Source organism: Haloarcula mannanilytica (genome assembly GCF_005406125.1).
In the GTDB taxonomy this organism is placed as follows: Archaea; Halobacteriota; Halobacteria; order Halobacteriales; family Haloarculaceae; genus Haloarcula; species Haloarcula mannanilytica.
Genome location: NZ_BIXZ01000003.1, coordinates 166,414 through 223,325 on the forward strand (window position 1 = coordinate 166,414; position 56,912 = coordinate 223,325).

General features: G+C 61.8%; 52 protein-coding genes (1 of these 52 running past the window's edge). 25 read left to right on the top strand and 27 right to left on the bottom strand.

All coding sequences use genetic code 11. The features are described 5' to 3' along the window. The 12 genes from Harman_RS11475 to Harman_RS11530 form a co-directional block, all read right to left on the bottom strand. Positions 1–892 carry the 5' portion of a cobyric acid synthase gene (locus Harman_RS11475; protein ID WP_137683935.1) on the bottom strand. The gene continues 587 nt to the left of window position 1, outside the view, so the window shows 892 of its 1,479 coding nt (coding positions 1–892); its start codon is at positions 890–892; the stop codon falls past the left edge of the window. Positions 893–1,466: 574 nt separating this feature from the next. Next, the gene (locus Harman_RS11480) at positions 1,467–1,865 is read right to left on the bottom strand and encodes a PIN domain-containing protein (RefSeq protein WP_137683936.1); all 399 of its coding nucleotides are present in this window, start codon (positions 1,863–1,865) and stop codon (positions 1,467–1,469) included. Then, complete coding sequence (locus tag Harman_RS11485; protein ID WP_137683937.1) at positions 1,862–2,107, bottom strand: antitoxin VapB family protein; 246 nt, start codon at positions 2,105–2,107, stop codon at positions 1,862–1,864. Before Harman_RS11485 ends, Harman_RS11480 begins: the two co-directional genes overlap by 4 nt. A 444-nt stretch (positions 2,108–2,551) precedes the next feature. Further along, positions 2,552–3,004, bottom strand: coding sequence for a hypothetical protein (locus Harman_RS11490; RefSeq protein ID WP_235007195.1), 453 nt, complete (start codon positions 3,002–3,004; stop codon positions 2,552–2,554). Between the two features lie 381 nt (positions 3,005–3,385). After that, on the bottom strand, positions 3,386–4,036 hold the full coding sequence (locus tag Harman_RS11495; RefSeq protein WP_137683938.1) for a cob(I)yrinic acid a,c-diamide adenosyltransferase: 651 nt from the start codon (positions 4,034–4,036) through the stop codon (positions 3,386–3,388). Between the two features lie 69 nt (positions 4,037–4,105). Then, on the bottom strand, positions 4,106–4,816 hold the full coding sequence (locus Harman_RS11500; protein ID WP_137683939.1) for an adenosylcobinamide amidohydrolase: 711 nt from the start codon (positions 4,814–4,816) through the stop codon (positions 4,106–4,108). Beyond that, positions 4,809–5,864, bottom strand: coding sequence for a threonine-phosphate decarboxylase (locus Harman_RS11505; RefSeq protein ID WP_137683940.1), 1,056 nt, complete (start codon positions 5,862–5,864; stop codon positions 4,809–4,811). The genes Harman_RS11500 and Harman_RS11505 overlap by 8 nt, the downstream gene beginning before the upstream one ends. 73 nt (positions 5,865–5,937) lie before the next feature. Then, a complete protein-coding gene (locus Harman_RS11510) occupies positions 5,938–8,961 on the bottom strand; it encodes a PAS domain S-box protein (protein WP_160140682.1) in 3,024 nt (1,007 codons plus the stop codon). A gap of 93 nt (positions 8,962–9,054) precedes the next feature. After that, the gene (locus tag Harman_RS11515; protein ID WP_200830886.1) at positions 9,055–9,594 is read right to left on the bottom strand and encodes an NTP transferase domain-containing protein; all 540 of its coding nucleotides are present in this window, start codon (positions 9,592–9,594) and stop codon (positions 9,055–9,057) included. Further along, positions 9,594–10,397 carry an adenosylcobinamide-GDP ribazoletransferase gene (gene cobS, locus Harman_RS11520; protein WP_137683943.1) on the bottom strand — a complete coding sequence of 268 codons (804 nt, stop codon included), beginning with the start codon at positions 10,395–10,397 and terminating at the stop codon, positions 9,594–9,596. Before cobS ends, Harman_RS11515 begins: the two co-directional genes overlap by 1 nt. Further along, on the bottom strand, positions 10,388–11,311 hold the full coding sequence (gene cbiB, locus Harman_RS11525; RefSeq protein WP_137683944.1) for an adenosylcobinamide-phosphate synthase CbiB: 924 nt from the start codon (positions 11,309–11,311) through the stop codon (positions 10,388–10,390). The genes cobS and cbiB overlap by 10 nt, the downstream gene beginning before the upstream one ends. Continuing rightward, complete coding sequence (locus Harman_RS11530) at positions 11,305–11,943, bottom strand: HAD family hydrolase (protein WP_137683945.1); 639 nt, start codon at positions 11,941–11,943, stop codon at positions 11,305–11,307. Before Harman_RS11530 ends, cbiB begins: the two co-directional genes overlap by 7 nt. Positions 11,944–12,148: 205 nt before the next feature. Here Harman_RS11530 and Harman_RS11535 point away from each other — a divergent pair, with 205 nt between their 5' ends. The 10 genes from Harman_RS11535 to Harman_RS11580 all read left to right on the top strand — a co-directional run bounded on the left by Harman_RS11535 (position 12,149) and on the right by Harman_RS11580 (position 20,501). Further along, a complete protein-coding gene (locus Harman_RS11535; RefSeq protein WP_004515075.1) occupies positions 12,149–12,529 on the top strand; it encodes a translation initiation factor IF-5A in 381 nt (126 codons plus the stop codon). A gap of 2 nt (positions 12,530–12,531) precedes the next feature. Then, complete coding sequence (speB, locus tag Harman_RS11540) at positions 12,532–13,335, top strand: agmatinase (RefSeq protein WP_137683946.1); 804 nt, start codon at positions 12,532–12,534, stop codon at positions 13,333–13,335. A gap of 63 nt (positions 13,336–13,398) precedes the next feature. Next, on the top strand, positions 13,399–14,370 hold the full coding sequence (locus Harman_RS11545) for an alpha/beta fold hydrolase (protein WP_137683947.1): 972 nt from the start codon (positions 13,399–13,401) through the stop codon (positions 14,368–14,370). 138 nt (positions 14,371–14,508) lie between these two features. Continuing rightward, the gene (locus Harman_RS11550) at positions 14,509–15,219 is read left to right on the top strand and encodes a hypothetical protein (RefSeq protein ID WP_137683948.1); all 711 of its coding nucleotides are present in this window, start codon (positions 14,509–14,511) and stop codon (positions 15,217–15,219) included. A gap of 37 nt (positions 15,220–15,256) precedes the next feature. Beyond that, on the top strand, positions 15,257–16,024 hold the full coding sequence (locus tag Harman_RS11555) for a Nif3-like dinuclear metal center hexameric protein (RefSeq protein ID WP_137683949.1): 768 nt from the start codon (positions 15,257–15,259) through the stop codon (positions 16,022–16,024). A 4-nt stretch (positions 16,025–16,028) separates the two neighbouring features. Then, positions 16,029–16,592 carry a SprT-like domain-containing protein gene (locus Harman_RS11560; RefSeq protein ID WP_137683950.1) on the top strand — a complete coding sequence of 188 codons (564 nt, stop codon included), beginning with the start codon at positions 16,029–16,031 and terminating at the stop codon, positions 16,590–16,592. Positions 16,593–16,840: 248 nt separating this feature from the next. After that, the gene (locus Harman_RS11565; protein ID WP_137683951.1) at positions 16,841–17,275 is read left to right on the top strand and encodes an ester cyclase; all 435 of its coding nucleotides are present in this window, start codon (positions 16,841–16,843) and stop codon (positions 17,273–17,275) included. 247 nt (positions 17,276–17,522) lie between these two features. Beyond that, complete coding sequence (locus tag Harman_RS11570; RefSeq protein ID WP_137683952.1) at positions 17,523–18,530, top strand: deoxyhypusine synthase; 1,008 nt, start codon at positions 17,523–17,525, stop codon at positions 18,528–18,530. A gap of 117 nt (positions 18,531–18,647) precedes the next feature. Next, a complete protein-coding gene (locus Harman_RS11575) occupies positions 18,648–19,661 on the top strand; it encodes a glycerophosphodiester phosphodiesterase (protein WP_137683953.1) in 1,014 nt (337 codons plus the stop codon). 336 nt (positions 19,662–19,997) lie between these two features. Then, a complete protein-coding gene (locus tag Harman_RS11580; protein WP_137683954.1) occupies positions 19,998–20,501 on the top strand; it encodes an MGMT family protein in 504 nt (167 codons plus the stop codon). On the opposite strand, the gene Harman_RS11585 is transcribed toward Harman_RS11580, so the two are convergent. Together Harman_RS11585 and lonB are read right to left on the bottom strand one after the other, a co-directional pair. Further along, positions 20,498–21,319: a CPBP family intramembrane glutamic endopeptidase gene (locus tag Harman_RS11585; RefSeq protein ID WP_137683955.1), complete on the bottom strand. Its 822-nt coding sequence runs from the start codon at positions 21,317–21,319 to the stop codon at positions 20,498–20,500. The two genes, Harman_RS11580 and Harman_RS11585, sit on opposite strands and share 4 nt — an antisense overlap. Further along, on the bottom strand, positions 21,320–23,440 hold the full coding sequence (gene lonB, locus Harman_RS11590; protein ID WP_137683956.1) for an ATP-dependent protease LonB: 2,121 nt from the start codon (positions 23,438–23,440) through the stop codon (positions 21,320–21,322). A gap of 168 nt (positions 23,441–23,608) precedes the next feature. On the opposite strand from lonB, the gene Harman_RS11595 reads away from it, so the two are divergent. The 3 genes from Harman_RS11595 to Harman_RS11605 all read left to right on the top strand — a co-directional run bounded on the left by Harman_RS11595 (position 23,609) and on the right by Harman_RS11605 (position 27,502). Then, positions 23,609–24,175: a nicotinamide-nucleotide adenylyltransferase gene (locus Harman_RS11595; RefSeq protein ID WP_137683957.1), complete on the top strand. Its 567-nt coding sequence runs from the start codon at positions 23,609–23,611 to the stop codon at positions 24,173–24,175. Next, the gene (locus Harman_RS11600; RefSeq protein ID WP_137683958.1) at positions 24,175–24,951 is read left to right on the top strand and encodes an SAM hydrolase/SAM-dependent halogenase family protein; all 777 of its coding nucleotides are present in this window, start codon (positions 24,175–24,177) and stop codon (positions 24,949–24,951) included. Before Harman_RS11595 ends, Harman_RS11600 begins: the two co-directional genes overlap by 1 nt. 82 nt (positions 24,952–25,033) lie before the next feature. Then, positions 25,034–27,502 carry a DUF5059 domain-containing protein gene (locus tag Harman_RS11605; RefSeq protein WP_137683959.1) on the top strand — a complete coding sequence of 823 codons (2,469 nt, stop codon included), beginning with the start codon at positions 25,034–25,036 and terminating at the stop codon, positions 27,500–27,502. A 395-nt stretch (positions 27,503–27,897) separates the two neighbouring features. Here the strand turns inward: Harman_RS11605 and Harman_RS11610 are convergent, their stop codons facing one another. Further along, positions 27,898–29,256, bottom strand: a complete 1,359-nt coding sequence (locus Harman_RS11610) for an APC family permease (protein ID WP_137683960.1) — start codon at positions 29,254–29,256, stop codon at positions 27,898–27,900. 117 nt (positions 29,257–29,373) lie between these two features. Here Harman_RS11610 and Harman_RS11615 point away from each other — a divergent pair, with 117 nt between their 5' ends. Continuing rightward, a complete protein-coding gene (locus Harman_RS11615; protein WP_137683961.1) occupies positions 29,374–30,213 on the top strand; it encodes an endonuclease III domain-containing protein in 840 nt (279 codons plus the stop codon). A gap of 378 nt (positions 30,214–30,591) precedes the next feature. On the opposite strand, the gene Harman_RS11620 is transcribed toward Harman_RS11615, so the two are convergent. Together Harman_RS11620 and Harman_RS11625 are read right to left on the bottom strand one after the other, a co-directional pair. Next, complete coding sequence (locus Harman_RS11620) at positions 30,592–31,623, bottom strand: aldo/keto reductase (RefSeq protein WP_137683962.1); 1,032 nt, start codon at positions 31,621–31,623, stop codon at positions 30,592–30,594. Between the two features lie 63 nt (positions 31,624–31,686). Further along, positions 31,687–32,106 carry a disulfide bond formation protein B gene (locus tag Harman_RS11625; RefSeq protein WP_137683963.1) on the bottom strand — a complete coding sequence of 140 codons (420 nt, stop codon included), beginning with the start codon at positions 32,104–32,106 and terminating at the stop codon, positions 31,687–31,689. 100 nt (positions 32,107–32,206) lie between these two features. On the opposite strand from Harman_RS11625, the gene Harman_RS11630 reads away from it, so the two are divergent. Then, positions 32,207–32,509, top strand: coding sequence for a hypothetical protein (locus Harman_RS11630; protein WP_137683964.1), 303 nt, complete (start codon positions 32,207–32,209; stop codon positions 32,507–32,509). A 19-nt stretch (positions 32,510–32,528) separates the two neighbouring features. Here the strand turns inward: Harman_RS11630 and hpt are convergent, their stop codons facing one another. After that, the gene (gene hpt, locus Harman_RS11635) at positions 32,529–33,077 is read right to left on the bottom strand and encodes a hypoxanthine/guanine phosphoribosyltransferase (protein ID WP_137683965.1); all 549 of its coding nucleotides are present in this window, start codon (positions 33,075–33,077) and stop codon (positions 32,529–32,531) included. 117 nt (positions 33,078–33,194) lie between these two features. Then, positions 33,195–34,718, bottom strand: coding sequence for a phytoene desaturase family protein (locus Harman_RS11640; protein ID WP_137683966.1), 1,524 nt, complete (start codon positions 34,716–34,718; stop codon positions 33,195–33,197). Positions 34,719–34,868: 150 nt separating this feature from the next. Between Harman_RS11640 and Harman_RS11645 the strand changes: the two genes are divergently transcribed. Further along, positions 34,869–35,933, top strand: coding sequence for a Brp/Blh family beta-carotene 15,15'-dioxygenase (locus tag Harman_RS11645; protein WP_137683967.1), 1,065 nt, complete (start codon positions 34,869–34,871; stop codon positions 35,931–35,933). A gap of 36 nt (positions 35,934–35,969) precedes the next feature. On the opposite strand, the gene Harman_RS11650 is transcribed toward Harman_RS11645, so the two are convergent. From Harman_RS11650 to Harman_RS11665, 4 genes are all read right to left on the bottom strand, one after another. Then, positions 35,970–36,941 (bottom strand): aldo/keto reductase, encoded by a 972-nt coding sequence (locus Harman_RS11650; protein WP_137683968.1) that lies wholly within the window; start codon positions 36,939–36,941, stop codon positions 35,970–35,972. Positions 36,942–37,020: 79 nt separating this feature from the next. Continuing rightward, entirely contained in the window at positions 37,021–38,355 is a 1,335-nt protein-coding gene (locus Harman_RS11655) for a hemolysin family protein (protein ID WP_137683969.1), read from the bottom strand. 217 nt (positions 38,356–38,572) lie between these two features. Continuing rightward, a complete protein-coding gene (locus tag Harman_RS11660) occupies positions 38,573–39,043 on the bottom strand; it encodes a nucleic acid-binding protein (protein WP_137683970.1) in 471 nt (156 codons plus the stop codon). Continuing rightward, a complete protein-coding gene (locus Harman_RS11665) occupies positions 39,040–39,291 on the bottom strand; it encodes a hypothetical protein (protein ID WP_137683971.1) in 252 nt (83 codons plus the stop codon). Before Harman_RS11665 ends, Harman_RS11660 begins: the two co-directional genes overlap by 4 nt. Before the next feature lie 1,152 nt (positions 39,292–40,443). Between Harman_RS11665 and Harman_RS21530 the strand changes: the two genes are divergently transcribed. The 3 genes from Harman_RS21530 to Harman_RS11685 all read left to right on the top strand — a co-directional run bounded on the left by Harman_RS21530 (position 40,444) and on the right by Harman_RS11685 (position 43,543). Next, complete coding sequence (locus tag Harman_RS21530) at positions 40,444–41,328, top strand: hypothetical protein (RefSeq protein ID WP_200830882.1); 885 nt, start codon at positions 40,444–40,446, stop codon at positions 41,326–41,328. Positions 41,329–41,331: 3 nt separating this feature from the next. Continuing rightward, positions 41,332–42,534 carry a DsbA family protein gene (locus tag Harman_RS21535; protein WP_200830883.1) on the top strand — a complete coding sequence of 401 codons (1,203 nt, stop codon included), beginning with the start codon at positions 41,332–41,334 and terminating at the stop codon, positions 42,532–42,534. Between the two features lie 184 nt (positions 42,535–42,718). Next, positions 42,719–43,543: an IS5 family transposase gene (locus Harman_RS11685; protein WP_137683973.1), complete on the top strand. Its 825-nt coding sequence runs from the start codon at positions 42,719–42,721 to the stop codon at positions 43,541–43,543. A gap of 51 nt (positions 43,544–43,594) precedes the next feature. Here the strand turns inward: Harman_RS11685 and Harman_RS22255 are convergent, their stop codons facing one another. Next, positions 43,595–44,029: a DUF7521 family protein gene (locus Harman_RS22255; protein WP_449271440.1), complete on the bottom strand. Its 435-nt coding sequence runs from the start codon at positions 44,027–44,029 to the stop codon at positions 43,595–43,597. Between the two features lie 41 nt (positions 44,030–44,070). Here Harman_RS22255 and Harman_RS11695 point away from each other — a divergent pair, with 41 nt between their 5' ends. Next, the gene (locus Harman_RS11695; protein WP_137683975.1) at positions 44,071–44,934 is read left to right on the top strand and encodes a hypothetical protein; all 864 of its coding nucleotides are present in this window, start codon (positions 44,071–44,073) and stop codon (positions 44,932–44,934) included. Between the two features lie 109 nt (positions 44,935–45,043). Here Harman_RS11695 and Harman_RS11700 read toward each other — a convergent pair whose 3' ends face one another. Further along, positions 45,044–45,643, bottom strand: coding sequence for a TetR/AcrR family transcriptional regulator (locus tag Harman_RS11700; protein WP_137683976.1), 600 nt, complete (start codon positions 45,641–45,643; stop codon positions 45,044–45,046). A gap of 492 nt (positions 45,644–46,135) precedes the next feature. Here Harman_RS11700 and Harman_RS11705 point away from each other — a divergent pair, with 492 nt between their 5' ends. The 3 genes from Harman_RS11705 (at position 46,136) to Harman_RS11715 (ending at position 51,320) form a co-directional block, all read left to right on the top strand. Continuing rightward, entirely contained in the window at positions 46,136–48,070 is a 1,935-nt protein-coding gene (locus Harman_RS11705; protein ID WP_137683977.1) for a COG1361 S-layer family protein, read from the top strand. Positions 48,071–48,097: 27 nt separating this feature from the next. Further along, positions 48,098–50,590: an efflux RND transporter permease subunit gene (locus Harman_RS11710; protein ID WP_137683978.1), complete on the top strand. Its 2,493-nt coding sequence runs from the start codon at positions 48,098–48,100 to the stop codon at positions 50,588–50,590. Positions 50,591–50,723: 133 nt separating this feature from the next. Next, positions 50,724–51,320, top strand: a complete 597-nt coding sequence (locus Harman_RS11715; protein ID WP_137683979.1) for a TetR/AcrR family transcriptional regulator — start codon at positions 50,724–50,726, stop codon at positions 51,318–51,320. A gap of 568 nt (positions 51,321–51,888) precedes the next feature. On the opposite strand, the gene Harman_RS11720 is transcribed toward Harman_RS11715, so the two are convergent. Continuing rightward, on the bottom strand, positions 51,889–53,337 hold the full coding sequence (locus Harman_RS11720) for a hypothetical protein (RefSeq protein WP_137683980.1): 1,449 nt from the start codon (positions 53,335–53,337) through the stop codon (positions 51,889–51,891). Between the two features lie 80 nt (positions 53,338–53,417). Next, entirely contained in the window at positions 53,418–54,566 is a 1,149-nt protein-coding gene (locus Harman_RS11725) for a Gfo/Idh/MocA family protein (protein WP_137683981.1), read from the bottom strand. A 165-nt stretch (positions 54,567–54,731) separates the two neighbouring features. Here Harman_RS11725 and Harman_RS11730 point away from each other — a divergent pair, with 165 nt between their 5' ends. Both Harman_RS11730 and Harman_RS11735 read left to right on the top strand, forming a co-directional pair. Then, complete coding sequence (locus Harman_RS11730) at positions 54,732–55,841, top strand: Gfo/Idh/MocA family protein (protein WP_137683982.1); 1,110 nt, start codon at positions 54,732–54,734, stop codon at positions 55,839–55,841. A 111-nt stretch (positions 55,842–55,952) separates the two neighbouring features. Then, entirely contained in the window at positions 55,953–56,720 is a 768-nt protein-coding gene (locus Harman_RS11735; protein WP_137683983.1) for an IclR family transcriptional regulator, read from the top strand. The last annotated feature ends 192 nt before the right edge of the window (positions 56,721–56,912 follow it).

Consider the following 56,912-nt stretch of genomic DNA (forward strand, 5'->3'; position numbering starts at 1 on the left):
CGTCGAGACTCGAATCGGGCGGAACGTACGCGACCCTGACACCGGGCTCGCTGGCGAGTGGCTGGAGGTCGGTGAAGTTCGAGATGCGCGGGAGCCGCGGGACTGCGACGGTGACGCTCTTGTCGTCGGTCACGCCGTCATCGTCGCCGACGACGGACCGCTCGCCGACCGGCGGCAGCGCGACGCTGTCTTCTTCGGGGAGCCCGGGATCGTCGTGGGGAATCACACCGAGGACGGGCACGCCGGTTCGGTCCTCGAACTCCTCGACGCCGGGGGCAAGCAGCGACCGGTCGCCGCGGAACTTCGTGATGACTGCGCCGGCCACCTGCTCGCGGATGTCGTCGGGGACCAGTTCCAGCGTTCCGACGAGCGACGCGAACACGCCGCCGCGTTCGATGTCGGCGACGAGCAGGATGTCGGCGTCGGCAAAGCGCGCCGTCTCGACGTTCGCCAGGTCGCGGTCGTGCAGATTGATTTCGGCAATCGAGCCGGCCCCTTCCGCGACGAGTACGTCGTGGGACTGCGCGAGTCGGTCGTGGGCCGCACGGGCGGTCTCCAGCGCGTCCTCCCAGTGGTCGTCGTAGTATCCTCGGGCTTCGAAGTGGCCGACCGCCTCGCCGTCGAGAACGAGTTGCGACTCGCCGTCGCCCCGCGGTTTCAGGAGGACTGGGTTGTGGTCGGTCGACGGCGCGACGCCGGCCGCGCGGGCCTGGACGTACTGGGAGACGCCGACCTCGCCGCCGGGCGTCGCCCGGGCGTTGTTGCTCATGTTCTGGGCCTTGAACGGCGCGACGGAGACACCCCGGTCGGCCAGATAGCGACAGAGGCCGGCCGCGACGGTCGACTTGCCGACGTGGCTCGCCGTTCCCGCGACCAGCAGCGTGTGGGCCATCAGGCTGTGTTGGGAGACGGACGCACTGGTGTCTTTCGCTCAGACGGCTAAACCGGTTTAGGGTTACTGCGTCCACAGCAACTAGATTCGGTTACGCAATTCACCTGCTATTTACTGTAGTATATTCAACCAAAAGAGGGGGTGCCATAGAACTGTTGTCACACCCGGTTTGAAACCGTCAGTACACCCTCTACCAGCCTACTCTAGTGAAAGTGGCTATTTCGAAACCGTGACACGGACTATCCAGTTAAAAAGAGTAGACATATATCGTGTGAAATTTCAGATGTTGTCGAACGCTTTGTGACACTGATGAGTTTCGACCAGTACAACTGTCCGAACTGCGGCGCGGGATTGAGCTACCAGACGACGAAACACAACGGCTGTTCGAACTGCGGTTTCGTTCCTCCACACAGCGCTGAGTAACGAATTTGGTCGGGGTTGCAGGCGCAATATGCACGCATACCGAGCGGCCATATCTCAAAGACAGACCTGCGATAATGAATAACGACTTGTCCGATAAACCGTAGCGTTTGTGCGCCTCCTCTGAAGGGCGCGCAGATGAATATGTGAGTAATCAGCGGTACTCTACAACGTTGATGACTCGTTTCGTCTCCTCGTGTGTGAGATCACTATCCGCTGAGACCACTGGCGCATCAAGTTCTCGCCCAACCGCAGCAACGAGCGCGTCGACGCCGTCAAGATATGGTCCCTCTGGTCCAATTTCGTCGGCGATCCGCCCTGCTTCAACCGACAGGTCACCGTTGATTTCGTAGACCTCACCCCATGACAGCGCTTCAGCCGCCTCTTCAAAACCGCCCGATGGGAGGTTCCCGACACCAACGAGTGCTTCTGCGTGGGCGGGTGCAGGCATTACCCACAGTTCTTCCCCACCACCGTTCGATTCGTAATACGTTTCTGTGGCAGGGTGGCCGCTCAGGTAGTCAATGAGGAAGTTCGTATCGAGAACCTTCATGTGTTCTCGTCTAACCGCTGCATCCGCTCTTTCCGCTTCTCCTTCGACTTCTCGCCCTTGTCCCGAATCCAGTTGGCGTCGTCATCCGAGAGAATGCCAAAGCCGTCGTAGAAGTCCGTCTCGTCACTCTCGTCGAGGACGCGTTCGAGCACGTCGTTGAACGATTCGCCCTCACGCCGGCGACGGTCAAGCTGTCGCTTCACTCGGTCACTCACCCGGATTTGTTCATCTGCGGTCGCCATTGTTACGTTGACGTTAGCGTTGACATTGATTAATGCTTGTGGAGTGGTTTTGAGTGCGACCACACGGATCGTGGTCGCCGAGAATTTTTTATAACGACTCGTTATACAGGTCGAAATCTAGTCAGTGCAGGCCAAGAATCGCTCAATACAGGTAGCCTATGAATCAGTTCCACCTCTTGCTGTAGCTGAGTTATTGGGAGTTTTTCCCCGACACGACACTCATCTACACAAATCGAACAGTATGAATTGCCGTCGGTTCTTCTCATTCTCGGTGTTTTGTCTCTCAATACCCATCTGATGGTAGTCTTGGAAGATAGCAGACACAATTAACGTACACAACAAATCCATCCTTCGAGGTTGTGGCTCAGCAAATAATGTAAATTAACTAAACAATAGTGGATCTTCCTCACTTCGCGATAGACGGGCTATCGCAGCCGATAATGGCTACTTGTCGGGCATCCACGCTGGCCGGGCCACCTTCGCATTTCCGAACTCAGAAACATCGTATATTGTCTGTCGGGTGAACTCGTCGTTTCCTCTTGTGATATTGTATTCTGCGATGTACCCATCCTCGGTAACGACTATGTGTCCGGTTGCGGTATTGGATGGGACTGAGTCAGGTTTCCTGATGCCAGTTACGGTGTATCTGACAGCTGTCGTCTCCTCAACGGAGATAGTCTCAGTTGCGTTTATTTCGAGATCCAACAGGGGCCGTCGAACTCCCTCGTGGGAGGCGATACGGTTTGGTTCCCAATCCTCGTCGGGACGCTGGTCCAGTTCGCCTGTCGTCCGATCATACTCGTATACACCGTTAGCGCTGTAGTATACGTGTGTGTCAGTCCCGAATTGCGTGTCAACAAACCTCATTGCAGCGGTACCAGCATCGGCATCAAACATTCGCACTACCGTGCGATTATAGTCTCCCTGGATGATAGCCAGTCGACTTTTTCTGGAGACATTTTCCACAGTCTCATCGTGCGTACGCAGTGCAACAGCGATATCTGTAATCCCTGTTTGAGACCATCCTGACGGGTACGAGAAATTCTCTACTGTCGGTTGAGCAGTCGGTGTCTGTTGGTCTGTGACAGGTAGGGCCGAGCAGCCGGCCAGCAACAGGGCAACGGCCAGTAGTACAGCGTGGCGGGTAACTCGTGGGCGGGCAACCATATCACCAGAATAATTTTCAGTGTTTAAGATGGTTGTGACAACGCTGTTTCAGAGCAAGAGTTGTATGACACTCTGTAAAAGGGGTAACCCACTTTGCGTGCTGGGAACCGTCTAGAACTCCGTTCCCTTCCGCGCGCCCTGTCCGGCGTCGATGGGGTGTTTCTCCTTGCTGACCTCCGTAATGAGGTCCGCGTGGTCGGTCAGGAACTCTGGTCGCTCGTGGCCGCCCGTGAGCACGAGTTCGAGGTCGTCGGGCTTGGACTCGATAAGCCCGAGTACGTCCTCGGGGTCGACGAGGCCGCGATTCGCGGCGTAGAGAATCTCGTCGAGAACGAGCATGTTGACGCCGTCTTCCGGTGGGCCGTCGGCGTCCTGCGGCGTCGAGAGGTCGGCGTCGGCGCTGGCCTGCATGATCTCCCGAGCGCGGTCGAGTGCCCCTTTCGCGCGGGCCTCGTGCTCGTCGTCCTCGCTGCCGTCGAGGAAGCCGTGCCAGCCGTAGTGGCCCGCGTTCTCGTATGAGAAGCCGGGTAGGGCAGCGATAGCGTTGTACTCCCCGCGCACGTCCTCGACGGTGCTGGTCCCGCCTTTCATGAACTGCAGGAGGTGGACGCGGTAGCCGTGGCCGACGGCGCGGGTCGCCATCCCCAGCGCCGCCGTCGTTTTGCCCTTGCCGTCGCCCCACCAGACCTGGACCAGCCCGAACTCCTCGGGCGCGCTCGGACTGATGGGCTCGGCGGTCGGTCCGGCCGTGTTGTCGCTCATGTCCGTCTGTTCGACCGGATTCTGTTTAGCCGTTTGGACTTCGTGAGCGTCGCGGGATACACTGCCCTCTCACGGCTCGAAAACTTCGGCATCTCGGTCGGTGACGACGCCGTATGCCGCATCCTCGACGGTCGACAGGTCGTCGTAGCGAGCAGCGAGACTCGCCCGAACAGCGTCACGCACACAGACGCGAGCGGCGGCCCCGATGTCGGTCGCGCTGCCGGCGAATGGGGCGGACACAGCGCTCGGGACACAGCCGACGATGGCGGCGTCCGAGGTAGTCCCGGGGACGCCCGCAGCGTCGAGCAAGGTTGCGGCCTTGGCTTCCACGACTGTCGCAAGCAGCGTCGCCAGCGCGCCGTCGTCCAGTGCGCGGTCGACGACGACGACGAGATTGACCGTGCCGGGACGCCAGTCGGGGCTGTCGGCCGGATTCGCGGCGATCCCGTCGAAGCCGTCCGCGTCACTCTCCGTCGGCATCGGCAACGCCGCGGGGTTCGAGAGGCCCGCGGTCGCCAGCACTGACACCGGGCCGCTGCGGGCACAGCGGGCGTGGGCCATGTCGACGCCGGTGAGCAGCGCCGGGCCGACGGGGAAGCCAGCCGCCGACAGCCGCTCGGCTCGGTAGGCGTCGAGGTCGGTCCGTTCGAACCCCTCTGGGACGGTGACGTTGTAGACTGCGTCGGCGGTTCGATAGCCGCCGTCCCACGCCGTCGAGAGCCAGTAGGCACCCTCACGGTAAACCTGGCAAACGCCATCTCGGACGGTCGTCTCAAACATCGAGCGCGTCAAGCAGCCGGGCGTTTTCTTCGGAGGCTCTGACGGCGACGCGGATGTGTGCGTCCAGCCCGCGGAACGTCCGGGCGTCCCGGAGCGCGATACCGGCCTCGCGGGCGGTCGCCAGAATGTCATCGACGGACTCGCTGTCGCTGACCGACAGTAGGAGAAACGGCGCATCGGAGCGGAACACGTCGAACCGCCCCGAGAGCCGCTCCCGCATGCGTGCTCGCTCGTCGGCGACGCGGGCCTTCGTCTCCGCGACGAACTCGCGTTGCCCGTAGCAGTGTGCGCCCACCGCGGCTGCAGCGGTGCTCATCGACCAGGCGCGGCGTGCGGTGGCGAGGCGGTCCCTGGCTGCGCCCGCGCCGACAGCATAGCCCATTCGGATGCCGGGGAGGCCGAACAGCTTCGTCAGCGACCGTGCGACGATGACGCCCTCATGGCCCGCCAGCGACCGCTCGTCGGTGAAGCCGAGAAAGGCCTCGTCGACCAGCAGCGTCGTCCCAGCCGCGAGACAGTCGTCGGCGAAGGCCCGGAGCGCTGACGGGTCAGCGGCCTCGCCGGTCGGGTTGTTCGGATTGCAGATGATAGCGAGCGCGTGGTCGGACGGGTCGGCGGTCAGCAGTTCGTCGTGTGGGACGAACTCCGGCACCCCGCCCTGCAGCCGGACTTCGCGGGCGTACTCGCCGAAACTGGGGTAGGGGACGAGGACGCTGTCGCCGGCCCGGACCGTCGTCTGGATCGCCAGGCGAATCGCTTCGAGACCGCCGGCCGTGGGTATCACTTGCTTAGGCTCGCAGTCGACGAACGTCGCCGCGGCCGCCCGGAACTCGGGGTAGTCGTCATCCGGATACGAGCGGGCGGCGTCGAACGCCTTCCGGTACGTCTTCGCCGCGCCCGTCGGGACGCGGGGGTTCGTGTTCGCACTGAAATCCAGCAGGTCCGGGTCGTCGCTGCTGCCGTGTGGCACGCGGCCGTCCGGACCGATAGCGTCCGTGGCCCCGTCGCCGCCGCTCGCCCGCAAGCCCTCGACCGAGTCAGGGTCCATGCGCAGGTGCTACGGCGGGTGGTGTGGAGAAAGTTTCGTGGCCGGCGTTGCTTGCATGTCGTTTGGGTCCCGCTCACTCCGCGGCGTCGACGCCCCGGAATTCGAACCGGGCACCGCCGCCCTCGCTCTCGGTCGTGGTGACCGTCCAGCCGTGTGCCTCGGCGATTTCCCGGACGATAGCAAGCCCGAACCCGGTTCCGGTATCCGAGGTTGAGTAGCCGCTTCGGAAGACCGATTCGCGCTCGTCTTCGGGGATACCGGTCCCATCGTCCGCAAAGTAGAAGCCCGAACCGTCGTCAAGGGTCCTGACGGTCACCATGAGGTCCGTGTCGCTCGTAGTAGCCTGTGGCCGGCCGGACTGGGTCTGTCCGCTGTCGGCGGACAGCACGTCCTCCGCCTGTGGCTCCGATGCCGTGGCCGAGGACCCGTGTTCCACGGCGTTCCGGATGAGGTTCTCGAACAACTGCTGGAGGCGGGTCGGGTCGGCCATGATTGACCCCGAAACGTCGGTTTCGAGCGTTGTTTCGCCGGTCTGGACGCTCCGCCAGGCCTGTTCGATTGCGTTTTCGATGGCGACCGGTCGTATCTCGGTAACCCTCTCGCCCTGTCGGGCCAGCGTCAGGAGGTCGTCGATGAGCTCCTGCATGCGGTCGAGCGACCGCTCGATGACCGACAGATGCTCCTCCGACGGGTCTGCCTTGGCGAGTCGCACCTGCCCCATCGCAACATCGAGTGGGTTCCGGAGGTCGTGTGAGACGATGCTGGCGAACTCATCGAGGCGCTCTTTCTGGCGCTCGATGTCGGCTTTGTACTCGGCGCGCTCGGTGATATCGGTGGCGACGCCACAGATCCCCGTAACGTTCCCCTCGTCGTCGTATATCGGGTTCTTGAGCGTGAGGAAGGTCCGCAAACCGTCGGTGGTCGGGACCTCCTCCTCGCGTTCGATCGATTCCTCGGTCTCAAGTATGGTTCGGTCGTCTGCGCGAATCTGTTCGGCGATCTCCTCCGGAAACAGCTCCACGTCCGTCTTGCCGACCACGTCCGTTTCATCGTCGGCGAAGACCTCTCGGAACCGCTCGTTTGCTCGCCGGTAGTGGCCGTCGCTATCTTTGACGAACACCAGCGCAGTGGTGGTTTCGAGGATCGTCTGGAGCTGTCGGTTCGTCCTGGCGAGCGTCTCTTCGTGCTCTTTGCGGGTCGAGATATCGCGACCAATGGCGGCGATACGCACATCGCCCTCGGGCGTTTCGACTCGCTCAACGACGAACTCGTACGGGATGGTCGTCCCGTCTGCCGTCACCAGCGTCGTTTCGACGGCCGTACTCTCACCCTCGAATGCCCGTTCGATGACGGACTGGTCCGGTGTCTCCACGAGATCCCCGACCGTCATCGCTCCGAGGTCCGCTGGCGAGTACCCGGTGACGCTCACGAGCGACTCGTTCCAGCGCCTGATCTGCCTCTCGTCGTCGAAGATGACGAATACGTCATCGAGCGTGTCGAGGATGGTGTTCGTGAACTCCCGGTAGCGGCTGAGTTCCGCCTCTCGCTGTTGCAGCTCCCGGGTCGCTCGTTTCAGTGGTGTGATATCGAGTACTGCGCCGCGGAGAACGTCCGTTTCGTCGTCGGTGCCTTCCGAGACAACGCGAAGCCAGCGCTCGTTGCCCTTCCCGCTTCGGATACGGTATTCGAATGCCAGTTGCGTACCGGTTTCGAGAAGCCGTTCGATCTCTGCTTTGACCCGGTCGTGGTCGTCGGGATGGACGAAGTCGAGAATCCGTTCCGGCGTCAGCGGCTCCTGTGGTGGGATCTCAAAGATCTCGTACAGCTGGTCAGTCCACTCTATGTCGTACGGGGTCTCCGAAATGTCGATCTCCCAGCCGCCGACGTTTGCGATCCGCTGTGTCTGGCGCAGGAAGTCGGTTTTCCGTTCGAGTTCTGCCTGCTGTTCTTTCAGGTCTGTGATATCGACGATTGCACCACGAGCTTTGACGATCTCGCCGTCTCTCTCGATGGGGGCACCGATGGATCGAACCCAGCGCTGTTCGCCGTCCACCGTCTCGATACGGATCTCGATGTCGAAGGGGTCACCCGCTTCCAGTAGGCCCTCGACCGATTCCTCGACCAACTCGCGGTCCGACGGATGGGCGAACTCAAGGAGATCGTCGACCGATAACTCGACACCCGGCGACAGTCCGTAGATTCGATAGAACTCGTCGGTCGGTGTCCCCGTGTACGGCGGTCCGGTACTGATATCGAGCTCCCAGCCGCCGACGTTTGCGAGCCGCTGGACCCGCGACAGGAGGTTGCTGATCCGTTCCAGCTCCTCCTCGCGTTCGTTCCGGGCTGTCACGTCTTGGCCGGAGACGACGAGCGACACCACGTCGCCGGTGTTGTTCCTGACGGGCCGTATGAACCCGTTCATACTGCGTTCAGCAGAAGCCGTCCGGGTGTGGTCGATCTCGAAGTCGACGTACTCGCCGTTGGCGGCGCGTTCGACCCTGGCTCTCACGTCCGACTCGTCGTCGGTCGGCAGCCAGGGCACGTCCCAGAGGAATTTGCCGAGGACCGCCTCCCGCGAGCGCCCGATTGCCGTCAGTGCAGTCTCGTTTACCTTCCGAACGGTCCCGTCGGGGTCGAGGACGCCGACCTGGACCTGCGGGTCCTGGAACACCGCCTCGAACCGCCGCTCGCTCCGTCTGCGCTCCTGCTGTGCCCGACGACGTTCGACGGCGTTTCGGATGCGGTTTGCCAGAATCGTGTACTGGTCCGTGCTACTGTCTTTCTGCAGGTAGTCCGTGATGCCAGCCGAGACGGCTTCGCTGGCGACGGCCTCGTTCCCTCGGCCGGTAAAGAGGATAAAGGGGAGATCGGGATAGCGGTTCCGGACAAGGTGAAACAGCTCTAAGCCGTTCCGCTCGGGCATCTCGTAATCGCTGACGACACAGTCGATGCTGTCGTCGAGCCGGTCTAACGTGTGGTCAGGGTTTGTCTCGGTTACGACCGTCAGATCGTCGGCTATCCGTTCGAGATATTCGGCCGTCAGCTCGGCGAACCCTTGTTCGTCGTCGACGTGGAGGACAGTGATCTGATCGGCCATTACCCGACATAACGGCATCCGGGGTCATATTTGCTTGCCACAAACTACCACACACAATTGCATTTCAGCGTTATATGTCTCCGTCCAGACAGTTCACAGCCACTGCTCGGCCACACGAGCATCGGCGAGCGTGTTGACGTTGACCGCGACGCGTCGGTCCCGTGTGAGCCAGTCGTCGTCGGTGACGGACCCGACGACGTTGACGCCCGTCGGCGCGACTTCACGGGCCTCGCTTTCGAACGTTGTGTGGTCGCTCACGCCGAGGCTGCGCTTCAGCGCGGCCGGGACCAGAACCGTCAGCGATCCGTCGCTGTGCTCGGCGAGCACGCGGTCCACTATCTCCCCGTCAAGCAACGGCAGGTCGGCGGCGACGGTCAGTACCGGCCGTGAGAGCCGGCCGTCGGCGAGTGCCGCGTCGAGGTCCGCGACGTACCCTTCGCCCGGCGTCTCGATACAGTGCACGTCGAGATGTGCCCGCGTATCTGGCGTTTTCGGCGACGTTGCAGCGATAATTCGCTCGACGGCACTATCTTCGAGTGCGCCGACGACCCGGTCGACCATCGGCACGTCGTCGACCCGAAACAGTGGTTTCTCAACCTCGGTGTCCAGCCGCGTCCCGCGTCCGCCACACATCACGAGAGCGTCCATGCAAGCACCCCCCAGCGGCCCACCGGCACCGACCAGACGCCACCGAACAGCGACCACATAGCGACGGAGGCGTGGAGCGCGACGGCTCGTGTCAGCTCGTTGGCCGCGCCGAAGACATCGCCCCCGACGCCGCCCAGTTGGCGGTCCGCCCAGCGTGAGAGCCCGACGGCGATCAGCGGGCCGGTGATTACCGCGATTGCGGTCGCCGGAACGGCGACGACGGCGGCCGGAACTGCGACGGCAAGCGAGGCGACAAGCCGTCGCGGGCCGTTTCCGGCGATCACCGTCGATCCGAATCCATCGTGGCTCGGCCGTCCGATACAGGCCAGCGTCGCCATCGCGAGCTTCGCCCCGACTTCGGCGGCCAGGACCAGCGCGACGGCGATAAGCGGCCGAAGTCCAGCGACGGCCAGTGCGGCCAGCGCGAGCGCGAGAAGCACGGTCCCCAGCGCGAGGACGGCCCCGACGCCGACGGTCGTATCCCGCATCGCGTCGCGGCGCTCCGCGGGGTCGCCGTGAACGACGGCGGCGTCCCCGAGGTCGGCTAGACCGTCGGCGTGGTTGACACCGGTGACGAGGACAACGCTTCCGAGGTACGCCGCGGCGACGACCGGCGCTGGGAGCAGCCCGGCGGTGAGGAACGGGAGCGCCATGAGGCCGCCGACGACGTAGCCGGCCAGCGGGAACGCTGCCGGCGTCCCGACGAAGGCCTCCCAGGCGCGCTCGCTGTGGCCGACCGGGAGCCGCGAGAGGAAGCCAAGCGCCCCCCGAACCGCGGTCAGAACCACGCGAACACCCCCGCGCCAGCCAACAGATACGCCAGTACTCCGGCAATGCCAACCCGCGTCACGCTGCGCTGGGCCGTCGCTGCGTCGGGGAGCCGGCCCGCGGGGTTCAGGACGTACACGCCCGGCTTTTCGAGTCGAACGTCGAGCGCTGCGGCAGCCGTTCCCATCGGCCACCCGGAGTTCGGCGAGGGCACGCCGTCTAGCCAGGACCGAGCGCGGGCTACCGAGCGGGGCGACCCACAGGCGATAGCGAGCAGAAGCGCACTCACTCGTGCCGGGAGCCACATCACGGCGTCGTCGAGCCTCGCCGCAGGCGTCCCGACGCGTTTCGAGCGGTAGCCCACCATTGAGTCCATCGTGTTGACGGCCTTGACCCAGGCCGCTGCGCCGGCAGCGACGGGCAGCGGTGGAAGGCCGACACCCGCGGCGACGACCCCGCCCAGAACAAACGCGGCCAGCGACGCGACCAGACCGTCGGCGAGGTTCTCCGACGTGCTCTCGACGGCAGCGCTGCGGACTTCGCCCGCCGAGAGGTCGCTGGCGTCGCGGCCAGCGAGTGCGAGCAGCCCGTCCCGAGCGGCCGGGAGGTCAGCTTCGGTGTCGGCGATAACGCCCCGAGCGGTCGAAAGGAGACTGCGGAGGCTCGTGGTCAGGAACAGCACGAGGCCGGCGAGCGCGACAGCGGCGAGCGGTTCGAGCCTGGCGGCCAGCATCACGGCTCCGGCGACGACGGCAGCAGCGCCCAACGGCAACAGCACCGCAGCCAGCGTGCCGACCGCGAGCGGGTGGTTCCATTCGCGGTCGACGGCTCCGACGAGCCGCCCGAACCACGCGACGGGGTGGAGCCGGGTCGGTGGTTCACCGACGGCGAGTTCCAGCCCGGCGGCGACGGCCACGGCCAGCGCGCTCAGCACAGCGCTCCCTCCCGGAGTTGTTCGGCTATCGTGGGCAGCGAGTCGTCGTCCAGCAGAACCGACTGCGCGCCCGCACGGCCCGCGCCGCCGTCCGTCCGGGCGTCGTCGCCGACGTGAATGAGGCCCGAGAGCGCCACGTCGAGCGCATCAGCGGTTGTCTCGAAAATGTTCGGATGCGGCTTCCGCCAGCCACAGCCGACACTGGTGATGATAGCGTCGAACTCGTGCCCGCTCCGGGCCTCGATGTCGGACCGGGCGAGCGTCCGTTCGACCAGCCCCGGGACGCTACAGTTCGAGCAGACGGCGACTGGTCCCCGCTGTGCGGCAGCGTCCAGCGCCTCGATTGCTCCGTCGCGGACTGTTACCGGGCCGTCAAAGGCATCGAGGACGGCCTTGGCCGCCGTCGCCTCAGTGATCTCGACCCCGCGGCTGGCAAGCGCCAGCCGAACGTGCTCGTCAAGCGGCGCTTCCCGGCCGCGGTCGTACTCGCGATGGGCCGAGCGATAGGCGTCCTCCCAGTCGTCCGGTACTCGTACCGACCGGGCGGCAAGCGCCTCCGCAACGGCGTCCCACGGCGCTGCCGGTCGGTCTGTTGCGACGAGCGTCCCGAACAGATCGAACGAGAGTGCCACACCTGTGTGGTTAGTGCAAGCTCACTTGAACTGTTGGGGTGGATCGGGACTGGGGCGTCTGTGGGCGGTGGTACTGCTGTCGGGGCTTTCCGGGTGTTCGAAATCCAGCCATTCCAGACGAGCCCAGCCACAACGTGGCAGTAGCGAGAGGGCTGGCTTGCGTCATTCCAAACCGTTTATACCCAAACAGGGGTAATCCGGCGGTATGGCAAGAGAGCAGACCGAAGTTCGAGAGCTCGACGAAGGCAGCTACGTCATGATCGAAGACACGCCGTGTAAGATCAACTCTTACAGCACGGCCAAGCCGGGCAAGCACGGCAGCGCCAAGGCCCGCATCGACGCCAAGGGCGTCTTCGACGGCAAGAAGCGCTCGCTGTCCCAGCCCGTCGACGCGAAGGTCTGGGTCCCGATTGTCAACCGGAAGCAGGGCCAGGTCGTCTCCACGGACGGCAACGATGCCCAGGTCATGGACCTCGACACCTACGACACGTTCACGATGCGCGTCCCCGAGGATATTGACCTCCAGCCCGACGACGAAATCGAGTACCTGCAGTACGAAGAACAGCGCAAAATCACACGCTCGTAACGATGTTGCCCGGTGCGGGGGCCGACCGCGGGGCGGCCGACTACGCGCTTGTGGGCGCGCCACTCGACGCATCCACGTCGTTTCGCCCCGGGGCGCGCTTTGGCCCGCGCCGCGTCCGCCAGTTCGGCCAGCAGTTCGACGATTACGACCACCGCACCGGCCAGCACTTCACTGACTGTTCCGTCTACGACCACGGCGATATCGGTCCCACGGCCGATGTCGCCGAGTACCTCACCTTCCTCCAGGGCACCCTCTCGGATTTCGACAGCGAGGGGGCCGTCCCGCTCGTCGTCGGCGGCGAACACACCGTCTCCGTCGCCGGCGTGCGCGCGCTGGACCCCGACGTGTTCGTCTGTCTGGACGCACATCTGGACCTACGCGAGTCCTACGCCGGCGACGAGTACTCCCACGCGACGGTGACTCACCACGCGCTCTCGGTGGCCGACGAAGCGATTGTGCTGGGTGCACGCACCGGCTCGGAGGCCGAATGGGACCGAGCGAGCGACGACGACGTGACCGTGGTTCCGCCCGAGGACGTAGCCGACTGGACACCTGACTTCGACGACGAGCGGGTGTATCTCTCCGTCGACATTGACGCCGCCGACCCCGGGTTCGCGCCGGGAACCGGGACGCCGGAGCCGTTCGGCCTCGCTCCGCGGGAGCTACACGATGTGGTCCGGGCCGTCGCACCGCATGCAGTGGGGTTCGACACCGTGGAGGTCAACGACCGCGACGACGGCCAGGCAGCGACGCTGGCCGCCAAACTCCTTCGGGCGTTCGTGTTCGCCCACGCCGCTGCCGAGTAACCTTTCTTTGGCTCACATCGGAGCCGCGGTATACTGATACGTTCGGGACCAGACAGTCCCCGTATGAGTGCTGGTACCACGGTTCCCGAGGACCGCGCGCTGTCGCCCGATGACTGGTCCCATCCAGCGGAGCGACGCTACGCGGACGCACAGGCCCGTCTCGCCGACCACTACGATCTCACCGTGGAGTCCCGTGTAACCGAGACAGACGCGGCGGGCCGGGTTCACTATTTAGTCGGCGGGGACTCGGACGGCGACTCCGTGCTACTCCTTCACGGGGTCGGGACGCCGGCGGCGACGTGGCTCCCCCTGTTTCCGGCCCTCACTGACGAGTACCGCGTGTTCGCCCCTGACCGACCCGGACTCGGGCTCTCGGCCGCTCCGAGCTACCGCGACCGGGACCTGCGCTCGTTTCTGGTCGCGTACCTGTTAGACTTCCTAGACGATCTTGCGATTGAGCGGCCCCACGTGGTCGGCAACTCTCACGGCGGCCTCCAGTCGTTCCTGCTCGCACTCGACCATGACCGCGTGGACCGACTGCAACTGGTCGGCGCGCCGGGGGGAGTCTCCCGGGACCTCCCGTTGTTGTTCCGTCTCATGACGGTCCGCGGCCTTAATCGGGCGTTGCTGTGGCTCCTCAACCGCGGCGACCCCGTCCAGAACGCGAAGCAGTCGATGCAGCGGGTCAACGTTGTCGATGCCGCGGCGATACCGGACGCCTTCTACGAACTGCTCGCCGCCGGACAGGACCTGCCTGGACGACGGGTAAGCCAGCGGTCGCTGGCGACCGCACAGGGGTCGTACGGCCGCGCCCATCCGCTGTTTGACATCCGGAACGAAATCGTGCATATCGACCGACCGACGCAGTTCGTCTGGGGCACCGAGGACACCTTCTGGCCGCCCGACGTTGGTCGTCCCGTCGCCGAGAAGATGCCCGACGCCGCGTTCCACGAACTCCCCGGACACGGTCACACGCCGTGGCTGGAACCGGGTGACGACGCCGCCGAACGGGTCCGGGCGTTCCTCGATGGGTGAGTGTATGCAATAGACTACAATGCAAACACGAGCGAAACGCGGCTCCGCTTGGACCGTCGCTCCGGGCCACTACCCCAGTGACTGGGGATTGAGTGAGCCAGGTGGCCTTTTATTAAACGGGGTATCTTTCTTGCGGGCATGGACCAGCTATCGTCGTGTTACTTCTGCGGTGGCGCGCTCGATGTCTCGCTTTCCGAGTATCCGATCATTCCGAAATCACTGGACCCGGAAGCGGAAAAGCAGGGGACCGTCGTGCTCTGTTCGACCTGCCGGGAGAAGCTCGCAACCATCGTCGAACCGGCCGTCGAGGCGGCGAAGGCCGACGCCCGCGAGACGGCGGCGACGGCTGCCGATGCTGGAGCCGCGGAGCCGGCGGGCCTGCCTGACGATTCCGAGACGCCGACGGGCGAGGACCCGACGGCAACAGACAGCGTGGTCGAGCCGGCCGACGACGGCTCGCTGCTGGGCGACGATAGCGCGAGCGCAGCGGACCAGAAACCGTCCGACCGGGCAGCGGAGACGGCGGACTCGACAGCGGAACCCGATGCGACGGAACCGACCGAGGAAAACGCCGCCGCGGCTGAGACAGAGACAGAAGGTGGCGACACCGATAGCACCGGGAATGGAGACGGACGCGCCGACGGCCCCTCGCTGACGAAACTGGAGTACAACAAGGTGATGCGTCTGCTTCAGAACCGCGAGATGCCCGTCGACCGCGCGGAGATCCGCGAGGTCGCGGTCAACGCCTACGACATCGACGGGGAGCAGTTCGACGCTATCATCGACGCCGCTGTGGACCGGGACCTCATTGGCCAGGAAAACGGCCAGTTGGTCGAAGCGGACGGGTAGAGAAAAGCATACCACGGCCCCTCTCGAAGCCCGCGCTATGAACGCAGGAGACATCGCGACGCGGCTCGACGACCGACTCGACATCGAGGCCTACGCCGACATCGACGCCAGCCCGAACGGCCTGCAGGTCGGACCGGCGAGCCAGCCGGTCGAGCACGTCGCCTTCGCGGTGGACGCGGCCGTCGAGACCATCGACCGCGCCGCCGAGGCGGGCGCGGACCTGCTCGTGACCCACCACGGCATCGTCTGGGGCGGGATGGAGCGCGTAACCGGAACCAACTACCGCCGGGTCGCGCCGCTCATCAACGACGACCTCGCACTGTACGTCGCCCACCTCCCGCTGGACGGCCACCAGTCGCTTGGCAACGCCGCCGGCGTCGCGGACCTGCTGGACCTCGACAACCGCGCCCCGTTCGGGTCGATGGGTGGCGAGCACATCGGCCAGCGCGGAACCCTCGCAGAACCTCAGACGGTCTCCGAACTCACTGATGCCCTCGAAGGACGTTTAGATACTGGCGGGCAATCCATCCAGGTGCTTGATTTCGGTCCATCGACTATCGAGAACGTCGCCATCGTCACCGGCAGCGGCGTCGACTGGCTGCAGGAGGCAGTCGAGAAAGACGCCGATGTACTCATTACCGGCGAGGGGAAACAGCAGGCCTTCCACGAGGCGCGCGAGGCGGGGATTCGCGTCGTCCTCGCCGGCCACTACGCGACGGAGACGTTCGGCGTCCAGTCGCTGCAGTCCGTCGTCAATGACTGGGGACTCCAGACGACCTACATCGACTGTCCGACCGGCCTCTGAGGCGATGACAGACGCAGCTTCCTACGAAGGTATCACTTCGGACGCGGACCTCGTCGACTGGTCGCGGCAGTACTGTCGCGGGGTCCGCCGCGAGTGGGGCGTCTCGGTTCGGTTCGACCTCGTCGACTGGGAGGTGTCCCACCGCGCCAAGCGCCGGGCCGCTGCGGTCAAGCGACCGAAACTGGCCGACGCCACTGTTGGAACGCGGTACGACTGGGATAGCATCGACGGGAGCGACGGCCGGCCGCTGCCCTGTACGGTGTCGCTGACCTGGGACGCGTTCTCGGCCTTCGACCGCGAGGAGTGGGCGTCGACGCTGCGCCATGAACTCATTCACGTCGAGCAGTACCAGCGCGACGGGACGACCGACCACGGGCGAGCCTTCCGGCAGCGGGCCGACCAGCTCGACACCGACGTGCACTGTCCGGCCTTCTCCGAACCGAAACACGTGCTCACCTGCGAAGCCTGTGGCGGCCTCGTCGCCCGCCGCTACCAGGACTGCAAACTCGTCGAGCAACGCGAGCAGTATCGGTCGGACTGCTGTGGGGCGGCACTGGAACTGGCCTGAAGCAGCGTCCGTCGGAAGCAAGGGGTTTAGCGGCATCTATACTGACGATATCTGCCACCGATTCATACGCAGGCCCGCCGGGTTGCTCTCGCCCGAACGCACCACTGTGCAGGGGATGAATGTGGCCACCCGTTATCAGGCATTGTCGCCACACGCCACCATGGTAATAATTAACACGAACTGGGGAGATAGTACAAGATGGCGCTCCCGATAGGAGCAACTCGGAGCGCCGGAGGCGAGGTACGACGATGTCTACAACCGATACCACGAACACCGACACAGTCAGGCGATACCTGCACGCGTTCAACGAGCGAGACCTGGAGACACTGGACGAGATTCTGGCCGACGACGTGGTCGAGCACGGTATTCACGAGACACTCCACGGCCCCGAGGCAGTCATCGAGTTCCTCGAATCGCACTTCGAACGGTTCCCGGATTACAGCGGCACGACACACGCGATGATCGCAGAGGGCGATACGGTCGCCGTTCGCTACTCCGCGATGGGGACACACAAAGGCGCGTTCCTCGATGTCGAGCCGACCGGGCACGAGGTCGAGTGGTCCGGGATGGCGATGTACCGGCTGGTGGATGACGAGATTACTGAAGTGTGGGTCGAGGAGGACCGGCTCGGCCTCCTCGAACAGTTAGAGGCTGTCGACCCGCCCGCTCACCTCAGAATCTGACCCAGCGGCGGGTGGGGCGGAAACCGCCCCGCGCCACGAGCGTTCCGGCGATGCGTTTCACCGTGGCGATACCACTCGAAGCAACCGTCGCAGACACCTCGTCGAAGGGCCGCAGTGTGCATGCTTCTCGGTTCTGTGCAGAACGAAGCCCCCGTTCCCGTTGTCCTGTGCGATGTCGGAACCGAGCATGACCTCCGAGAGAACTGAACCACGACGTTGAAACGCGCCCGCGCTCGATTGCACAGCAATGAGCGACCACACTGACGAGCGGGAGACGTTCCATCACGACCCCATCGGGCACGCGGAGGCGCGGGCCGGCATGACGGTCGGCGAACTGGCCGACAGCTACGGACAGGCCGGCATCGGCGCGAGCGACATCCACGAGGCCGTCGACATCTACAGCGAGATGCTCGCCGACGATGTGACGACTTTCTTCGGCCTCGCCGGCGCGATGGTCCCGACCGGGATGCGCGCTATCGTCAGCGAACTCATCCGCGACGGCCACATCGACGTGCTGGTCACGACAGGGGCGAACTGCACCCACGACAGCATCGAGGCCATCGGCGGCAAGCACCACCACGGCGAGGTCACCCCTGAGGGCCGGACCGAGCGCGAACACGACGAGACGCTCCGTGACGAGGGCGTCGACCGTATCTACAACGTCTATCTCCCACAGGAGCATTTCGCCCTGTTCGAGAACCACCTCCGCGACGAAGTGTTCTCGACGCTGGAAGACGAGGGCGCGGTCTCGATTCAGCGCATGACCGAGGAACTGGGCCGGGCCAACAGCGAGGTCAACGAACGCGAGGCCGTGCCCGAAGACGCCGGTGTGCTGGCGGCGGCCTACGAGAACGACGTGCCGGTGTACTGCCCAGCGTTCCAGGACTCGGTACTGGGGCTGCAGGCGTGGATGTACTCCCAGACCAGTGAGTTCACCGTCGACGCGCTGGCGGACATGACCCAGATTACGGACATCGCCTACGAGGCCGACAGCGCCGGCGCGATGGTCGTCGGCGGCGGCGTCCCGAAGAACTATGTCCTCCAGACGATGCTGGTCTCGCCGGACGCCTACGACTACGCCGTCCAGTTGACGATGGACCCCTCGAACACCGGCGGCCTCTCCGGGGCGACCTTAGATGAGGCCCGCTCGTGGGGCAAACTGGAAAAAGACGCCCGAAACGTCTCGGTGTACGCCGACGCGACGATTACGCTCCCGCTCGTCGTGGCCGCGGCCCGCGAGCGAATCGGCGAATAAGCCTGAATTCTCTGGTATGTACAGCTACAGACCTGAATACTGTCGCTCACGGCTATCGAGGCGAACATATCACTCATATAAACGGTCTTTCACGACCGGTCGGCAGCCGTACCTGCCATGTCACAGTACATCGGTCGACGGACGTTCGTTGAAGGGACCGCAGCGACACTGGCCGGCGCGGGACTCGTGGGCGGTGCAACGGCCCAGGAATCCGACAATGAATCGGACGACGACGGATCAGACGAAAGTGAATCAGACGACACCGAGGGCGAGGAGATGCCCGACGACACGACGCTGATCGCCCACCGCGGGTTCGCGGGCGTCTACCCGGAGAACACGCAACTGGCCGTCGAGGCCTCGTCGTTCGGTGGCCCGGGAACAGAGACGGCCCACCGGCGCGCCGACATGATCGAGGTCGATGTCGTGCCGACAGCCGACGGGACGCTCGTTACTTTCCACGACAACGGCTTGGCCGAACGCGACGGCGGCGAGCGCGGCCTGACCGACACCGAGGGACTCATCTTCGAGACCGACACTGACACCGTCACGAGCGCAAAGGTCCTCGGCACCGAGGAAACAGTCCCGACGCTCGAAACGGTCATGGACTCGATTCCGCCGAGCGTCGCGGTCAATCTGGAGTTCAAGAATCCCGGCAGCGAGGACCTCTACTTCGCCGAGTCGCTGTCGGACCAGACGCTGTCGACGCAGCGAGAACTGTGGCGGCCCTACACCGAGCGCGCGCTGGACCTCGCTGGCGAGTACGACAACGACATCCTCGTCTCGTCGTTCTACGAGGCCGCGCTGGCGACCGTCCGGGACTACGACGACTCGGTCCCTATCGCCTTCCTCTTCTGGGACAGCATCGAGGAGGGGCTGGAAGTCACCCGCCGCTACGACTGCGAAGCGATGAACGTCCCCTGGAACACGATTCAGGGAACGCCCTTCTTCAACGACGACGGCTACATCGAGTCCGACCTGAGCGACATCGACCTCGTCGAGGTCGCCGACGACGAGGACCGGGAACTGAACACCTGGACGGTCAGCACGTGGTATCAGGCTCAGGAACTGGTCCGGGCCGGCGTCGACGGGCTCATCTCCGACTACCCGACCGTGCTCTCGTTCCAGGACTGACGGCGGAACTCGGTTTCGTTGTTCTTTCTTCAAAGAACCAGAAAGCCCCTGCCGTATCGGCTCCCGCGACTTGCTGCGCTCCGGTAGGTGCTTGCGTCGTCGGGGTTCGCCGATACGGCAGCCCCTTTCATCCCCACCCAGGCTGGATCGTCCAACAGGCAATAGGGAGGACTGAAAGGGGCGGCTGGCTAGACGAAGGTGGACGATGCAAGCACCGGAGGAACGACTGTAAGGAGTGACGAGGAGCGCAATGAGTCCCCCAAGCTCAGCCAGCCAGGACTTTTTGGCTGTTCGAAATCGCTGCCCAGTCTGTGTATACAGTCAATCCAAGGCCGAATGTTGAAGGGGCGACCCGCCGACATCGCTACCATGGAAGCACCGACCGGAGACGCGGGAATCTACGCCCGTGAGTCGTCGTATCTCGACCGGTACGTCCAGCTCGGCGAGGCCGGCGACCGTATCATCTCGCTGTCGTTCCCGTCCCAGCCCGAGGACGATGTCAGCGAGGCCCACGCGCTGCTCGACCGCATCGACGAATATCTCCAGGGGGTCGAGGACGACTTTACGGATGTCACCGTCGGCCTCACGGTCCCGACGGACCAGCGGAAAATACTGGAAGCCGTCCGGGAAATCCCCTATGGCGAGGACGCCTCCGTCGCACAGGTCGCGCGGATGACACCGGACCTGGACGATGACGACGAGGACGACATCGCACAGGTCCGGGAGGCACTGGCCGCGAACCCCGTACCGCTGTTGATTCCGGACCATCGGGTTCGGGACGGGCCAAGCGCCGCGCCGCCGCCGGTCGAACAGAAGCTCCGGGCCGTCGAGGGCCTTTAGGCCCAGAGCCGGTCGACACCCAGCCCCTCGTGGACGACCAGTTCGAGTGCGTTGACGAGGTAATGGGCGACAACGACGGCGAGCAGGCTGTTCGTCGCGATGAACAGGCCGGCAAGCGCCAGCCCCAGCGTTCCGGTGACGACGATGCCTGCCCGGCCCTGTGCGCCGTGGCCCAGCGCGAAGGCGACGGAGGCGACGATAGCCATCGCCCACGCCGGTGCGCCCAGTCCCGCGACGGGGACGCCGATAGCTGCCGCCCGGAAGAGGAGTTCCTCGACGATTGCGATGACCGGCAGGACAACCCCGAGCAGGACGACCCAGCCGCCGACCGAGTCCGGCGCGAGCAGTTCCCGCAGCGACTCGTCGAAGGCGACGCCGAAGCCATCCGCCAGCGCGGCGGCGAGTTCGTTGCCGAGCCAGAAGCCGACACCCGCGCCGACGCCGACGGCTAGTGCGGGGCGGCCGGTCGAGAGCCCGTCCATGGTGATACCGAAGGCACTGGCCGGGATTTCGAAGTAGAACGCGCCGGCGACCAGCAGGACGCCGAACAATCCCTGCGTGAACGCGACGTTGGCCAGCAACATGCCGGTCGAGACATCAGCCGGGGCGAGCGTGTCGCGCATCTGCTGGCGCTGGGCCGCTGCTCGTTGCGTCTCGAAGCGTGGGATGGTCGGGTCACCGTCGGGCATCGAGAGCCCGTCGGTCGTCGCGGAGACGCCGCCCTCGGGTCGCACCGCCCCCTGTGAGAGCCGTGCGAGACCGAGAAGCGCGGTTAGAAGAAATCCCGTCAGGCCGACGAATGCGGCCCACTCGGGCATCTATTGGGGACTCGGACTGCCGCCGCTCTGCCGGCCGACCTCGTGGTCGAGCGCCTTGCCCGTGATGGACTTGAGGCGGTCGACCAGCGAGTCCTTCTCCGCTTCGCCGGCCAGTGCGACCTCCAGGACCTCGGAAATGTGCGAGACGGGGATGATCTCGATCATGTCCTCGTACTCGTCTTCGATCATCACGTCCTGGGTGTTCGCTTCGGGGATGATGACCGTATCGAGGCCGGACTTGGCGGCCGCCTCGATTTTGTGGGTGACGCCGCCGACCGGGAGCACGTCGCCCCGGACCGACAGCGATCCGGTCATGGCGAGGTTCTGCTTGACGGGGACGTTCTCCAGCGCGGAGATGACTGCCGTGGCGACCGTGATAGAGGCGGAGTCGCCGTCGACGCCGCCCTCACCGGCCTGGACGAACTGGATGTGAACGTCCTTCTCGGAGATGTCCTCGTCGGAGAACTTCTTGATAATCGCCGAGACGTTCTGGACGGCCTCCTCGGCCATCTCCTGGAGCTGTCCCGTGGCGATGACCTGGCCGGGCCCCTGTGACGGGCTGACCTCGGCCATCACGGGGAGGACGATACCGCTGTCCTCGCCCATGACGGCGAGCCCGTTGACGCGGCCGATCACGTCGCCCTGGTTGACGGTGAGCTCGTAGTCTTTCCGGCGCTCGATGTAGTTGTCCGCGAGCTGTTGCTCGATGGACCGGGAGCGCCGTTTCGCCTGCAGCACGTCCTCGCGCTCGGTGCGGTCGCGGTCCTCGGCGCGGGCGATGTCGCCGGCGACGCGGACCAGTCCGCCGAGGTCACGGAACTTCAGGCTGAGGTGGCCTTTGCGCCCGGCGCGACGCCGGGCTTCCAGGATAAGCTCCTGGACGGCTTCCTCGGTGAAGTGCGGGAGTCGACCGTCGTTTTCGACCTCCTGAGCGACGAAGCGTGCGTACTTCCGTCGCATCTCGGGGTCGTCTTCGATGGTGTCGTCCATGTACACCTCGTACCCGTACCCCTTGATACGGGAGCGCAGCGCGGGGTGCATGTTCTCCATGGCGTCGAGGTTCCCCGCGGCGATCATGATGAAGTCACAGGGGACGGGCTCGGTCTGGACCATCGCGCCCGAGGAGCGCTCGGACTGGCCCGTGATCGAGAACTCGCCCTCCTGAATGGCCGTCATCAGCTTCTGCTGGCTGCGGATGTCGAGCGTGTTGATCTCGTCGACGAACAGCACGCCCTTGTTGGCCTGGTGGATCGCGCCGGGCTCGACGCGGTCGTGGCTCGGCGTCTCCATCCCGCCGGACTGGAACGGGTCGTGGCGCACGTCGCCAAGCAGCGCACCGGCGTGGGCACCCGTAGCGTCCTCGAACGGCGCGGTCTTCTGGTTGGCGTTGTTGACCAGCAGGTTCGGAATCATCGCGTCGCTGCCACGCGAACCGTAGCGGAAGGCGAGATAGATGACACCGGCCGCGAGTATCCCCAGCAGGACTTGCTGGACGAGGATGAGGGCGTAGCCGATGACGATGGCGATGATGATCCACATGAGGAAGGTCCGCATCTGGTTGCGCTTGCGGGCCTCCTCCTTGTGGGCCTCGACTATCTGTTCCCCTTTACCGCCGGGGACAGTGCGTACTTTCGGTTCATTGCCGTCGTCGGGATTGTGATAGACGAGAACGTCCTGCAGTTCCTCCCGTGGAAGCAGTTGGGACATCGCCTTCGCCAGCATCGACTTCCCCGTCCCGGGGGAGCCGATCATCATCACGTGGCGGCGCTGTTTGGCCGCCTTCTTGATCACGTCACGGGCGTGGTCCTGCCCGATGACCTGGTCGACGAGTCGGTCTGGCACTTCGATGTCGGCGGTCGATTCGATTTCGAGGCCGCCCAGAAGGTTATCTTCGTCGCCGTCCAGATCGGACTCGCCGTCAACTTGGACATCGCTTCCGAGTGTCGTTTCGGACGTTTCTCCCTCGCCGCCCCATCGGTCTTCGGTTGGCTCCTCGGCTGAGGATTCGGAGGCGGGGTCGTCGGGGTCCTGCTTGGCCCCGTTGTTCGACGCCTCCTCCCCAGCGTCGGTTGCCTCCCGGTCGGGGTCGGGAGTCGCGTCGGTGTCGGTGTTGTCGCTCATACAAACGTTGCTAACATCCACATCGAAGGCCTGTCGACTGATATACTTTCTCCCCGCATCGGTCGTTACAGTGCCGGAAAACCGCAACACGGCGGCGGAATACGGTCGGCGGTACCGGGGGCGTCGCGCGTCGTCGGGTTTATGAAACTACCGCCCACACTGAGGAGTATGCGTGGGTTCTACATCGGCCGCTTCCAGCCCTACCACAACGGCCATCACTCGATGGTCGAGCGCATCGCCGAGGAAGTCGACGAGCTCGTTCTGGGCATCGGGAGCGCCGACGATTCACACACCACACATGACCCCTTTACGGCCGGTGAGCGGATCATGATGATCACGAAGGCCGTCGCGGAGTACGACCTGACGACGTACGTCGTCCCCCTGGAGGACATCAACCGCAATGCCGTCTGGGTGAGCCACGTGGAGAGCATGTGTCCGGACTTCGACGTGGCGTACTCGAACAATCCGCTTGTCGTCCGATTGTTCGAGGAGGCCGGTATCGAGGTCCGCCAGTCGCCCATGTTCGACCGCGACCGGCTGGAGGGCAGCGAGATCCGCCAGCGGATGATCGACGACGAGTCCTGGCGCGACCGGGTCCCGCCGTCTGTCGTGCAGGTCCTCGAAGAGATTCACGGCATCAAGCGACTCCAGCACGTCTCGGACAGCGATTCGCTCGAACGGTACGCCGCTGCCGACGAATCGGTCGAGAAGTCGATCGACGACCTCGACGACTGATGATTACGCTGAGTTCGGACTTCGGCGCACCGTATCCCGCAGCGATGAAGGGAGTCATCTGCCGGGCGACCGACGCCCGCATCGAGGACATCGCCCACGACTTCCCGCGGCAGGACGTTCGGGCCGCGGCGTTCTGGCTCACGCAGACGCTCCCGTACTTCCCGCCGGCGGTCCACTGTGTCGTCGTCGACCCGGGTGTCGGGACCGACAGGAACGCTATCGTCGTTCGCGCAGGCGAGCACGCGCTCGTAGGACCGGACAACGGCGTCCTCCTGCCGGTCGCACGCGAACTGGCCGAAAGCGGAGACAGCGCTGGAGACGCGTTCGAGGTGTTCACCTGGGCGTACGACGACCCAGCGAGCAGTACGTTCCACGGGCGGGACGTGTTCGCGCCCGCTGCGGCGGCCGTCCACGACACTGGCGTCACGAACATCGAGACCCGGACAGAGACCACCCCGACCGACGACTACGTCGACCTTCGGTTTCCGAAGCCGTCCGTCGACGGCGACGAGGCGACCGGGGAGGTCCTCGTCGTCGACGACTTCGGCAATGCCGTGACGAACATTCCAGGCGACGTGCTCGCCGACCGGTTCGGCGGGGCGGTCGCGGTCAACGGGACCGAGGCCCCGGTCCGGCGCGCCTACGCCGCCGTCGAGCCGGGCCAGCGACTCGTCACTGTCGGCAGTCACGGGAACGTCGAACTCGCCGTCAATCGCGGCCGCGGCGACGAGGCGTTCGGCGTCGATGTCGAGGCGTCGGTTACCCTGTCGCTGTGAGGGGTGATTTCGCGGCCCCGAATTTTTAGGGACGCCGAAACATCGGTGCGCTTAAGTCTTTTAGGCCAGCCTAACAAATTGTATGCCAGAGAGACGCGACTTGCTGAAGACGGTGGGAATCGCTACAACGGGGCTTCTCGCCGGCTGTCCAGGGGCGGGGTCCTCCGATACGGACACGCCTTCGGGGGGCACCGAAACTGCGACAGCGACCGAAGAAGCCACGGAAACCGACGACGGGGGCGAACCCGACGTTTCTGTCGGGCCGATGACCGCCGTCGCGACTGAGTGGAACGTCTATCGGGCGCGGTTGTTCGACGCCGTTGCCCTGGGGCGGGCCGGTGCTCCCGGTGCGGGGGCGACGGTCGCCCAGAACATCTTCGCCCGGTTCGAGGGGGCGTCGGGCGAGTACGGGGCCCACGAGCAGCTTGAATCCACGTCCGAGTCGGCATACGAGGGATTCGAGGAGGAGCTCGGAGCGGTCCAGTCGTCGCTGTCCGAGGGTGACGTGTCGGGGGCCGCCTCGGCCGCGGATGCGGCATCGAGCAACCTCCAGACGGCCCAGCAGGCTGCCGCGGGACAGCAGGCCACCAGAGTGCTGGACCTGCTCTTGCTGGGCAGTCGGGCGAGCAACGCCGCCATGGCCGCGACGCTGGGTTCTTTCGAGGGGGCCGCCGCTATCGCGGAGGAGACGATGACCGCGTTCGAAGACGGGCTGGTGTACAGCATGATCGAGGACGCGGACGCGGATGCCTACGAGGCCTTCGAGAGTGCGCTGTCGGGCATCAGTTCCGCCGCAGGCAACGAGGACGCAAGCGGCGTCACAGAGCAGGCTCGGGCTGCACTCGATGCGGCTGTCACGGGTGCCTACGCGCTAATCTCCGAGGAGTCGGTCGCCGGTGCGGGCCACCTCTCGACGATGCAGGCCCGCGGCTGGGACGCAGCCGCGCTCGCCTCCGCCGGCGGCCCCGGCCAGGCCTACGCGCACACGGTCACGCTCAACAGTTACCGCGCTCGGGTCGCCGACGCGGACTGGCTCGCGGCCAACGACGCGGCCGACGCAGCCTCGACGGCCGTCGAGAACGTCTTCGCCCACTTCGAAGGGGCGAACGCACACGACGCGCTGGAGGAGGCCGACGGCGAGGCCTACGAAGCCTTCGAGGGCGGGCTGGAGGACCTCTCCAGTGCCATCGAGAACGGCAACGGGGACGGCATCGACAGCGCCGTCGAAACGGTCGATACGAACCTCGTAACCGGTATCGAAGCGCTGGTCGGCGGCGAGGACGCGCGGGCGGCACTGGAGTCGGCGTTCTTCCGCGCGCGCATCGCCGACGCCCGCGAACTGTACCGCCTCGGCAACGCCTCGGCTGCGGCGACTATCGTCTCGGACGTGTTCGCCCGCTTTGAGGCGAACGAACTGGGCTTCCACGAGACGATGGAACACGAGAGCGAGGACCTCTATCAACGCTTCGAGGAGGAGCACCTCACGTCGCTGCAGTCGGCCTACGAGAACGACGACAGCGAGGCCGTGGCGACCCACCACGATGGGGTCCAGCAGGCCCTGCTCGACTTCGAGGCGGCCCTGTCGACGGCCGTCGCCAGCGGTGCGGAGGCCGACTACATGATTGGACGGGCCTTCGATGCGGCCGGGCTCGCGGCGCTGTCGGAGACCGACCGCGCGGCGACGGTCATTCAGGACACCTTCGCCCACTTCGAGAGCGGCGCGGCGGGCTTCCACGAGGCGCTGGAGGAAGCTGACGAGGAAATATACGAGAGCTTCGAGTCGACGCTTACGGACATTCGAACCGCTGCCGAGGACGGCGGGGATGTCACCGCCGCGGCGACGGCGTTCAACGACGAGGCCATCGCGGCGGCGTACGCCATCGCCGGGAGCGCCGGCGGCAACGGGGAAGCCGCGGCGGCCATCATTCAGGATGTCTTCGCGACGTTCGAGGAGGCGCGGGTCCACGAGATGCTGGAGGAGGCCGATCAGTCGGCCTACGAGAACTTCGAGGCCGCACTAAATGACTACTCGCAGGGGCTCACGAGCGGCGACGCGGACCCGGCGGTACTCGCGGATGCGACGCGAACCGCGCAGTTCGCCGTCGTCGGCGCTGTCGACAGCGCCCCGAGTGAGTCCGGAGGCGGTAGCGGCGAGGAATCCGAAGCGACCGAAACGTCGCTCTCCGGTGGTCCGAACGTCGTTGAGGGGGTCCCCGATGACGCCGATCACGTCGTCGACATGGAGGCGGTCGCATTCGCGCCCGAGGAACTCACCGTCAGCGTCGGCGATACGGTCGCTTGGGAGCACGTCGGTGGCGAACCACACTCCGTCACCGCTTTCGAGGACGAACTTCCGGAGGATGCGACCTACTGGGCCTCCGGCGGGTTCGAGAGCGAATCGGCCGCACGCGAGGGCTGGGAGAACGGGGAAGGGGCTGTGCAGTCCGGCCAGAGTTACGTCCACACGTTCGAGACGGCCGGCGAACACGGCTACGTCTGTATTCCGCACGAAGCCGCGGGGATGGTTGGCACCGTTATCGTCGAAGAGTAGCGGCTGGCTATATATTTTGGACTGCCTAAAAATCGATGCCTTTTTGTGTTTTAGGGTTGCCTAAATAATTGTATGCCGGACGACCAGACCACAACGAGGCGGGACATCTGTCGCCGGAGCGAGTCGGGTGCTGCCTTTCCTGTCGTCCGCGCAACGTCCGCCCGACAGGAGGTGAGAGTCAGGACGTGACCGAGTATTGACCTGTCGGTCTCGACCATCTTCAGCGGCGACGACCACCGTGGGCATAGCCCGTCGCCGCGCGCCACGAGTTTTATCGTGTCTGTCCCGTGGGCGTCTCCCCCAAGGACGCCCCATTTCAGGTCCTTCACTGTGGACCACACTGGAACACCGACGCTTGCCAGCTACTGGTGTCCGGAGAGTACGAGGACCTATGCTCAGTTGTCCGGGTCGACCGAATCGGAGACGACGGCTTCGATTCGGGTGACCTTCCGTTCCAGATACGCCCGTTCGAAGTACAGCAGTTCGACCGCGATGACAGCTCCTGCGATCACCAGTACCATGTAGAAGGTCGCTGGCTCCCGCGTTCGCAGATTCCACAGCATCAGCGGGAAAAACCCCAGCGCCCCGACCGCACCGAGGGCGGGCGGCACCGGGTGGACGGCGCTTTTGTCGCGTTGCTGGAACGCCAGAACGCTCATTGCGCCGAAGATGACGATGAACGATAGCGAGGCGAAGGAGGTGATGGCGTTGAGGCTTCCGACTGCCGCGAACGCCGCTGTGACGGTCCCGATGAGGACGACCGTCCGCTCGGGCACGCCGTCGGTTTCCGCGTCACCGACGTTGTCCGGCAGGAGATCGTCGGTCAACATCCCCTTGGCGAAATGCGCCGCGGAGAACAGCGTCGCGTTGATAGCGCTGCCCGTCGAGAACAGCGCCGACACCGACAGCAGTACCGCCCCGAACGAGGACAGTCCGTAAGGGGACAGCATCGTCGCCGCCGCGTCTTTCAGCGCGACGTGGGGGGAGTTCGTCAGCGCGTCCGGGACGAGATTGACGGTGACGACGCCGACCAACACGTAGACGGCGACCGCGACCGGGATTGCGATGTATACCGCTTTTCGGATGGTCTCGACCGGATTCTCGATTCCCTCCTGATCGTAGAACAGCAACTGCCAGCCCTGGAACGCCACGAACGAGATCGCTGCCGCGACGATCGGGCTGGTGCTCGTGAGTCGATCCAGACCGATGTCCACTGGTGCGGCGCTGAATCCGTGGATGTAGGCGAGTCCTAGGATGCCGAAGGCGACCAGAATCGCTAGCTTCAGTGCGACAAGGATGTTCTCGACCGTCCCGGTCGAGCGTGCACCCAGCAGATTCAGGCCGACGAACGCGGCGACTGCCAGGACGGAGACCGCCGGCCTCGTCGGGAGGCCTGCGATACCGTCGGGGAGACCAAGCGCGATAGCGAACTCCGCGAACGCGAACGCGTACATCGCCATTGAACCGATGTAGCCAAACAGCAGCGTCCAGCCGACCATGCCGGCAAGCGTGGCGTTCCCGAGATAGCACTGCACGAACGACACGGAGCCGCCGTGGGCGTCACGAAGTGAATTGAGCGTGTTGTACGAGTAGCCCGCACAGAGCGCAACGACGCCAGCAAGCACGAACGCCGCCCACGTCGCCGCCATCGTTATCTGTGCGACGACGCCCAATACGGCGTAGATACCGCCGCCGATCATCCCGCCGAGCGCAATCGAAACCGCTTCTGTGAGTCCCAGATTGCTCTCGCCCATCGGCCCCAAAGTAGACCAGCTATCCGGAAGAGTCCGATGCCGGTATTTGCAGGGACCCCACCGACCGGCGTGCGATTCGGGACAGGCGTTTTGTCGCTCCTCGCCTTGCCTCCCGGTATGAGCGACGAGGAACCAGCGGAGAACATCAGCGGTGGGGCCGCCGGCGGCGGCCGGGCAGCCGCGTTCGACCCGGAGACGGCTGGCACGCGGGCCGAAGCCGTCGTTGACCACCTTGGCGACCTGTACTGGACGAAGACCTACGGCGGCCGGGACGCCTTCGAGTGCCTCGTCCGGACGATACTCAGCCAGAACACCTCCGACAAGGCGAGCCAGCCAGCCCACGACGAACTGATGGCGCGGTACGGGAGCGACGGCGGAGACGTGGACGGCGAAGGAGACTCCGACGACACCGACCTCGCCCGCGCGCTGGCCGATGCCGACCAGGCTGAACTCGCCGAGACCATCTCCTCGGCCGGGCTCTACAACCAGAAGTCCGAACGCATCATCGCCCTCGCGGGGCGCATCTGCGAGGCGTACGGCGGCGAGGACGGCTTCGACGCATTTGTCCGAGACAGCGACCCCGAGGCGGTGCGGTCGACGCTGCTTGACATGAACGGCGTTGGCCCGAAGACCGCTGACTGCGTCCTGCTGTTTGCGGGCGGCCGCGGCGGTGTGTTTCCGGTGGACACGCACGTCCATCGTATCGCCCGCCGCATGGGACTGGCCCCAGCCGACGCCGACCACGAGACCGTCCGCGAGTATCTGGAACGCGACGTACCGCCGGAAAAATGCGGGTTCGGCCATACGGCGATGATTCAGTTCGGCCGCCAGTACTGCTCGGCCAGAAAGCCGGCCTGTCTGGACGACCCCGACGCGTGCCCGCTGGCGGGCCACTGCGATCAGGTCGGCGTGTATCCGGCCAGTGGCGAGGTCGTCGACCCCGCCGAAGCGGAGTAATCGAATCGACCCCGTGTTTTTACCAGCGTTTTGAGCGACGACGACTCCAGAAAGCCCCGAGGCGCTGGGCTCTTGCGACTCTCACGGTTCGCTTCGCTCACCGTTCGAGTGAGTCGTGGCGCTTTGCGCCACGTACTCGCTGCGCCCTTCGCTCACTTCGTTCGCTCCAGTGCTTGCCTCGTCTCGAACGCCCAGCACCTCGCCCCTTTCAGTCCCACCCGTAGCCGGTTGGTCAAACTGGGCTGGGTGGGACTGAAAGGGGCCGCGCTATCGGCGAACCCCGGCGCAGCAAGCCGCGGGAGCCGATAGTGCGGGGGCTTTCTGGCTGGTAGAAGCTACGTTGTAGGAGAATCCAACTACAAAGACACTACCTAGCAGTCATTCGCGGTGGCCCCAGCGCTCGCCGTCGTCGGCATAGCGGGCGCTGACGATGCGGTTGAACTGGTCGTCGGACAGTGAGATGTCGGCCGCGCCGACGTTCTCGTCCAACTGGTCGACGGTACGCGCGCCGACAATGGGAACACAGGTGAAGTCCGGCTGTTCGATGAGCCAGCGCAGCGCCACCTGGGCGGGTGTGGCGTCGAGTTCGTCGGCCACGGCGCGGAGCTCGTCGAGGACGTGCCAGCCGCGCTCCGAGAGGTAGAAATCCTCGAAGCGGTCGGACAGCGAGCCGCGAGAGCCTTCTGGCCCCTCGAAGGCCGTCGGGTCATCGTCGTCCGTGCGCTCGTACTTGCCCGTGAGGAAGCCGCCCGCCAGCGGCGAGTACGGACAGACGGCCATGTCCTGGTCGGCAGCGACATCGAGATAATCTTTCACGTCGTCGCGGTAGCCGGCGTGGAACAGCGGCTGGGTCACCTCGAAGCGCTGGTAGTCCTCGACATCGCTTTTCCACAGGGCTTTGGTCAGCTGCCAGGCGGCCATCGTCGACGCGCCGAGGTGGTGGACCTTGCCCGCGTGAACGAGGTCATCAAGCGCGGATAGCGTCTCCTCGATGTCGCTCTCTTCGTCCCAGCGGTGGATATAGTAGAGGTCGAGGTAGTCAGTATCGAGGCGGTCAAGTGTCCCTTCAATCTGAGCGCGGATGTGCTTGCGGCCAAGACCTGAATCGTTGGGGCCAGGCTCGCCGCGGCCGTCGAAGGGGAAGTACACTTTCGAGGCGATGACGAAGTCCTCGCGGTCGTAGTCATCGAGCCACTCGCCGATGTACTCCTCGCTGGTGCCGTTGGGGTTGCCGTAGACGTTGGCGGTGTCGATGAAGTTGATACCCCGCTCCCACGCCGCATCGAGGAGGTCGTGGGCTTCCTCGCGGTCGGTCTCGACGACGCCGCCGGTCTCCCGGCCGAAGCGCCAGGTGCCGAAACACAGCTGTGAGACTGTCGTCCCGGTCGAACCGAGTCTGGTGTACTCCATATCGGGGCCACGACGGGCTACCCGAAAAAGGGGCGCGGTCCCGGCGAAGGCTGTCCGGTACTCCTATGACCGCCCTGCAGACGCCGCGACGACCAGCCCGGTCACCAGCAGAAACGCCATCAGCGAGAGGTTGGGCACGGTCAGGCCGAGCACCCGATACTGTACCTGCGCGCAACTGATCGCTCCGATGCCACAGGTCGTCTGGCTCACCTGTAGCCAGGAGTGGTAGGCCGCGATGGCAGTCCCTGGCACCGCCAGCGGCAGCGCCGTCCGGACGACGCCGGGACGGTTCTCGACGGCAGCGATGCCGAGGACGACCACTAGCGGGTACATCAGGATTCGCTGATACCAGCAGAGGCGACAGGGCGTGAGTCCGAGGCCCAGCGAGAGATAGAGGCTGCCGGCTGTCGCAACGGCGGCGACAACGGTCGCGGCGGCCAAAAAGAGCCGAGACCGGTCGGAGACGAATCGGGAGTCGACCACAGCAAAGCCGGCGACGCCCGGCGAAAAAAGCGTTCCGAGACCCGGGTCTGAGAGGCTCGGCAGCGCTCGCTTTTTCAGTCCCGCCGCCGACAGCCAGCGTATGCCCGACGATTCGGACCCCGAGGCGAACCTCGAACAGTGGAAGTCCGCGATGCAGGAAGAACACGCAGAAGCCATCTCGAACCCCGATCCCGACGAGTTCCACCAGATCGAGGGCGTGGCACAGGTCACATATCGGGTGACCTTCGACTACGATGCCGACAAGGACGCGCTCGAACGGGAAAGCGCTGAGGAGGTCGACGACCTGACCGACCCCGAACTGCTCTCCTGTGCGTGTGGCGTTCGCGGGATGACGCCCGAGGAAGCGCGGGAGCATATGGCTGCCGCTGCCGAGCAGTCGTAATCAGCACCGCCAGGCCGTCTCAGTCGTGAATAGTCACGCCGTCGTGGTCGACGGTGATGTCGACCAGGCTCGTCACTTCGTAGTCGGTGCCGTCGAGCGCCGACTCACCCTGTTTCCGGAAGACGACGACGATGTCCGAGATGTTCGCCCCGATGCCGTCGAGTGCCTCACAGATGGAGGCCATCGTCCCGCCGGTCGAGAGCAGGTCATCAACGATGAGCAGGTCGTCGCCGGCCTCGATGTCGTTGATGAACATCTCGGATTCGGAGTAGCCGGTGGTCTTGTGCAGCGGGACCTCGTCGTCGAGGCCGTAGGAGCGCTTGCGGATGACCACGAGCGGGATGTCCGTCTGCAGCGAGAGCGCGGTCGCGATGTGGATGCCCATCGCCTCCGGCGCGACGATCTTGTCCACGTCGAGGTCGGCCGCTCGCGTCACGCCGACGACGACCTCGCGGAGGAGTTCCGGTTCAAGCATCGGGACGCCGTTGCTGAGCGGGTGGACCAGGTAGGCGTACCCGTCTTTGTCGATAATCGGGGCCTCGTGCAGCGACTCGCGGAGCTTCTCCATGCCCCCGTTACCTGAAGGGAGACAATAAACCGTTCGAGGCTGGGCTGGGGTGTGCGCACCGATTCGCGGTGTCGTCATTCGGCTCGTTTGTCGGAACTGAGCGGCGAACAGATAGCGTCAGTCCGCCGTCGAGACCGACCGGTCCCGTTTCGTCTCGAACGGGCTGTCCTCGATGATGTCCCGGGCGGTGTGTTCGCCGCTGATGAGACACATCGGCATCCCGATACCGGGCGTGGTGTAGCCCCCAGTGTAGTAGAGGCCGTCAAGGCCGGCGCGGTGACCGGGGCGGAGCGGCCCGGTCTGGAACAGCGTATGGGCCAGCCCAAGGGCCGTTCCCTGCGGGTCGCCGAAGCGGTCGGCGAACTCGCTGACACACGCCGATTCCTCGACGACGATGCGGTCCCGCAGGTCGACGCCGGTCTGTTCGGCGAGGTCCGCGAGGACGAACTCCCGGTATTCCTGGCGAATCTCGGGACCGTCGTCGAGCCCCGGCGCGATGGGGACCAGAACGACGACGGCGTGGTGGCCGTCAGGGGCGACCGTCTCGTCGGTCTTCGACGTGACCGAGAGGTAGTACGCGGGGTCGTCGGGCCAGGCGGGGCGGTCGAATATCTGCTCGAAGTGACCGTCCCAGTCCGTCGGCAGGACCAGCGAGTGATGCGCCAGCGGTTCTACGTCGCCTTCGACGCCGAGATACAGCATGAACGCCGACGGCGCGTAGGTCTGGTCGTCCCAGTAGCTCGGGTCGTGGTCGCGCGCGGCGGGGTCGAGGAGATTCTGCTCGGTGTACGCGGGGTTGGCGTTGCTGACCACGATGTCAGAGCCGACGACGCCGTCCTCGGTGGTCAGTTCGAACGCCCCCGCCTCGCCAGCGATGTGCTGGACCTCGGTCCCGGTCCGAATATCGACGCCGAGTTCCCGGGCCAGCGACCCGAGACCGTCGACGACGCCGGCGATACCGCCCTCAGGGTAGAACACGTTCATGTTCAGGTCGACGTGGCTCATGATGCTGTACAGCGCGGGGGTGTTGTGGGGCGCGCCGCCGAGAAACACAAGCGTGTATTCGAGCAACTGCCGGAGCTTGGGGTGGTCGACGTAGCGGCCGACGTAGTCGTCCATCGAGCCAAAGAGCCGCGCCCGCGGGGCCAGCGGGAGGAGGTCGGTGTCGACGTAGTCGCGTAGCCGCTCGCGGCCCTCGTAGACGACCCGGTCCATCGCCAGGTCGTAGTTGCGCTCGGCGGTGTCGAGGTACTCAACGAGGGCGTCGCCGCCCCCCTCCTCGTAGGACTCGAACACCTCGCGGGCGTTCTCACGGTTGGGCCGCATCGTCACCCGGTCGCCGTCCTTCCAGAACACCCGGTACTGGGGGTCGAGCCGCTCCAGTTCGTAGTAGTCCGTGTGTTCGCGGTCGAAATGGCCGAAGAAGCGCTCGAACACGTCGGGCATCAGGTACCACGACGGGCCGGTGTCGAACCGGAAGCCGTCGCGTTCGAGGACACCTGCGTGGCCGCCGAGGCGGTCGTGGCGTTCGAGCAGTCGCACGTCGGCTCCGGCGTCGGCCAGGTAGCACGCCGCGGAGAGGCCGCCGAAGCCGCCGCCGACGACGGTCACCGTCCGGTCGCGAGGGAGGCCATCACGCATAGCAAGCGCTAGCGACTATATTTGAAAAAGGGTTGTCTGGATTCTCAGAAACTCACAACGACAGCAGTGCCGACGGGCTCTCGCCCGGTGTTCTCAGTTCGATGGAATTCGCAACATCGTTTATTGTGAGCGTTTCCCTAGGCTCGCCGTATGCCCACGACCGGCCTGGGGTCCGTCTGGCAGCGCAATCGGGACATCAACCGCCATCCGTCGCTCTGGCTCTCGCGGGCGAGCCTGCTGGTACTTGCCGTTGTCTTCGGCCTCCTCGGAGTAGCGGGCGTCAGCGTCCCGCTCCGGGCACAGATGGTCGTCTACCTCGTCGGGATGGTCGCGCTCAATCTCCCCCACGGCGGCTACGAACACTTCGAGAACCTTCGTCGCCGTCGCCCCTCCTTTCGCTGGCGCTACGTCACGGTGTATCTGGCAGCCATCGGTGGATTCGTCGGCCTGTTCCTCGTGGCTCCGGTCGCCGGCCTCGCGCTGGCGCTGACCGTCGCCATGGCGAAGGGTGGCCTCGGCGGCCGACAGGTACTCGAAGCCACGAGCGGCACTGAGCACCTACAGTCCCGGTTCCAGCGCGGGCTCGCGGCGGCCGTCCGCGGCGGCGCGGTGATGCTCGTCCCCATCGTGTTCTGGCCGGACACGTTCTACGCGTTCAGCGCGTTGATGGTCGGGCTCGTCGAACCCGGGGCGCTCTCGTCGTACGCAGGCTCGTTCGACACGACCCGGCTCGTCATCGGGTCCGGCTACGGCCTCGCCCTGACGACACATATCCTCCTGGGCTACGCCCGCGGCGGCGGCCGCTCCTGGCTCGTCGACGCGGGGGAGTCGCTATTGCTGACGGCCTACTTCGCGTTCGTGCCCGTCCTCGTCGCTGTCGGGCTGTACTTCCCGTTCTGGTACTCCGCCCGGCAGGTGGCACGGACGGCAGCCGTTGAGGACGAACCGGTCGGCGACGAGCGCTGGGACCTGCTCGGCGGCGCGGACCCCTCGTCCGTCGCACTGCGTGCCTGGGTCGTTCTCGTCGTCGGAGCGCTGGCCACCTTCGGCGTTCTCGTCGCCGTCTACTGGGCGTTCCCGAATCCGCTGGGCACGAGCGACCTGCTCCCCGGCGCGGTGGCGTTCTGGAGTATGTTCATCAGCATCGTCGCGCTGCCCCACATTGTCGTCGGGTCGTTGCTCGACCGTGACCGGGGCATCTGGTACGTACCGTGACGGCGGACACCGCTGTACTACCGCAACGGCGACGGCTCACTCGTGACCCGAAACCGGGACCGGCTCGTAGGGTTCTTCCAGGTACTTGATGTCCGACTCGCTGAGATCGATTTCCAGGGCTTCGACGGCTGCTTCGAGGTGGTCGACGCTCGAAGTCCCGAGAATTGGTGTCGTTACCCACTCCTTGTGGAACTGCCAGGCGAGGGCTATCTGGGCCATCGAAACGCCCTTCTCGGCGGCGAGTTCCCCCACGCGCTCGTTGATTTCCCTGCCGCCGCCCGCCGCGTACGGCCGACCGATTTCGGCCTCGTGCTCTCCGCGGGTCGTCGCGTCGAACTCCTCGTGCGGGCGGGTCAGGAAGCCAGCGCCCAGTGGGCTCCAAGGCATCACCGCGATGTCTTCTTTGTCACACAGCGGCAGCATCTCGCGTTCCTCTTCCCGATAGACGAGGTTGTAGAGGTTCTGCATCGAGACGAAGCGGTCGAGGTGCAGGCGCTCGGACGTGTGCAGCGCCTCGGCGAACTGGTACGCCCACATCGACGACGCCCCGAGATGGTGGACCTGGCCGCGCCGCACCGCGTCGTCCAGCGCCCGGAGCGTCCCCTCGATGGGCGTGTCGTCGTCCCAGCGGTGAATCTGGTAGAGGTCGACCGTGTCCATCCCCAGCCGGGAAAGCGAGTTCGACAGTTCCTGCTCGATGGCCTTCCGAGAGAGGCCGCCGGAGTTGGGGTCGTCCTCGCGCATCTGGCCGTATCCCTTCGTCGCGATGACGAACTCGTCGCGGTCGTACTCCGAGATAACGTCGCCCAGAATCGCTTCCGACTCGCCGTCGGAGTAGACGTTCGCCGTGTCGAAGAAGTTGATGCCCAGATCGATGGCCCGCTCGATTACCGCACGGCTCTCGTCCTCGTCGAGCGTCCACTCGTCGCCGTTCGTCCCGAAGCTCATGCAGCCGAGACAGATGTCCGAGACGGTGATGCCGGTCGAACCGAACGTCGAGTACTCCATACCGCCCGGTCGGCCACAGCGGTATAAAATGCTGTGCCACCCGGACGAGAGGCGGCAGATCCCCTCTCTGAACGGCTGCTCACTCAGTCGACGGTGAGTCGTCGCTGTCGCCCTCGCTAATGCGGATCGTCGTGATGCGAGCCCCGTCGACGCTCATCACCTCGAAGACGTAGCCAGCGGTTTCGACGCTGTCGCCGACTTCGGGCGCACGGTCGAGTCCGCCGAGTACCAGCCCGCCGAGGGTTTCGTATGCGTCGCTGTCGAGTTCGACGCCCAGCGTGTCGGCGACTGTCGACAGCGGGACGCCGCCGTCGGCGTCGTAGCTCCCGTCGCTTCGTTTATGTATCGAGTGCTCCCGATCCTCAACGTCGAACCCATCGCGCAGGTCGCCGACGACAGCCTCGACCACGTCCTCGACCGTCGCAATACCCTCGAAGGACCCCCACTCGTCGATGACCGCCGCCATCTGCTGGTGGTCCTGCCTGAACTGCAACAGCAGGTCGCTGATGGCGGTGGTCTCCGGAACGACGAGGACCTCACGGGCGATGTCCTCGGCGGTCGCGTCGCCGTCGCCCTCCTCGCTCGCCCGGACCACGTCCTTGACATCGAGGAACCCGACGACCTGATTGCTGTCGTCGGCGTCGACGACCGGATAGCGCGTGTGGCCTTCGTCGAGGACGAGCGCTCGAATATCCGACAGCGTGGCGTCGGCGGGCACGCTCACCACGTCTGGCAGCGGGACCATGACCTCCCGGACGTTGGTGTCGTCGAGGTCGAACACGCGCTCGATCATCTGTACCTCTGCGGTGTCGATGTTCCCCTCCTCGCCGGAGCGGGCCAGTACCCGCCGTATCTCGCGTTCGCCGAGCGTCTCGTCCGTCTCGGAGGCCGGCGGGACACCGAGCAGTTGCGTGAAGGCGTTGGCCGAGCCGTTGAACACGACGATACCCGGGTAAAACAGGTAGTAGAAGAATTTCATCGGCGGTGCGAGCCACAGGGAGAGCTGTTCTGTCCGGGCGATAGCGAACGTTTTGGGCGCGAGTTCGCCGAAAACGACGTGGAGGAACGTGATGATGCTGAACCCGACCGCAAACGCGACGAGGTGGAGGAGGCTCTCGGGCAACACCGGGGCCAGAACGGGTTCGAGCAGCGCCGCGACGGCGGGCTCACCGACCCACCCCAGACCGAGCGACGCGAGCGTGATGCCGAGCTGGGTCACCGCGAGATAGTTGTCGAGGTCCGTCATCACCGCCTGGAGCGACCCCGAACCGGCCCGCCCCTCCTCGGCCAGCTGATCGACCGACGTGCCGCGCACGCGAACGAAAGCGAACTCCGCGGCGACGAAGAAACCGTTCAGTCCAACGAGGAACAGCGCTAGCACCAGCTGTGCCGCCGAGAGCGCGACGTTTACCATCGCAACTCTCCGACGGCGGCGTCAGTCGCTTTCGGTGTGTGCATACCGATGCATTACGGCCGACATACTAAAGTGCTGGAATCGGCGTGTGCAAGTGACTGCCATCACCTCCTTCTAAGCGCTGATAGCGAATTCACGGGAAAGGCCTCGGCACTCACAACTCACAATCTATCCATAGTGGAAGTATTTAACGCGCCTCTGGAGTCCGCTTGTTCCGTTACCGTTCGTCCAGCATCCGGATGCCGCGCTCTACGACTGCCTCGGTCACGAAGAGACTCGTCTCACGCTGGAGTGCTCGCATACGCGATACCGCTTCATCTCTGTCGAGCAATCCGCGGCCGTAACCGAGCGCGATGATGCCGATGGAACCGTGAACTTCGATGCCAGCGGCAGACGCTGCCTCTCGGGCTGCGAGGTCGTCGGTCAAGAGAACGACGCCCCGATCCTCTGCGACCGCAATCGCAGCACGTTCCCCGGCATCCAGTTCTTCAGATCCGAGTTGGCTTTCCTCGGCTTCGACGAGTTCGTACGAGAGGTCGGCCAATCCGTCCGGAACACCACCGGCCTCAACTTCCTCGTAAACCGTCTCTGGAACGAGGAGCGTGTCAAACGTCGAGAGCAGTTCAAGCGAATCTATTTCGGCGAGGTGAATGAGCGGCCCCGTGTCCGAGACAGCCGCAAGTGTCACGCGTTCAAGCCCCAGTCGACATCTTCCTCGACAACCTCACGTTCTCGTTCTGCTCGCTCGACTTTCGTCCGGCCGACACGGTCGATTGCTTCTTCGCGGTCCAGTTCGTCGTCTAGGTACCGCGCAAGAACGATATCTTCCCACAGGTCTTCGAGACCGCGTTCGAGAGCTTGTTCGAATACCTCGGACTCCGGAAGGCCGCGAGCCTCGGCAATTTCTCGAACCCGGTCGGAGATTTCGGCGGCCATATTCGTGTGATTGCTCGGCAATGTTCTTAAATCCGTGTCTGCCTACTTGGCGTGTATTCGACCGGGGCCTATGTCTACTGTGGCCACAGCTAGATGTCGTTAGAGACGCTATCGACCGTGAAAAATGCCGGCCTCGGCACTCATGTCAACTCACTGTGGTACTACAGTTACCACATTATTCTATATTATCGGAAACGACTAGAAACTTTCGAAAGACGCTAATTATCCTATCAAGACCAAGTTCTAGGAACTGAATCTAGATAATTTGATTTAATATTTGGCTTGGCTTAGACCACTCTTTTTTAAGAGGGTCAATTACTTGTCTGGCAATACTTAGTGACGAAAACAACTCAATAAATGAATGGAATTTTAGTAGTTGAGGAAACTGTTGAAATTTAATGAGTAGCGGAGGACTGAATTCTTTCGAGTTGATTGTAAAGGCACAATACTTCTTTCCTATAGAACCCTCTGAAGAGAATCTAAGATCTATACAGAATAGATTGATACAGATGCCGATGGAGGACGGATTCCGGATCAAAGACAGTCCACTTCCGTTCGTGCCGGTTGACCGTGCAATGGAATTTTGTCGTATGCCGCTGTCCAGTGAAAGATCTCGCTGGGAGAAAATTAAAGGATTCTAAAGCGAGAATAATAATCAAAGAGAGCCATTTGGCGGAGATAATTTCATTCGGAGGTTGAAACGACTGTGTGACGATCTCTCCTTCCGTCTTGTATTCAGGTTCAAAACATTTCGAGGGGAAGAGGCAGAAGGATACGACGTATTCGTCGAATCAACACCTACGCTTCTGCAGAAATCCCGGCAAGTCAAACTACCCTCTGATCACAGTTATAAACCGGATGGTAGGCGGGCATACTACAAGCGTGATATACACGCTGTCCAGCGGATCGAGTCCTGGTACGTTGAGTAACTGTGTTTCCTGTGTTCTGCGATACCTGCTATTGCTTGTAGTCAGTTCATTACCATTAATTATCTATCAGACCGCGAGTATTATTTTGAGGCAGCTACAGGCCTCGGATTAAGGGTCTTAGGCCGCCCTAGACGCCTTTTTCGGCGTTAGTTATATGGGGGTTGGAAGTGTATGTTGACATGTCTCCCACTACGAAAAACAAGACGGAGACGGAGAGCAAACTTTGAGTTCGCACGTAGACACAAGAGAACTCGGTAGAGGACAGCAAACACTGCATGAAGCGGTTAATTCTCACCGGATATACGAGCCGGTTAGAGGTGTTCATCCCCGTGTTGAGCTTCCTGACGAGGAGTTCGAGGAGTGGCTCGACGGCAACCGGGAAGTCGAGTACGTGATAATTAATTTCTCGGATGCTGAAGAGGTGAAAGAGCGGGACGGGGATCTCAGCCAGGTTTTGGAGCCTTGGCATATCCCGGTGATCCTTGGGACGGAGCACGATGAGTACGTGAACAGGCGTACTTTCCAGGACGTAGTGGATTTGCTGGAGGTGGCGCAGCCAGCGATCTACGTTCCGGACGTGGTCTACAGCTACAACTGGATGGACGAAGAGATCCAGGAATATGCTATCGAGGCGTATACTGGCCACGTTCGGGATCTTCAAAAGGAGATTATCAAGCAAGACTTCGATGTCCGGTTGATCCCGACGAACAAGGGCTGGAAGTACGAACACTTCACGGAGTACCAGGAGCTGTTCGATGAGTTTGACTACGAAGAGTTCGCATTCTACGCCGTCCAGTACACTGGCTGGGATGCTGGGAACGCGATCAACGTACTTCGGAGCCACGTCAGGAACTCGATAGCCGCCCTGGATATGGAGGACGTTTTCCTGATCGGACGGCTTGCAGAGGACGATTTACTGGATTTCGCTCCGCGTGTCCGTGGAGCGACTGGGCTTCGGCAGTGGACTGACGACTGCTCGACGGAAGACGGGCTTTCGCAAGGTCTGTGGCCCGAGTTTCAGGAAGGCCGGGAGGCCAAGCTGTCGGTCAACGACGGGCAGGAGCAGAGGCCGATGAACGAGTTCGGCGGCAGGAAGGAGGACAACTGAACGATGGTTATCTTCATGGGTTCATACAGCGGCGGCGACTACGGTTCGTCCGATGACGATGATTCACAGGATGAAGGATCGGCAGATGATCACTCGCAGCCCGGTTTAGATGATTACGGTGGCGGCGACGGAAGCGATGACTCTGAGCAGGAATCTGATAGCGGTGCAGGTGCTGCTGCCGCGGGCGCTGCCGGTGCTGCTGGTACCGCGGCTGGCGCTGGTGCTGCTTCTGGTGGTGCTGGATCAGGAGCTGGTGCAGGTGCTGGTACGGGTACAGGAACTGAGCCAGCAGAAGGCGACGATTCCGAAGACACGGATGAATCCAACGACGGTGAAGACGAGGAGGAAGAAGATCAGCCAGACGTCCCGGACATCGAGGAGCCGGATATAGAACCGGAAGACGACGTCGACGAACCTGAGTCAGAGGAAGACACGGAGGAGGACGCCGAGGAAGAGGAAGATGAAGACGAGGACGAGGAAGAAGATGAGACTGTGGTCGTGGTTCAGGAGGTCGATGCGTTGAGCGCGATGTCCTGGGGCGTCCAACCGGTGATGAAACGTGTCGAAGAGTGCTACTGTGAAGAGATCGAACTCTTTTACAAACCAGCTCCAGTCCGTGAAGTTGACCCGGAGCAGGAGAAACAGAAGTGGATTGACGCCGGACAGCAGTTCGGTATGCCGGTTGATCCCTCGTTCTGGGACGATGATCCGCCGGAGTCTACGGAACTGGTCAACAAGGCCTTCGAGGCAGCTATCGAGCAGTCCCGGGGAATGGATTACATCAGGGCGTTGTGGCGTCACGGTGTTGCAGCTGGCCGCGATATCCACGACCGGGAAGTCCTGATTGAGTCGGCGTCAGATATCGGTCTGGACCAGGAACGGTTCGAGGAGGATCTGGATAGAGTGGAACTGGAGGTCGGGGAGTGTGGTGAGCTTCCTTTCACCTTCATGGAGATCCAAGGGAATCCCGTTCCGAAGAATGGCCGAGTCCGGTACTCGGACTTCAAGACCCAGTTCACGTTCCAGGGCATCGATGAGCAGGAGCCTCAGGAACTGCAGGGATTCGTGGAGGAACACGGGCCTGTGGCTACCCCGGAAGTGATGGAGGTGTACGGAGTCCAGCGGGAGGAAGCCGTTCAGCGTCTCCAAGATCTAGACAGTGTTTCGTCGTTCGAGGTCAGCGGCGAAAAGTTCTGGACGCTCTAAATCGATTTCACACCGGTTTCCCGAGTTATAGGTTCTAGACGTCTGATGCTGGAATAGAGGATGCGAAGATCCCTCAGTGTCACACGTTTTGCTCCCACACCACTTCATACTGCTCTGTTGAATAGCGATCTAATTAGCTGTTATCGCGGAGTAGAAGGACGAAGCCGAGGAAATCGACTCTGTCATGGAAATCGACATCCTCGACTTCGTTGAAGAGTGTCGGCATCTAGCTAAACAAGCGTTAGGGAAGCATGCGGGCGAGCCCGCCAGCGGCGGGTTCGCCCGCTGGATCCACGTTGTGTTGCACTGTTTCCGACTCGAAGAAGAGCACAGCTTCCGTGAAACGCCGAATCGGCTGAAATACATGGCGGAACTCCGCGACATTCTTGACCTTGATCAAGACGATCTCCCGGATTACACGACGATCTACAAATCGTTTGATCGGCTCAAAATGTGGGTGTGGCGGGCGTTGCTGCGCGTTTCAGCGCAGCAACACCCGCAGTCTGGTCACGTAGCACTCGACAGCACGTTCTTCGACCGACGCTCGGCCTCATCGTACTACCGACAGCGGTCTGGAAGCACTGTAAAAACGCTGAAAGTGACGACATTAACCGATATAGAGTCACTGGCTGTGCTTGACGTACATATCTCAGCACGGTGGCAACACGACACGAAGACCGGACCGCAGGTCGTCCGCCGGAACGCGGACGACCTGCAGTCCGTCGCCGCTGACTCTGGTTTCCAAGATTGGAACACCGAGTACGAGATTGCTGCACTAGATATCGACTATCTTGTACACTACCGCGGTTCCTCACTGAACGCAACCGCGAATAACGCGCTCATCCGGTCAAAAGGGTACACTCAGCGCTGGATGGCTGAAACTTCGTATTCGACAACAAAGCGCTCGCTCGGCGATGCCGTGCGAGCGCTTGGCTGGTATCGACAGTTCCGTGAAATTGTCCTGATGTTCGCCATCACAAACATAGAAACGCTCTGTGAGCCGCTCTAACTATGATTCAGCATCTATTCAACAGAGCACGTTGTTCTGGAACTATAGGCGTCAAGAGTACAGTGAGTACATGAGCATCACGAATCCGACGGCAGTGAAACTACTCTGAATGATTGCGCTTTCGACGACTGGCAGGGAGAGGAGCTGATGAGCACTTCCGGCGAGTAGCGTTCCTGTCGTGATGAAACCGATTCCCAGACAAAGCGCTCGCAAGTGAGACGCTTTCTTTCGACGGTAGGCCTTGTACGTGAGCCACGTTAGTACGGTCCCACAAACCAGAATCACTGTTTTGATTGTGGTTAAAGCGAGTATGGTTAGGTCCATTCTGGTTCGAACTCTCGCTGACGCCGTACTATATAATTTGGCGTGTTCCCAACATTTGGAAATAGTACTTCCAATTATGAGACAGTAGAGAGAATATGAGGACAAGTTACGGTAATCAGGAGAACGAATATATTCCGCTACCGTACTAAGTAGCTGGCCCATTTGTGATCTGTTGTCACGGTCAGTGCCAGTACACGAACAGTATGCCTAATACCGAGAGCACAGAGGCACAAGACGTGCTTGTAGACAAATGTCTCGCAGGCACCGTCTCGTTGGGAGTCCCCATACTGGATGTCTACGGAGCTCTGCCCGGCGTAGCCGGTGGGGTCATCGCGACTGTGCTAGGGGTGGCTGCGACGATCCGTGGAGTCAAAAGCGTGAGGGACTCGTGGAGATTATTGACTATCGATTCAGTGCCACTTCGTGAGGCTGTCGCGACTGATGGGTTAGTTCGGGTCCACGGGACTGTTCGCCCGCCTCGGCCAGACGACACCCTCGTATCACCGATTCGGGAAGAAGAGTGCGTTGCATACGAGTACAATATCTACCACCAGGTGCAGGGGACTGGGGACCCTTCTATCGACGCTGGCATCGAATACAGTCCGTTCATCATCTCTGACGGGACGGCGGAGATATATGTCAACCCCTCAGAAGAGAGTCTCTCACTGAAACACGAGACGGAGACAGTCATAGGTGAAGAATTGCTGGAACAGGTGGACGAAGCGAGACTTGATCTGGAGCCGTCGGCGGACACAGACTCCGGCCTGTTTGAGGACCCCACCGAACTTGTAGAGGGAACACTCCGTGTCGGCGAAACGGTAAGCGTCGTTGGGAACGCAAGCACAGCACCGGAGAGTGGAGCCGGAGGTGCAGATGGAGTCATGACACCGGTGGACGGGAACCTGATAGTGGCGAACGATGAGCCAGAAAGTGCCGCGTTGAGAACGGGTGCTCGGGGACTTTTCCTGCTGGTCCTCGGGCTGGGATTCGATGTCATCGGCATAAGCGCTCTCATGGCTAATACAGATAGTTTCGTGGAGATGTTACAGCTTGCCGGTACGATTTGATTTCTTCGCGCTGAATCCATCGAGACGACTTTTACGAGCTACGCATCGACTACGCTGTCGCCACTCTTGGTGAGGACTTACTCGCTCAGTTAGACTCGACTGTGAAAGGCTACTCAGCGAGCAAGCAGTTCTTGATATACCGCTGAAACTCGGTTCTCACATCGTCAATGGTTTTCTCGTCGCTGGTAATCCGTTCTGCCTGAATACCGATTAACACCGTCTGGAACAGCGCGGCTGTCTGGGATGGGTCTTCGACAGCAAATGCGCCTGCATCAACACCCGCTTGGATGACACGAGCAATCTGTTTTCGAATAAAGTCATCACTCCTGCGAAAGAGGCGGTTGTAATCATTGTTGTGTGCTGCTTGCGCACGTAGTTCAATGACAGCCTGCGAAAACTCGATATCGCTGTTGCTGCTGGTGCCAAATATTTCGTCAACGATTATCTCGATATACTCCTCTGGGGACTGGTTGGGTAGTGGGACCTGATTTTCGACCTGTTCCAGCATATAATCCAGAAGATCTACCAACAGCTCATCTTTATCATCGTAGTGATGATATATCAGTGACTGACTCTTCCCGAATTCATCACCTATCTTTGAAATAGTCAGATCCGCGTACCCGTGCCGACGTAATGCGTAGAATGTAGCTTCAAGGATTTCCTCGCGGGTCCCGTCTGGATTCTGAAAAAAGGATATATTGTTAGTCATCTTTACGTCGTCCGTTTCGTGCTTGTCTGGTACGGTTCAAATGGCTCACGGTTTTACTGTTTCTTTTTGTAAGTAACGGGAGTAACTTGAGTTAAGTTTTCTACCATTGAATTGCACAACGAGTTCAGGTCGCTATATTATTGACTATACATTCAATATCCTTAAATATACTGTCACCCCTCCGTTCTAACGATCGCATTAAACCGTCTCATACTTCTCTATGAGGCATAATCCGATTCACCCTGAAGCTTAACGCGTTATAGAGTTGGAGATCAGTAGAATCCGTATTAAAATCAATTGATAGCGGAATCGATATCGGGTAGTAGTTGTTTGATCAAGCAACTGTCTCCATCTGCCTTCCGAACGATACGAAAGCACTATACGTGATTGAATGTTTAGTCAACAGCAAGGAAATGAGGACCGAGAAACGAAGAATTACAGAGTTGTTTATGGCTACCAAAGAGAGCCGGCTTGAATGGAACCGCTAATATCATGGTCTCTACATCCTACAAACTGTTACTCCTGGCTGTAATCGGGATCACCGTAACCAGCGGGACGGCGACTGCGATAGTCGTTGGAAGTCCCGATATCGATGCAACACTGGAAGACGACAATGTTTCTCCAGGCGAGCAAAAAACCATAGAAATTTCACTGGTCAACAGCGGCGATCTTGAAAGCGGCTCCGCCCAAAACCCGGCGTTGAACAGCGACGTAACAACGGCGAAGGGGCTTACTGTGTCATTCAAACCTGGTGACGCGCCGATTTCGGTCAAAAACTCGAAACGAAGCCTTGGGACGCTACAAGTGGGTCCGAAGACGACAGTCCCGTTTGATATTAGCGTTGACGAAGGCGCTAGTTCCGGCACGTACGAGGCACGACTGAAACTCAATTATGAGTATGCGAGTTATATTTCTGAAAGGACGGGATCACAAGTCGAAAACGAGGAAACCCGAACTGTCGACATCGAGATCGACGTTACCGATGATGCCACATTCAATGTGACTGATATTGATTCGGAGGCACGTGTTGACTCTACAGGCACGGTGGCAGTGAGCGTCGAAAATACCGGAGGGAGCGCCGCACGGAACGCTGCGGTCACACTGGAATCACAGAACCAAGATCTCACAATGAGCGGTGGCGATGCCACTTCGCGATTTGTTGATAAGTGGGAACCGGGAGAGGTCCGGACGTTCAACTACCGTGTGAGTTCTTCTGAAGCCGCGGAACCTGAACCGTATGGGTTTGCATTGTCCGTTGGATTTGATAAAGAGAATGGCCTCCGAACGCAATCCGTATCACAATCTGTCGCAGTCGCACCTGATCCTCAACAGCAGTTCTCGGTCGTCAATTCAAGCAGTTCTGTCGCCGTCAGTAACACAGGCACGTATGAGGTCCAACTCCGCAACACGGGCCCGTTGACTGTTGAGGATGCATCTGTTACGTTTACTTCACAGAACGCAGATATAACGTTTGGACAGAGCTCTTCCACAACCGCATACGTGGGAGCATGGGAACCGGGCGAAGTCCGGACTGTCCGGGTCGATACAACGGCGAGCCCCGATGCCGAGGACCGAAGCTACGCGCTGTCAGCCAGCGTGCAGTATGAGGATCAGGAAGGCGATACCAGCACGTATGATGATGTGCAGTTAAGCCTCAGTCCTGCGCCGGAACAGAACTTCGACGTGTCCAACGTCGAAACGTCGCTGCAAGCCGGTGAAGACGGATCACTGAGTGCAATCATCACAAACACTGGGACGCGTGACGTTGAGAACGTCGTCATCACATGGGAAAGTCAGCAGTCGACACTGTCGACGAAAGAGACACAGTACGCTGTTGGAAATCTTGCAGCGGGCGAATCAGCCAACTTCAGCTTTGGCGTTGATGTGTCCAACAGCGCAGAGGCGGGTGCTCGACAGTTTGACTTCGGCGTGAGCTACCGCGACGATAACGGCGACAGGGTCGAAGCGGACACACTTGAGGTCCGTTCACGGGTGGCTGGCAGTCAGGACGAATTCGACATCGAAATACAGAACTCGACGCTCAGTGTGGGACAAGACCGGTCAATCACGTTTACGATAACCAACACAAAGGACACCACGCTGAGAAGCATTGAGGGTAAGGCGTTCGTCAATGATCCGCTCAGCAGTAGTGACGACGAAACGTTCATCGCTGAACTGGAACCCGGAGAGTCGGAAACGGTCTCCGTCCAGCTTTCGGCGGGAAGCGATGCGCTGGAGAAGACGTATCCGCTCAATCTAGACTTCCAGTATGAAACGCCTGATGGTGAAAAACGAGTTTCTGACACCTACAGTCTCCCAATAGATGTCTCGGACCAGTCCGAAAGCGGGGGGACGCCGCTGTGGTTGGTTGGTGGCATTGGGCTCCTGGTAGTCGTTGGCGGCATCGTCTGGTACAGGCGACAGTAACCGTCCGAGGCTAACATCTATGTCACAATGCTAGATTATCAGAAATACATAGACATACTAGACGATTGGATTGTCACCCGTGACAAGACAGTCGTCGCTGTGTTCATCGTCACGACCCTCATTCTGTCGGCTGGTTTCGGGATGACCGCGACTGACTCGGGGACATCACAGTTCACTGAGGGCGTTCCCGCACAGGAAGCGTTCGACGAGGTCAACGACAACTTCGAGCGCGAACCGTTCGGTGAAGGTACCGGTTCCACGACGCTTATTCAAAAGGACCAGAACGTCCTGTCGAAGCCGGCTATCCTCAACATGCTGAAAGCCCAAAACCGGCTTACACAGCGCGAATCACAGGACGTTGTCGGAACGACGAGTGTCGCACAGGCCGTCGCTCAGACGCTGGACCCGGACGCAGAGACACTGCCTGAACAGATCGATGCCGTCGAAGCAGCCTCACAGACAGAGGTTAAATCCGCCACCCGAACGACGCTTGAGCAGCAGCCGTCAATCGCAGGACTTCTCAGCAACGACCTGAACCGAGAGGAGCCGTCGGCATCTGCAACACTGACGACTGTAACACATGAAGTTTCAGGCGTCTCAAGCAGTGCTGGGACAGAGGGGTCATCACCACTGACGCCTATTCAACAAGAAGCGGAGTTCATTGTCAGTTCAGTTGACGGTGACATCTCTGTGTTCGGCAGTGGACTCATTTCTGCTGAGTTGAACAGTGTCATCTCCGATTCGCTGGGACTCGTCGTCCCCGCTGCTGTTGTCCTGATTCTGTTCTTCCTCATTATCGCATACCGGGATCCATTTGATCTGTTAATTGGTTTGGTCTCCCTTGCGATGGCGATTATCTGGACATTCGGGTTCATGGGGTGGGCCGGGATCCCCTTCACGCAGATGTTGATCACAGTCCCACCGTTGCTCCTTGCCATTGGGATCGATTTCGGGATTCACGCTGTGAACAGATACCGCGAAGAACGGGTCGATGGCATCGAACCAACGTCTGCAATGCGGACCGCAACCGACCAGTTGCTCCCCGCGTTTTTCATTGTGACAGGAACGACTGTCCTGGGATTCGCCGCAAACGGGACCAGCCAACTCGGCCCGATCCGTGATCTCGGGTTCGTAGCCAGCGTCGGAATCATATTCACGTTCCTCATCTTCGGCATCTTCCTCCCGTCGTTGAAGCACTTCATGGACCGACAGCGTGAGCGATACACCCTCCCCGAATTCAGTATCGCTCCGATCGGGTCTGAGGACTCCGCAGTCGGGAAGTCGCTAACTGTCGGTGTTTCAATCGCTCGTAAAACTCCGTACATCTTCTTTGCCCTCGTGCTGGTGTCTACGGCAGCTATGGGGGCGTATGGAACAGGGATTGATACCCGGTTCACTACTGAAGACTTTCTCCCACCGGAGGAAAATCCCGGATACGTTGAGGTTCTGCCGGAAGCTGTGGCTCCAAGCGAGTACACAGTCACGAAACAGATTAATTATCTTGAAGACACGTTTGAGAGCGGTGAGAGTGACACAGTAACAATATATGTTGAAGGGTCGTTTCAGGACGGAACAGCGTTAGAGGAGATCCACCGGGCAAATCAGGACCCACCCGACTCCTTTGTTACAGCCGGCGGGAGTGCAGATACGACAAGTATTCTCACCGTAATTAACCAGTATGAGCGTGCTTCGCCGGAATTCCGTCAACTCGTCGCGAAGAACGACCAGAACGGTAACGGCGTGCCCGACCAGAATCTCCCGACCATCTACAACGCGTTGTATGACTCACCGTACGGTGACCGGGCGGAATCGTACATGACTGATGACTACGCGCGAACGCGCATCGTGTACTCCGTCGAGTCCGATGCGAGTCAACAGGAAGTGACAGATGATACGAGAGCCGTCGCGGATGAGTTCCGGATGGAGGCGACTGCGACCGGCAGTGTTGTAGTATTGAAAGCCGTCTCGGACGTAATCGCAGAATCGGCGTACATAAGCCTGGCTCTCGCAATTCTTGCGTCTGCAGCGTTCCTGTTTTTCGCCTACTGGCTACTTGAACGTCGTCCCGGACTGGGCGCTGCGAATCTCGTGCCGATACTGCTCACTATTGCCGCCTTGGCTGCGACAATGCGGTATCTGGATATCCCATTCAACGTCCTCACCGGAACGACGTTATCGATTGGAATCGGGCTCGGTATCGATTACTCCGCCCACCTTGTGCATCGGTTCTCCGAAGAGTACCGCGGCGACACCGGCTTGCTTGAAGCAATCGACATCAGCGTCCGGGGAACAGGTGGTGCACTGGCGGGCAGCATGGTCACCACAACATCCGGAACTGGAGTGCTCGTCCTCGCCGTTGTTCCGATCCTGGGCCAGTTTGGATTGCTGATTGCCGTCAGCGTTCTTTATTCGTTCATCGCGTCCATACTGGTCCTCCCGACATCGATTGTCATCTGGGACCACAGTCGGAACACGCTCGAGACACTCCTTTCGTCGCGTTCAACAGGGGGTCCGTATTAATGGGTACCCCTCTCCCCATACTCGTGGCCCGTTACGACCAAATCAACTGGTCCAGTTCTGGCCCGAACCATGTCCAGTCCGAGGCAACCGAGTTGCGCTGGCAACGTAGCCACAACATGGGTAGGCTGTTCACATGACTGAAAATAGTGACACCCTGGGTGCCACTGAGAAAGAAATCATGTATGCAACGCACCACGCAATGGTTAAGAGTGGATACGCTGAACTCTCGATATCACGTATTTCGGACGAACTCGACAAGGCTAAATCGACGATATATCACTACTACGACTCAAAAGACGCTCTCCTCCTTGATTTTCTTAGGTTTTCTATCGACCGATTCGAATCGACAGTCAATACGACCATCGGCGCCCATCCGAAAGGCGACCTTGACCACATCATACTGACACTCCTCCCGTGCCAGCTAAAAAAGGAGAAACGCCAACTTCACTGCGTCTTGGTCAATATTATGCCGCACGCGCTGGACCAGGAGGCGTTCCGCGAGCAGTTCACCGAGATCGACAACCGACTCAAAACAATCATCGAAAAAACCGTCCGCCGGGGGGTCCGCACAAACGTCTTTCGGGACGTTGATCCGGCACAAGCAGCCGAGCACATCCTGGCGGTGATCAAAGGGGCCATGTGTACCCGTCTCACAACAAACCGTGAAGCCGCAACAGCACGAGCAAGGACTTCTCTGTTCTCTTATATTGACTCGCATTTGATGGCATAACACCTCTTAATACGATAAACACGTTGTGGCGACACCTGAGCGAGACAGTGATACTCTCTTTTTGCTGACTTGCGGGCGTGTTCTGTACTGGGGTGCGGTAATTGCGGGTGTCCTCATCAGGCGGCACCACTGGCGACACCAACTAACAGACTCTCAAAAAGCGGATTCACAGAACGATTAGGCTCTATTGAGATCTATTGTTTCGACACCTGTCCGTGGGAAACAGCTTTTAGATAGGTCTGAGAACTTACCCTAACTGCTTAGTGATATCGTATCGAATTTTACGTGAGATGCCAAAGCCTGATAGTACGGTCCTTGTGGTTTTTTCTGTAATCGCCCTATTCGCTGTTCTTCTAATGGTAGAGAATGGTGATGTCGTTCAGGGACTGCTTTGGACAGGTATCTCTACAATCCTTTTCTGGGGACTCTGGAAGCATAAGAACGGTGAGTTGGTCAAACAGTAGGCACGCTACACTGAGCGATTTACTGTCGATGCTTCCGGCTGTTCACTATAAACTGTCGTAGTTCAGTGGAAATAGTGCGTTGTAAGAACACATCGATTGTCGATTCAGGTGTGTAACTGGTCGATCCACTCATCGATTGAGGTGAATTGGCCGCTATCGAACGTGGTTCCGACACCGAACGGTGCGTCGACGACTGAGGTCAAGTCGATTTTACCGCCCTGCACGTCAAGCGTCGGAAATCCTTCCTCGTGGCGGCGGTACAGGTCACCATGGGCCTCAAGAACCTCGTGTTGTACCGATTCGGGGAACGCGTCGAGGCCGCGGAAGTAGTGGTGGCCGTTTCGCTCGACGTGGTCGGCGCCGATGGTCGCCGTCACCGCAAGGTCCTGTAGGAGTTCTACCGGACCCACAGTTGTCAGATCCTCGGCGCTCAATACGTATTGCTGATCCGTGTCGGTGCGGTTGCGATGAGCGATCAGACAGGCGTTGACCACGCCCTTGAAAACGCCCTTGCAGTTCTTGTGACTCGTTCCGGCGTACCCGTACTCAAGTGCCGTCCCAGCACTGTCGATCCGGCCGTCTGACTCGTCGATAATGATCGGCGGCGCGTCGTCCCACCGTTCGAGGACGCCCTTCGTCGCGGACGTGAACGCGTCATCGCGGGCAAGGGGTTGTTCGACGTAGGTAAGTCGTTCGAAGAGAGCCGCAAGGGCGGGCTCGTCCGTGTGGGACATCCACTGGCGTTTGAACTCCCTGACAGACTCGTAGCCTTCGTTGGCGTCAACGGTACACCGGTATTCCGTAACGCCAAGATCAGCCAGGAGTTCGGCGATGTCCACGAGACGCTCGCGATCCCGCTCTAGGTCCGCGGAGAGCTTGATTTTGAAGTGGTTCACATCGTCCCGGCGGACGTACTCCGCGAGCGTCTGCGGGAGGCCGTCAGCAAGGCGGGATCCGGGAGTAGGGTCGTTGTCGGTCAGGGGGTCTTCCTGGCCGACAGTGTGGCGTATCGCAGTGGAAGTAAGCGGTTCCGCCGGCAAGAGGTCGGCAGGTTCGTACGTGGAGAGTTCCTCGTAGATACACCCCAGGTCAATGCCGAGTACGTTCTTCCTGACCGCAGCCGCGAACGTTGTGTCCTTCCGCCGGCAGACGGCATCGATCAGGGCTTGCTCGACGAGGCTGACCCCGTAGGACCAGAGGAGGGGCGGGTGGTCCGTTTCGCTTGCCCACTCTCGCTGGCGTTCGTACAGCGACCACCAGCAGGCGAAGGCGGTCGGCGCTGGCTCCAGCGCTCGTGCGTGATCCATACCGGCCCGGAACACCTCGATCATGTTGGTCAGGCCCGTGACGAGGCGCATGTCCGGGTCCTTGTAGAACCATCCGGGGATCAGCCCTCCCATCGCGGTCCCGCTTTGAGTCTCGCCGTCGATCTCGGCCGTTATCCGGAGGAAAACCTTCGGAATCTCGGTAACTTCGACGTTGCCGAAGTGAAACGGCATCCGGGTTTCAAGATCGAAGACGCGCAGCTCCGTTTCAGTAACTGAGACTGTCATAGCACGGAAGAGATCCCGAAACAGGTTAGTACTTTCTCCCGGTCTCCGTTCGTCCGCCTCGCCAGGAGTAACCGCCGCCCTCAGAGCTCCAGTTCGGGGACCTCGACGCGTCGGCCCTCGTCCCAGGATCGGTAACTCGCCTCGGTCAGCTGGACGCCTTTCGCGCCCTCGCGGAAGTTCCAGGGGAACGGTTCGTCAGCGACAACGTGGCGGATATACTTCGCCCACTGCTCTTTGAACGCGTTCTCGAACACTTGGTTGTCCGGAACGTCCTCCCAGTCGTCGTAGAAGTCGTGCTCGTTCGGCGTGTCAGGGTTCCACTCCGGCTTGGGGGTATTGGAGTGGTGCTGGGTCTTGCACTCTCGCAGACCCGCGACCGCACTGCCTTCGGTCCCGTCAACCTGGATCTCGAGCAGGTCGTCCCGGTTGACGCGGACGGTCCACGACGAATTGAGCTGTGCAACCACGTCGTCTTCGAGTTCCATGATGGCGTAGGCGGCGTCTTCCGCGGTGGCCTCGTAGGTCTCACCGTTCTCGTCGACGCGCTCGGGGACGTGTATCTTGCCGAGACAACTGACCGTCTCCACGTCGCCGAAGAGACTCTCGAGTACGTAGCTCCAGTGGGAGAACATGTCGTCGATGATCCCACCGCCGTCCTCGGCACGGTAGTTCCACGACGGGCGCTGGGCGGGCTGAACGTGGCCCGTAAACACCCAGTAGCCGAACTCGACGCGCACCGAGAGGAGGTCGCCGAAAAAGCCCTGGTCGATAAGACGCTGGAGCTTCATCAACCCGGGGAGCCAGAGCTTGTCCTGGACGATTCCGTGCTTCACATCACTCTCCTCGGCGGCCCGGGCCACCTCCATTGCCTCGTCAAGGTCCGTTGCGAGTGGCTTCTCGCAGTAGACGTGCTTGCCAGCGTCGATAGCCTTCAGGAGAGCCTCAGGTCGACGCGGTGTGACCTGGGAGTCGAAGTAGATTTCGTCGTCACCGTCCAGTACGGTTTCCAGTTCGGGGTCGACCGCGTACCGGCTGAGATCGTGTTCCTCACACAGCGCCTGCAACTTCCGTTCGTTTCGACCGACGAGAATGGGGTCGGGGACGACCCGTTCACCGCCGGGCAGTTCTACGCCGCCCTCCTCGCGTAGCGCCAGAATCGACCGAATGAGGTGTTGATTCGTTCCCATCCGACCGGTGACGCCATTCATGATGATGCCAACGTCTTGCATAGCGAACTCCGTCAACGAAACGAGGTTTCCCGAGTCTTAATAGCGTTTCGGTCACCCACGTTCGCAGGCCAGTCAAGTCATTCGTGGCCCGGTTTCGAACGGTTCGACGCACGAACGGGGTCCACAACCCGTACTTTCTTGTACTATCTCGACCGAATTTCTGACATGCCTGTGAAAATTGGCTACGTCGGTGTCGACCATCACCACCGCGATCCCTACTTTTCCGTCGCAAGCAGTCTGGACCTCGACGTGACCGCCGTCTGTGAACCCGGGCGTCGCGTCGATGTCGAGACCCTCACTGCGATGGACGAGCGCCCGGATGAGGTGACTACTGAGGGACAGAACGTCTCGGATCTCGTCGCGGGCGCGTCCGTATACGAGAACCCACACCGCCTGGTGGCTGAGGCGGATATCGATGTCGTCTGGATCACATACCGGAGTGACGAGACGCCGGCCATCGTTTCGAGCGCCGTCGACGAGGGCGTTCACGTCGTCAGCGAGAAACCGATCGGTCGAACCGCCGCGGACCTCGAGTCCATCGCCACGCGGGCGAACGAACGGGGCGTGACTGTCGCACCGACGATGTACTACCGGAAGAATCCGGTCGCAATGGACCTCCGAGAGCGCGTCCAGAACGGGTTTTTCGGCGATGTCTGGACAGTCGAGGGTCGATTCAACGCGAGTCAACTGTCCTACCGCGACACGACACACTACATCTACGACCGCGAAACGAGTCGGGGCGGTGCGCTCCAGTGGGTCGGTCCCCACTGGATCGATATGATGCCGTGGATCCTCGACGACCCCATCGACCGGGTCAACGCTCAGTTCCACGAGGCCGAAGACGACCCGCACGCGGATGTCGACCTCGGTGGCGTCATGCAGTTCGAAACTGAAGGCGGTACGCTCGGCACATATCACTCCGGGTACTACCTGAGCGACCGCGGGAAGGACACGCACTTCGGTCTGTACGGAAAGGAGGGCCAGGCGCTCACACCAGTTCATCACGACGCGCTCCAGCACGAACCGACCATTCCGCTCGAACTGACATCCGAGGACGCCGAGTGGTCCGCAGCGCCCACGCGAACGATCGAGTACGAGTTCACATACGACCGGTTCCCGGCATGGGGCGACTTCGTCTATGACTACTTCCAGGCCTTTTTCGAGGGCTACGAGACCGGCGACGTGCCGGCCACCGTCGACGACGCGGTCCAGTTGCTCCGGGTCCTCGATGCGGCGTACGACTCGGCCGAACGCGATGCGTGGGCCGAGGTATAGAGCGCTTCCTTGAGAATACGGAACCCGAGTCACCGATGCGAGGGACCGCAGTGGCCGTCACTGTGTTCGATTATCCCGAACTTTAAATTGAGCGCTTCCCATAGAGAGTGTATGGACCGCGAAACTGGGTCAAAAACGCTGCAGACCACGGCCACATCCATTGAGATACTGGAGCTCCTCGAGGAAGTCGACGGGGCCGGCGTCAGCGAGATCGCCGAGCGGATGGACCTCCCCAAGAGTACCGTCCACGGCCACCTCGCTACCCTGGAAACGAAGCAGTTCGTCGTCAAGCGCGGTGACGTGTACTACCTCGGCCCGGAACTACTCCGCCTGGGCAACCAGGTCCGGACCCGCAAGGAGGGGTTCATCCTCGCCCGGGAGTACACCGAGCGCCTCTTCGACGAGGTTGGCTTCCGGACGACCTTCGCAGTCGAGATGGGGGGCCAGGCTGTCTTCATTCACACCGCGTCGGGCAATAAGATGGGGTGGGCACACGAGCGACTCGGCAACAGACTCTACCTCCACAACACGGCCGTCGGGAAGGCGATGCTGGCGGCCATGCCTCGAATGCGAGTCGAACAGATCCTCGATAACTGGGGGATGCCACAGGAGACTGATCACACCATCACCGACCGGGACGAACTGTTCGCGGAACTGGCGGAGATACGTGAGCAGGGCTACGCCGTCAACCACGAGGAGAACATCCAGGACCTGTATGCCATCGGCGTCGCGGCGACGGAGCAGTCCGGGTCCGTCATCGGCGGATTCAGCATCACCGGCCCGAAACACTCCTTCTCGGACTCGACCCGGGAACGACAGCTAGCCGAAGTCCTCACGGAACAGATCAACGAGTACGAACTCGAACTGTCCCTCGTCTGACTCCCAGTCCGGACTCGGATGCGCCCGCTCCCGCCACGCGGTCCACAGCGCTCGTTCGAATTTCCCGAACATTAAGTTAGAACCCACTATATAACAAATGTACGCTTGTTATATATTAGCATCTGACCCTCCTTCCGTGGATTTGTCATGAAATATCATTCGATATATACGAACGTTAAAATGGAACGTTCC

What these genes read in the sequence shown, in the direction of transcription:
- Harman_RS11480 (WP_137683936.1), bottom strand. Translation starts at nt 1,865, where the DNA reads ATGAAGGTTCTCGATACGAACTTCCTCATTGACTACCTGAGCGGCCAC.
- Harman_RS11485 (WP_137683937.1), bottom strand. Translation starts at nt 2,107, where the DNA reads ATGGCGACCGCAGATGAACAAATCCGGGTGAGTGACCGAGTGAAGCGA.
- Harman_RS11490 (WP_235007195.1), bottom strand. Translation starts at nt 3,004, where the DNA reads ATGTTTGATGCCGATGCTGGTACCGCTGCAATGAGGTTTGTTGACACG.
- Harman_RS11495 (WP_137683938.1), bottom strand. Translation starts at nt 4,036, where the DNA reads ATGAGCGACAACACGGCCGGACCGACCGCCGAGCCCATCAGTCCGAGC.
- Harman_RS11500 (WP_137683939.1), bottom strand. Translation starts at nt 4,816, where the DNA reads ATGTTTGAGACGACCGTCCGAGATGGCGTTTGCCAGGTTTACCGTGAG.
- Harman_RS11505 (WP_137683940.1), bottom strand. Translation starts at nt 5,864, where the DNA reads ATGGACCCTGACTCGGTCGAGGGCTTGCGGGCGAGCGGCGGCGACGGG.
- Harman_RS11510 (WP_160140682.1), bottom strand. Translation starts at nt 8,961, where the DNA reads ATGGCCGATCAGATCACTGTCCTCCACGTCGACGACGAACAAGGGTTC.
- Harman_RS11515 (WP_200830886.1), bottom strand. Translation starts at nt 9,594, where the DNA reads ATGTGTGGCGGACGCGGGACGCGGCTGGACACCGAGGTTGAGAAACCA.
- Harman_RS11535 (WP_004515075.1), top strand. Translation starts at nt 12,149, where the DNA reads ATGGCAAGAGAGCAGACCGAAGTTCGAGAGCTCGACGAAGGCAGCTAC.
- speB (WP_137683946.1), top strand. Translation starts at nt 12,532, where the DNA reads ATGTTGCCCGGTGCGGGGGCCGACCGCGGGGCGGCCGACTACGCGCTT.
- Harman_RS11545 (WP_137683947.1), top strand. Translation starts at nt 13,399, where the DNA reads ATGAGTGCTGGTACCACGGTTCCCGAGGACCGCGCGCTGTCGCCCGAT.
- Harman_RS11550 (WP_137683948.1), top strand. Translation starts at nt 14,509, where the DNA reads ATGGACCAGCTATCGTCGTGTTACTTCTGCGGTGGCGCGCTCGATGTC.
- Harman_RS11555 (WP_137683949.1), top strand. Translation starts at nt 15,257, where the DNA reads ATGAACGCAGGAGACATCGCGACGCGGCTCGACGACCGACTCGACATC.
- Harman_RS11560 (WP_137683950.1), top strand. Translation starts at nt 16,029, where the DNA reads ATGACAGACGCAGCTTCCTACGAAGGTATCACTTCGGACGCGGACCTC.
- Harman_RS11565 (WP_137683951.1), top strand. Translation starts at nt 16,841, where the DNA reads ATGTCTACAACCGATACCACGAACACCGACACAGTCAGGCGATACCTG.
- Harman_RS11570 (WP_137683952.1), top strand. Translation starts at nt 17,523, where the DNA reads ATGAGCGACCACACTGACGAGCGGGAGACGTTCCATCACGACCCCATC.
- Harman_RS11575 (WP_137683953.1), top strand. Translation starts at nt 18,648, where the DNA reads ATGTCACAGTACATCGGTCGACGGACGTTCGTTGAAGGGACCGCAGCG.
- Harman_RS11580 (WP_137683954.1), top strand. Translation starts at nt 19,998, where the DNA reads ATGTTGAAGGGGCGACCCGCCGACATCGCTACCATGGAAGCACCGACC.
- Harman_RS11585 (WP_137683955.1), bottom strand. Translation starts at nt 21,319, where the DNA reads ATGCCCGAGTGGGCCGCATTCGTCGGCCTGACGGGATTTCTTCTAACC.
- lonB (WP_137683956.1), bottom strand. Translation starts at nt 23,440, where the DNA reads ATGAGCGACAACACCGACACCGACGCGACTCCCGACCCCGACCGGGAG.
- Harman_RS11595 (WP_137683957.1), top strand. Translation starts at nt 23,609, where the DNA reads ATGCGTGGGTTCTACATCGGCCGCTTCCAGCCCTACCACAACGGCCAT.
- Harman_RS11600 (WP_137683958.1), top strand. Translation starts at nt 24,175, where the DNA reads ATGATTACGCTGAGTTCGGACTTCGGCGCACCGTATCCCGCAGCGATG.
- Harman_RS11605 (WP_137683959.1), top strand. Translation starts at nt 25,034, where the DNA reads ATGCCAGAGAGACGCGACTTGCTGAAGACGGTGGGAATCGCTACAACG.
- Harman_RS11610 (WP_137683960.1), bottom strand. Translation starts at nt 29,256, where the DNA reads ATGGGCGAGAGCAATCTGGGACTCACAGAAGCGGTTTCGATTGCGCTC.
- Harman_RS11615 (WP_137683961.1), top strand. Translation starts at nt 29,374, where the DNA reads ATGAGCGACGAGGAACCAGCGGAGAACATCAGCGGTGGGGCCGCCGGC.
- Harman_RS11620 (WP_137683962.1), bottom strand. Translation starts at nt 31,623, where the DNA reads ATGGAGTACACCAGACTCGGTTCGACCGGGACGACAGTCTCACAGCTG.
- Harman_RS11630 (WP_137683964.1), top strand. Translation starts at nt 32,207, where the DNA reads ATGCCCGACGATTCGGACCCCGAGGCGAACCTCGAACAGTGGAAGTCC.
- hpt (WP_137683965.1), bottom strand. Translation starts at nt 33,077, where the DNA reads ATGGAGAAGCTCCGCGAGTCGCTGCACGAGGCCCCGATTATCGACAAA.
- Harman_RS11640 (WP_137683966.1), bottom strand. Translation starts at nt 34,718, where the DNA reads ATGCGTGATGGCCTCCCTCGCGACCGGACGGTGACCGTCGTCGGCGGC.
- Harman_RS11645 (WP_137683967.1), top strand. Translation starts at nt 34,869, where the DNA reads ATGCCCACGACCGGCCTGGGGTCCGTCTGGCAGCGCAATCGGGACATC.
- Harman_RS11650 (WP_137683968.1), bottom strand. Translation starts at nt 36,941, where the DNA reads ATGGAGTACTCGACGTTCGGTTCGACCGGCATCACCGTCTCGGACATC.
- Harman_RS11655 (WP_137683969.1), bottom strand. Translation starts at nt 38,355, where the DNA reads ATGGTAAACGTCGCGCTCTCGGCGGCACAGCTGGTGCTAGCGCTGTTC.
- Harman_RS11665 (WP_137683971.1), bottom strand. Translation starts at nt 39,291, where the DNA reads ATGGCCGCCGAAATCTCCGACCGGGTTCGAGAAATTGCCGAGGCTCGC.
- Harman_RS21535 (WP_200830883.1), top strand. Translation starts at nt 41,332, where the DNA reads ATGGTTATCTTCATGGGTTCATACAGCGGCGGCGACTACGGTTCGTCC.
- Harman_RS11685 (WP_137683973.1), top strand. Translation starts at nt 42,719, where the DNA reads ATGGAAATCGACATCCTCGACTTCGTTGAAGAGTGTCGGCATCTAGCT.
- Harman_RS22255 (WP_449271440.1), bottom strand. Translation starts at nt 44,029, where the DNA reads ATGGGCCAGCTACTTAGTACGGTAGCGGAATATATTCGTTCTCCTGAT.
- Harman_RS11695 (WP_137683975.1), top strand. Translation starts at nt 44,071, where the DNA reads ATGCCTAATACCGAGAGCACAGAGGCACAAGACGTGCTTGTAGACAAA.
- Harman_RS11700 (WP_137683976.1), bottom strand. Translation starts at nt 45,643, where the DNA reads ATGACTAACAATATATCCTTTTTTCAGAATCCAGACGGGACCCGCGAG.
- Harman_RS11705 (WP_137683977.1), top strand. Translation starts at nt 46,136, where the DNA reads ATGGTCTCTACATCCTACAAACTGTTACTCCTGGCTGTAATCGGGATC.
- Harman_RS11710 (WP_137683978.1), top strand. Translation starts at nt 48,098, where the DNA reads ATGCTAGATTATCAGAAATACATAGACATACTAGACGATTGGATTGTC.
- Harman_RS11715 (WP_137683979.1), top strand. Translation starts at nt 50,724, where the DNA reads ATGACTGAAAATAGTGACACCCTGGGTGCCACTGAGAAAGAAATCATG.
- Harman_RS11720 (WP_137683980.1), bottom strand. Translation starts at nt 53,337, where the DNA reads ATGACAGTCTCAGTTACTGAAACGGAGCTGCGCGTCTTCGATCTTGAA.
- Harman_RS11725 (WP_137683981.1), bottom strand. Translation starts at nt 54,566, where the DNA reads ATGCAAGACGTTGGCATCATCATGAATGGCGTCACCGGTCGGATGGGA.
- Harman_RS11730 (WP_137683982.1), top strand. Translation starts at nt 54,732, where the DNA reads ATGCCTGTGAAAATTGGCTACGTCGGTGTCGACCATCACCACCGCGAT.
- Harman_RS11735 (WP_137683983.1), top strand. Translation starts at nt 55,953, where the DNA reads ATGGACCGCGAAACTGGGTCAAAAACGCTGCAGACCACGGCCACATCC.